Source organism: uncultured Apibacter sp. (genome assembly GCF_946479295.1).
Taxonomy (GTDB): Bacteria; Bacteroidota; Bacteroidia; order Flavobacteriales; family Weeksellaceae; genus Apibacter.
Genome location: NZ_CAMLFD010000001.1, coordinates 173,015 through 230,685 on the forward strand (window position 1 = coordinate 173,015; position 57,671 = coordinate 230,685).

Sequence of the window (57,671 nt, forward strand, 5' to 3'; positions counted from 1 at the left end):
ACCCGATGAAAAAAAGGAAGATTTATAAAATTCTTTTTTACAGGATTAGTTTTTATTTTCGTCGGGATTCTATTTTTAAGGTTATTGTATTTATCTCTGAACCAATCTATGATATTTTCGCCATTTAGATTTAAGTGCAACTTGTTGGGATTATCAGGTTATTTATCTGTTTTGAGGTTAATGTCTTCTGCCTTGACTTTCTGTTTATGTTGTGATGAAAAAGAAAGGGAACGATTTGGGAGTAAGATTTCTACCTTTGAATAATTTCTTTATATATTCGATGACTAAACCAATCTTCTGACAAAGGTATGCTTTTCATAATCGGAAACAGTTCGTGTATTTGGTTCTACTCCTCTTGTAATTTGTATGGCACATCTTGACAGGTAAAATAGATTGTATTCAATACCATCAATAGAAATATCTACTTTTTAAAATAGACTTAAACTGTTTCCTTAAACTTCCTTTAATTCGTGAACGGAAAATACAATCAATACTTCTTCTTTTTTCAAATCGTTATTTGATACGTCATTATTACTTTTCTATATGAGAAATGTAATAATAAATTGAGCCATTTCAGGTTCTTTCTTTAATTTTTCTTTCAATAATCCTTTGGCTTGAAGACAAAGAGCTGCAATATGAAAAGATATAAAACGAGCACCAAAACATACAATCGATTTTAGATTCTCAATATTTACAGTTAAACGTTTTCTTTTCAATCTAGGTTACTCTTCTGCCCTATTTCAATGAAGGGTAAATAAAAAGATACACACCCTCGTATTATTTGCAAAAAAGTATGTATTTTTCATTCATTCTTTATATAAAAGCGACTAGTAAATTTTAATGCAGACAGTATATTCTTCCTTCTTTTTACGAATTACACATGTGTTTTTTATCTTGCGCAAAGATTATATAAGCTGGTATACAGCTATTTACCTATAATTTTTTTTCGGTGCTCAAATCCCCAATCTAGAAGATGCTTAATAATAGTTCTCAGTGTTTTCCCGTATTCTGTAAGTTCATACTGTACCGTTATGGGGTGGGTATCCAAAACCGTTCTTTTGACCAATCTATTTATTTCCAAATCCTTGAGCTCCTTACTTAGCATTTTATTAGATATACCTTTCACATCATTCAACAGATCCGAAAAACGTCTTTTGCCATGATAGCAAAGGGAAGCAAGAATTGAAATTTTCCATTTTCCACTTAACACATCCATTGTATCATGGATAGCCATTATACGTTTTTCCCAATCATTGTTACAACTATTATTATCTTCCATTATAAGCTACTATGTTACTTCAAGGTTACTGTTACTTTTGTATACTATGTTACAAAAGTATATAAATAAAGTTTAATTTTACAATGATGAAATCAATATTATAAACAATAAAAAGGAATATTATGTTATTGGAAGATTTAAGATGGCGCTATGCCACAAAAAAAATGAATGCCAGAGTGGTAAGTTCAGAAAAGTTAAACTATATTTTAGAAGCAGCACGTTTATCTCCGTCGGCTTCGGGGTTACAACCATATAAGATTATTGTAATATCAGATAAAGAATTATTAGAGAAAATTAAGAGTGTCGCTTTTAATCAAAATCAAATTATAGATTGCTCACATTTACTTGTATTTGCTTCCTGGGACAGGTATACAAACGAAAGAATCACAAAAGTTCTCAATTACATAATGGATGAGCGGGATCAGCCGTATAGTACCATGGAATCATACAAAAAGATTATTATAAACCATTATGAGAACATGGATCCGGCAAGTCAAGCTCATGATGCAGAAAAACAATGCTATATAGCATTTGCCATGGCAATTGCAGCTGCGGCAGAACAAAAAGTTGACACAACTCCTATAGGTGGTTTTCGTCACGATATGTTAGATAAGCTTTTGCAATTGAAAGGTAGTGGTTACAAGAGTACTGTAATATTACCCCTCGGCTACAGGGATATAAATAAAGATTGGCTGGTAAATCAAAAAAAAGTCAGAACTCCTAAAGAAGACTTTATTAAAGAAATGACTATTGCTGATGCTTCAGAAATAAATTCTCAAGATTTTACGCAAAGTTTGGGCGAAAATTTCTGATTTGAATAAAACTGTTAAATATTAAAAGTGTTAATTATTATCATTTAGAGATATTAGAAAAAGGATAAAAGGTGAACAAGAAAAACTATCTTATGAACCTCGACCTTTAAATCCTGATGAAATAAAAACTTTTTATAAAGTTAATTCTTTAGTATTGGAAAATTGTTATAAAAACAAACAAATGATTATGTCTTCAAATTCACCTTGGCCAGGCTTGGATTATATTGACAAAAGCAACAATACTATTGGAGTCTACTTATATTATTACATGCCTACAGAAATAAATTTGAAATAAAAAATAGAATAAATAATTAATGGCGAAAGATTAGCTAACTTAATCCTAAATCTTTAAATTGTATTTGATTTTTATAACTTTGAAAGATGAAAAAAATCGAAACAATTCAGGATTTCTATAAAAAATTATCAGGTAACAATCACATCAAACTAAATAATGATGGTATAGGTCATTTTAATGTTTTTCCGAGAGGTTACTGCTCTCCTACTGCATCTTTCCATCGTCGCGATTTTTTCAAAATATCACTAATTACCGAAGGCACCGGAGTAATACACTTTGCTAATGAAAGTTTCACGATAAACCAACCGGCATTATTTTTTTCGAATCCTTTGATTCCTCATTCATGGGAGCCTACATCCCCCAACCAATTGGGATGGTTCTGTTTATTTACCGAAGAGTTTATACAATCATGGGATCATTCGTTTTCAGTTAAAAATTATCCAATGTTCCGTAGAGGAGAAAATCCGATTATCCTTCTAGATGAGGAAGCAACAGAAGATTTATCTTATATATTTCGGAAAATAATGCAAGAAATGAGCTCTGATTATATTTATAAATACAGTAAACTTAGAAATTACTTACAGCTCATTATCCATGAAGCTTTAAAACTTTACCCTGAGATAGGTTCACGCAACAAGCAAATAGATGCTGCTCATCGTATCACATACCATTTTTTAGAATTATTGGAGAATCAATTCCCGATAGAGAATACAGATATGCCGCTAAAATTGAGAACTGTACAAGACTTTGCACTAAAATTATCAGTACACGAGAACCACCTCAATAGCGTTGTAAAAGAGGTTACCGGAAAAAATACTTCTCAACACATAGCCTTTCGCATTAGCGAAGAGGCTAAAGCCCTGCTAAAAAACACAAACTGGACAGTAACTGAAATAGCTTATAGTTTATCTTTCGAATATCCTTCTCACTTTACATCTTTTTTCAAAAAGAACGTAGGTATGTCCCCAAAAGAATACAGATTGAAAATTATTTGATATATATAAAAACACCTTTGATATGTGTTAATTCATTTCGAATATCTACACTTAATTTTGTGAGATAAAAACTAGATAAGTCATGAAATATCGAAAATTGGGAAAGACAGACGAACAAGTGTCTGCAATAGGATTAGGATGTATGGGCATGTCTCATGTCTATGGTGAAAAAAATGATACAGAAAGTATTGCCACTTTACATAAGGCATTGGATCTAGGAATTAATTTCTGGGATACAGCAGATTTTTACGGAAATGGTGAAAATGAGAAGCTTATATCCAATGTTTTAAAACCAAATAGAGATAAAATATTTATTGCTACTAAATTCGGTTTTAAATACACAGGCGAAAATCATTTGGCAAGTGTTTTTGATGGCTCTCCTAAATGGATGAGACAGGCAGTAGAATTGAGCCTAAAAAGATTAAAAATTGAGTGTATAGACCTCTATTACGCTCATCGTGTAGATCCAAACATTCCTATAGAAGAAACTGTGGGAGCAATGGCAGAATTGGTCAAAGAAGGGAAAGTTCGTTATTTAGGATTATCCGAAGCTTCATCGGCAAGCATCCGTAAGGCAAATGCTATTCATCCCATCGCAGCTTTACAGAGTGAATATTCATTGTTGACCCGTGATATTGAAAAAGAAATTTATCCTACACTAACAGAGTTAGATATTGCTCTTATACCTTTTTCGCCTCTAGGTAGGGGTATGTTTACAGAGAGTTTTGATATATCCAATTTTCTTGAAAATGATATTCGTTTTCAGTTGCCTCGCTTCCAAGGTGAGCACCTGGTAAATAACCAAAAGCTGATGAATGAGCTGACAGCCTTTGCTCATGGAAAAAATATTAATACATCACAATTGGCTTTGGCTTGGATTTTAGCAAAAGGAGACAATATTATACCTATTCCCGGAACAAAGAAACGCAAATACCTAGAAATGAACGCAAAAGCAGTAGATGTAGAGCTAAGTAATACTGAAGTTTCAGAAATAGAATCAATCATCGCTAAATATCCAAATACAGGTGATCGCTACACAGCCGAGGCTATGAAGCTAGTTAACAATTAGAAAATAATTGATTAATGCTTAAAAATAAGTTAGCTGTTATAACGGGAGGAAGTGATGGCATTGGACTTGGTATTGCTTCAGTTTTTGCTCAAAATGGAGCTGATCTATGTCTTATTTCAAGGGATATTGAAAAACTAGAAAAAGCCAAATTACAGTTACGTGCACACCATGTAAATATTCATACCATATCGGCAGATGTATCAGTATCTGAAAATGTAAAGAAAACCGTGGAGACAATATTAGCAATAAACCCATCTGTAGATATATTGGTCAACAATGCGGGAATTGCTCGGTTTATACCCTTTGAAGATAGCAATGAAGATGTCTTGGATATGCATATCAATTTGAATATTAAATCGATGTATCTGATAACAAAAGCTCTTTATTCCTCTCTGATAGACACCAAAGGTTGTGTAATCAATATTTCATCTTATTTTGCAGATCGAATGCTACAGGGAAGAAATTCAACAGCCTATTCTCTAACTAAGGTAGCTGTAGATTCATTTACCAAATCTTTGGCATTCGAAGCTGGAAAAAAGGGAGTGAGAGTGAATGCTATTGCTCCAGGAAGTATAGAAACTCCTCAGCTTCTACACAACTTGCAACAAATGGAGGAAGAGAAACAAATACAATTCCGAAATATGATATCAACGATATATCCCTTGCAAAAAATAGGAGAACCTAATGATATTGCCCAAACGGCTTTATTTCTAGCCTCTGATATGGCTAAGTGGATTACTGGCACAATTGTACATGTGGATGGAGGACTAATGGTAAACTGACGTGTTGCAAATTAGGTAGTTGCATTTATATTTGAAATTATTTTTTGTCTCTCTGTATGCTATTTTATATGACTCTTACATTGTAGATTGTTCTGAAAATGGATCTCTTTCTATAAACTCTATAACTTCTCCATTAGGGCTGTAGACTAAAGCATTCTTAACCAACATTGCTTTTAAGCTTAAATCATCAATTAATTCTATTTCAGATAATGGACAACAAGTTGTTGCTCCATTTTCTATTGCATACTTATATGCCAACTCTGCATTTGAAACAGTAAAGCAAATGTGTAAAATAGCATTTTCTATGTATTCTTCATTTTCTTTCTTTTTCCTCCCTTGTGTAGGCATGTCAGCATCTTTATCACAAATTTCAATATAAATATTGGCTATAGGATGGTACATCATCGTGCATTTTTTTATATTAAACTGAGTTAAAGACCATGAATGTACTGCTTCAAAACCTAATGATTTATAAAAATTTGTGGTTACTTCAAAGTCTTGTGCTTTAATATTAAAATGATGAAATCTTATTATCTGATTCATATCTGATTTTTTACAAATATATTTTTATTCAGAAATAAATACCTACTGCTTACAAAATTGTAAGTTAGGAGAAAAGATGATCTATAAAGCAGATATATTTATCTTTAATTATCATCTCATACTTTCATAGAAATCACTTAGAGAGAGTAAAATTGAAATTAGTTTAGTACCATTTGTTGTTAAAGTATAGAGTGAACTATTTTTTGTTTTTTCTTTTTGAAGAAGTTTATCCTCTACAAGCTCGTTTAAATGTTTACTCAAAATTCGATCACTAATATCCGGTAAAACTTTTTTAAATTCAGAATAATAAACAGGATTACTCATCAAAGTAAATAAAATGGGCAACTTCCATCTTCCATGAAAGAGTAAAAGAGAGTTGTAAGCATTACAATATTTTTTTAGCGATATTTCATTTAGATAATTCGTAGAAGTTAATTTACGCATATTTATGAATGATTTAAATTAGAATAATCTGTGGTGTATTGTTATTTTAGATAACTGATATTGGGCATTATAAATATTCTCTTTTTTCAAAAATTATTGAAATTAGAAAAACGCATTTTACCATAAGCTAATTGACAACTGATAATAAGAGTCTATTGAACACTAATCAAACTTGAGGCATAAATTTGATTGCATTCTCCTGATAGAATAGCCTTATTCTCGAAATTAGTTGATGTTTCCTTTCTCTTACCCATTACTTACAAAAATGTCAGTACCATACAATTAGGTGTAAATATACAAATAATGATGCATTGTATATAGTATATACTTTTGTCATCTTTAATTAAAATATGTATATGTTTTGAAAAGGATTATCTTGTTAGCCTTGATAATAAGTATGGGTATAACAGTTTTTTCTCAAGATAAAATAACATTGAAATCAACCCATTATAACAATGAAATCCTTGCATTAGTCTTTAAGCATAAAGGTACAATGCACAACAGAAATATCTCTTAGTGTATTTACTTCATGGATATTCGGAGAATTATACTCAATGGAGTAGAACAATTGATTGTTAAAGTATTGCTGATAAATACAATGTGATTCTTGTTTGTCCTGAATGTTTTACCACATACTATATCGACAGCCCTTATGATATAAATCTTAGATATGAAAGTTTTTTCTTCAATGATCTTGTCCAAAAATACATATAAGAATTTAGTATTGATGAAAATAATGTATTCATCACTGGACTGAGTATGGGAGGATATGGGGCTTTACGGTATTTTATTCTTCATCCTCATGATTTTAATACAGCGGGTTCTACAAGTGGGACCATAGATATTAATTTTTCTCTTTTTAGGCAAGTCAGCATAGAATTCTGTAACAGTACGAGAATGATCGATGATCTGGAAAGGTCAATTGGAAATAAAACTGATTGGGCTGATTATAGTTAGCTCTCATCAAAAAGTATGACTTTAGAAAAACATTTATTTTTGATTGTGGTACTGAGGATATATTATACCAAAGTTCTTTTCAATTAATTGATTATCTCTATAAAAAGAATATTCCCGCAACATTTATTAGCCAGACGGGCAATCATATATTGGCATTTTTCTATTGAACATCATTTTGTTTATTTTCAACAACATTTAAAATAATATTACTTGAAAAATATTGATAATTATTATTCAACTTAATCAAAACACTTGATTTTATGGGGGGGGGTAAGACAATGTATAAAAACAAAACAATACATTACCAGCTATCTTTAAGATTTAAAATTTAGATCTCTCTAATAATAGCCCAAAAATCTGTCTATCATTTATAAATTAGTTTTATCTTTACTTCAAATTATACAGAAAATATAACGTTAAAGGAAAGAATTTTAAATGTAACAACACTATTATTTCATCATCATGGCTATAATAATGAAATAATAGAAAAAGCAAATGTGGCAAAGACAAGTTTTTATCAACATTTCAAATTTAAAGAATACTTGGCGTTGAATATTTAGGTTCGAAGGACTAAAGCAGTACACAAATGAGAAGGAAGCAATAATTGAAATTGTTATATCTATATTTGAATGTATAAGATATATGAATGAGGAAGAAAATTTCAGAGGATGTTGTTTTTTAAAAATGTTTACAAAAATACAAACAGATAACACCCGATTTTTTTTGTACTATTCAATCACATAAGACTGATCTTCTAAATTTTTCATAGCGGAAAAAGAAAGCCTTTATCATTTCTATTTGAAGCTTGTATTATTAAAAGTTAAATATTGCACTCAAAAAGTATAAAGAAGAGAAATATACACAACTTATTTAACAAATATGAAAAAATATTTATTGAAGTTCATAAGTAAAGAGAAAAGTCCTTTAAAAGTTAATTTCCACTTTTCATTATTTTCAGGAATTGGAGGATTTCTAGCGATTGCATCTATTTCATTATTGACAAAAGAAACAGCTATACCATTTATTATGGCTCTATTTGGCGCTTCATGTGTCTTAGCTTTTGGTGTACCTGATAGCCCTCTTTCGCAACCTCGAAATATCATCGGAGGTCAGGTCATATAATATCATCAATTATTGGGATACTTATATTGATGTTACTTGGCAACGAATGGTATTCTATGTCATTAGGTGTTGGATTAGCCATTGCTATTATGCAATTGACTAAAACTACACATCCACCAGCAGGAGCAGATCCCCTTGTAATTATTACTGGAGGAGCTTCATGGAACTTTATAATAAATCCTGTATTATCAGGAGCAGTGGTTTTAGTGATAGTAGCATTGATATTCAATAATCTCAGCAAAACAAGAAAATATTCTAAATTCTGGGTTTAACAAATTAATTACTTAAATATAAACTAACAATTAATGAAAATGAAAAATATTGAAGTTATTTCAAAAAACGAAGGTTATACAGCAGTTAATATCGGAGAATTAGATAAGCTTACAGAGCACTATCTTATTCATCCTAAAACAAAACAAAAAATTGAAGGAAAAGTGTTTCTAAAAGATATAACAAATGCAACAGGAACTGAAATTTCATTTTCAACTCTTCCTCCCAGAACTGAATTATCTTATTTCCATATCCATAAGGAAAATGAGGAAACTTATATTATAATAAAAGGATCAGGTGACTTTCAAGTAGATGAAGATTCTTTCCCGATAAAAGAAGGTAGTGTTATTAGGGTGGCTCCTTCGGCAAAGAGGGGATTGCGCAATTCATCGGATGATACTATGATCTATATTGTCATTCAATCTCAAAATAATTCTTTAAATCAATATTCTTCTGATGATGGCGAACGGGTTCCTTGTGAAATAAGATGGAAATAATCAAAAATAATAAACATATGAAATCAGGATATTTAAAAATATAAGATATCGGTTTTTAATGCATAATAAATTGTTATATAGATTTTTATCTAAAATGTAATTATAACAAATTATGCTTATGAATAATCTACTTTAAGCCGAGTTATTCGATTTACTAAAGAATAACTCGCAACAAATAACAAACCGAAAAATGTAACTAGACTATGAAAATTTTATCGTAGAAATAGCTTCTCTTAACTAATCCGACAAAGATTATCAATTCATCTATAGGAGCTTAAGCTTGACTCTTATCGAGTTCCAGTCATTGCAAGCAGAAATTTCGTACAAGCAGGCGGGAAATGCGTTAAAAAATTGCTATTTGCAGAAAATTATTTCTGTAATTGATTCAGAATTAACATTACTAGAGACAAGATTCATTCATCCTGAGCGATTCGTGAAAGATCAGACCTTACAATAAGATATGTAATATCATCCCTAAGTCGATGGACTTGGGGATTGTTGCTTTGGTGAAGATTATTCGATTTCAATTATGTAAAACCTACTCTCTCTAAAAATTATTTATTAAATTCAGTTTTTATACCAAAGTTTGTCATTTTAGTTTTAACTTCTCCGAAGATGGTTCTTTCAATTAAAGAGAAATTACCAGGTTTATTTTTCCAAAACTCGAGATACTGTTTAAAGGTATGGATATCATATTGTAATCTTTCAATGTTATTATCAAGTGTACATCTTTCAAAAAACTATAATTATTAATAAATAAAAAATTATTTTGATTCAAATAACAATCCAAATATTTTATATTTTTCTTATCATTAAGAATAATGTTATTTATTGGATTTAATTTTTAGCTCCCTGAAAGAAAATCGAGAAATTTAATTAGATGAAATTTGAAAATGAGAAAAAGTTATAACTACTTTATTAAAAATTAGAGATTGATTTTTAGAGTTCTTTATAAAAAAAGTGTTTATTAATTTCACGCTCTTTAAATTCTATATTGCTTGATTTTTCAGATAATTCTCTAATTAGTAATATTAATTTCTTTTCCCCGATAAAATGCAATTAATAAAAGATAAATCAATATAGCTATCTATTTCTACAGTTAAACAATATTTTTCCATACTTATTTTTACGAATTACTCCCAGATAATTTTTAGCTTCTTTACATAGTTATTTGCTTTTTTTACTCATAACACAACACTTTGAAGCAAAAAAATATAAAATAAAGCTATATCGTATTGATAAGTCCTTTATATTATACATTTTTACTGGTAAAATACAGGTCTCTTTTTATCAGATTTTTCTTATTTTTGCTAAAATTCTTTTGTTATGAATACAGATACAGCACCTAATAAAAAAGTACATCAGGGAAGAAATATAAAAAGATTAAGAGAAATGCTTGGAATTAAGCAAGAGTCTTTAGCTTTTGATTTAGGTGTTAGCCAAGCAACTGTTTCAGATTATGAACAAAAAGAAGCATTAGATGAAAAAATATTAGAGAAAGTTTCTCAGGCATTGAAAGTTCCTGTAGAAGCCATTAAGAATATGACTGATGAAGCAACAGTAAATTACATTAATACTTTTAATGATAATGCTAATTTCAATAACTACGGTTGTACTTTTAATCCTCTTGATAAAGTTATTGAACTTTATGAAAGAATGATAAAAGATAGAGATAAATTAATAGAAAAGTTATCTAAAAGTAGTTAAATTAACAATCTAACTATCCTACATTTTAATTATTAAATGTCATAATTTTTTATTTGTACATATCTACATAGCTTTTTGATTATTTATTTCCAATCATTTATTTTATTCTTTAGATTTCAAACTAAATCAATAACAAGGCTATCTTTTTTGCTGATTGTTATCTAATAATTTGGTAAATGAAAGTACCGCTAATTTCCATTCATTTTCGATATGTATGTATATTTCTGTAACCATAAACGGATTGACCACTTCTTTACCCCCAACAATTGCTGTGAGAACTATTTGATCTAAAACAATAGCCGTATTGTCAACAAAACGTACAGATATATCTTTTATCTCAGCTTGTTTATAATGTATGCTTCCGTTTTCAATGGTATTTAATTCTTGATTTTTATCCATGGTTCCTCCCATATGCACAAATACAGATTTTTCATGAAAGAGATCGTTTAATAAATTTATATTTTTATCCGACATCCATTTCCACTTTTTTCGAGATAAATCAATAAGTACTTTTTCAGTATTTTTATCATCGTTTTTTTGTTGTGCATAAGATTTTTCAACATTCAATAATATCCCTACTAAAAAGAGTAATATTGTCATATAATTTTTTCTTTTCATACTATTTTTGTTTATTTTAAAGTTTTCATATCAATTACATAACGAAATTTTACTTTTCCATCTACTATTTTATTATAAGCATCATCAAGAGATTGTCCGTCGGCATTTATAATCTCAACTTCAGGGTAAATATGATTAGCTACCGAATAATCTAACATTTCTTGGGTTTCTGCTATACCACCGATCAACGAACCATACACCTTTCTATTAGGATTAAAAATAAATGAATCTAATGTTATTTGAGGCATATTCTCATAGGAGGGTAAACCAACGATCGCCATTTCGCCCCCCATTTTTAACATTTTCATATATATCACAGGATTGTATTTAGCCGGAACAGTACTAATGATGAAACTAAACTGATTTTCAAAACCCTTTAATTCTTCAAGATTTGTAACATTTACATATTGCACCGCTCCCAATCGCATGGCATCTGCTCTTTTTTCTTCTGAAATATCTAATACTGTAACTTGAGCTCCTAATGCTACTAAATATTGTACGGCTAAATGTCCCAATCCTCCAAAACCTACCACAGCAACCTTATCCTCTTTCTTTACTTTGGAAAAATGGATTGGGGAATAAGTGGTAATTCCGGCGCAAAGAAGCGGGGCCACTCTTTTTATATCGGCATGGGAAGGAATTTTTATAGCATGATTGGCTGACACCACATATTTGTTGGCATATCCTCCTTGTGTAATTTCATTGTTGTTAAAATAATCATGAGATCCATAGGTGCCTACCATTCCTTTTTCACAAAATTGCTCTAATCCGTTTTTACAATTATTACACTGTCCGCAAGAATTGATTATACACCCTATACCCGCATAATCTCCTACTTTAAATTTAGTAACATTCTTACCTATTTGTATAACACGTCCGGCTATTTCATGTCCACCCACAAAAGGATATTTCGTATTTCCCCATTCACTCCTTCCCATATGTATATCGCTATGGCAGATTCCTGAATATAGGATATCAATAAGAATATCGTTATCCCCTATTGCATGCCGGCTAAATTCATACGGTTGGAAATGCCCGTCTTTAGAAAAAAGTGCAAGACCTTTTACCGGAATTCTTGTATTTTGTGAGAATAATACTGATGAAATCATCACTATCGTCAATATGTTTATTAATTTTATCATGAATAAGAATTTATAGTTTAATTTAACTTTTTATCATTTAGCCAATCTGAAATTAAATGGGCTATTGTCAGATTGTTCAAATCAGACATAATAAAATGGGTATTGCCCTTTATCCCTATTTCCGGCAAATGTATAATACTGACATCTCCCCCATAAGCATTTACTATTTCAGCCCATTTATTGGCGGTAGCCAGTACATCTCTCCAGAAATTTTCGGAATAGGCTGTTGTTTTTTCTATGGGAATATAATCACCGTAAAAAATTATAATAGGGATTGTAGTCAATTTTAAAAATTCATCTAAGGGTATGCCCTTACCTCCCCTATTATTTTCATGTACTTCTCCTTCAGGGAAGCAAAATCCTCCGGGCTCAATAGCTACAATAGCTTTTACATGATTATTTTTAATTGCAGTTTTCCAGCCCAGTATACCTCCTGCCGAATGGGTAAAGAAAATCCCATCACCCGATTTATTAAATACTGCCGACAAAGCATCCACTACTTGCGTTTCCTCAATGTTACCGGTGTTAGGAGTCATCATACGAAAGAAATTTTCAAGAGATTGGTTGTCTTTGGGAAATTGTACCCCATCATAGAATTTAGGATACCGACCGATACGAAACTGAGTAAACCATGCCTGATCATCAGGTTTATCAGATATCCCTACAGGTTTTGTAGTCTGGCCTGCCTCTCCGCGTCCCGGTTGGTCAACAAGATATATACTATAACCTTTTCGAAGAAAAATATTAGAAAAACCTTCTCTTCCATCAGCGGTAGTCTGCCAGCAACGACGCGATTGTCCATATCCATGTAAAAATACTATTGAGTTGTTTTTTTTATTTACAGGAATTTGATAAAACACATCTGCATGATCGCCATGTCGCGTTTGTCCTCCCTGTATTTCATACCAAGGTTTGAACGGATCGAAAATGCCTTTACTTGAAACAATGGTTCCACCAGCTGAAAATGCACCTTGCTCTTTTATCATGAATAAATCTTCATTATCTATTTTCTGTTGATAATTACAACTAGAATAAAGTAAAAATGATACAGCAAAAATTTTATATTTATACTTATTAGACACCGTACAAGGATTTTTATTATTACAAATATTTAATAAATACGATAAAACAATATTTCGAAATTGATTAAAACGAAAAGTTGTTTGTTTAAGACGAATAAGATAAATACATCTATTTATTTACAACCCATAATTTAAAATCTGCTGCTTTGTTCTTACTGATATAAATACGTTCGGGGACGTCCCTATCGAGCGTTATTAATAAGCGATTATCAAACCAAATAGTAAGACTCTTCACACTGTTACGGGCAATTATATATTGTTTGTTTGCCCGATAAAAATTATCCGGATTAAGAAATTTAAAAATCTGTTCTAATGTCTTGAAATAAGGATAGGAACTTCCGTCCTTCAAATAAATATGCGTATTTTTATTAGAAGTATAGAAATAAGATACCTCCTGCAAATCGATAGGGAAAAGTTTATCTTTTAAGGAAACTAATATTTTTTCTTTATAGAGTTTTGTAGGGGCTAATTGTGCTATTCGAGTTAGATATTCGGATAGGTCGGGTTGCGTTAGTTTTTTGAATTTCTGTATTGCACGATCCAATTCTTCTTGTTTGATGGGTTTTAAGAGGTAGTCAATACTATTTACTTTAAATGCCTCAATAGCATATTCGTCATATGCTGTTGTGAAAATAATAGGAACTTCTACTTTTATATTTTCAAATATTAAGAAAGCTGAACCGTCCGACAAATGGATATCCATCAATATTAAATTGGGTTTGTTATGGTTGGATAACCAATTAATAGTTTGGGTAACGCTTTCCGTATTTCCAACTACTTGTATGGAAGGTTCAATATCTCGTAAAATTCCAACAAGACTTTCATAAGCTGCTGTTTCATCTTCTACTATCAATATTTCCATATCTTATTTATATTAACGGTAAATATACTGTAAATGTTACGCCATCATTTTTAATTTTTATCTGACCATTTGTAAGTAATGAAAATCGATTTTTTAGGTTATTCAATCCTGTACCATTGGTAGTAGGTGAAAATATTTTAGGATATATAGGATTGGATACTACTAATTCTTTACATTCATTCACTTCAATTGTAATAATCATTTTATGATCACTATCTATAATATTATGAACTACTATATTATCCAAAATAGGCATAACTGAAAGAACCGGAAGCTTATAAGATAATGCTGATTGATTTATTTTAATATCATAGATCAATTTATTAGCGAACCGTACTTCCATCATATAACGAAATGCTTGTATGAAATCAAGTTCTTCTCTAAATGTTACCAGTCCCTTTTTATCACTTTGTAAAATATAGCGAAATACATCCGATAGTTTATTTACATAAGTAAGGGTAACCAAATCGTCCTTTTTTCGAATAAGCGATACCAATCCGTTCAACGAATTAAAGAAAAAGTGAGGATTTACTTGATAGATTAATGCATTATATTGACTCTGCAAATTTTCAATTTTTAACTGTTCTATTTCCAGCTCTTTATTTTTCTTTTCGTTATATAATTGGTAAATATAAGATGAAAGCGTACATAAAATGCAAATAAGAAAAAATTGAAATAAAACCAAACTGCCTAAGTGAGCTATTTTAACTTTTAAAATGAAAAATATTCCTACGTAAATACAGAAAGCAAAAAGAGTAATTAGGGAATTATATAGTAAGCGACTTTGAAAAGAGGTAGTTTGAATTTTTCTTACATTGATCTTGATCAATGCAAAAATAAAAATAGTATATAGTATACAACGTAATATAAAAAACAAAAGATAATATATTTTTTTATTATCAGCCAACATACTTATCTCCCAAGGTAACCAAGTTATATTGGGATAAACTATAAGTAGTGAGCAAATAAAGCTAAACAGCAATAATTTATCTGCTGAATATTTACCTAATATACACATTGACAGGAACTTTATACAAAAATATTTATTTTAGCTGTAAATAAAATAATTCTTAAAAATAAATAAATTCATACTTTGAATTTTATCGTTTTTATTTTGAATATTTTATAAGAATGATCGTAAAACGAGTAAACTATATTAATTGTTTTATCGTGCAAAGCTAAACTTTTAGTTACCTATTGAAGCTTTTTTATATTATCTCATTTTAAAAACAAAAATTCGCCGGCTTATTATTTTACTTTTTATTGACTAAAATATGACATAAATGGAAATCAAAAATTATATAAAGATAATAGACTCTCAATTTGTAATTTGTTTAACATCTTTTATAGAAAATCCGTATACGTAATAAGGAATAAATTACCAGCACATGATCCGGTTGATAGGAGATTATTGTCTCCGAAATCGTTTGCCTACAACAATATAATCCGAATAATGGGTTACGGGAATTTCTACTTCGCAGTCCTTTACAGAAATTTCTGCTAGCATATATAAGTAATTTGGTATAACATTCCGTAGGGATACGCACCTTACCTCATTAATTTTACGGATTGGATTACAATACCATTTTTTTGGTCCTAACTATCTAAAGTCAGATTTTCAGTTTTACAACCGATGCCTTTAACTGTATCAGTATACACATAGATAAAGTAGCTTAATAATTTTTCAGCATTTAGCTTATTATAATTTCAATATAATTATTGCACAACAATTGAGCGGCACTTACATAATTTACCTCTTAAGAATATTTAGGAACAGTCTAATGCCTAATCAGAGTTATCAATGGGGTGTTATACTTTCACATAAAAATTACATGAAATTTCGTTAAAAAAATCATGTAAAGTGAAGCCTTTATTTTTCTCTGAAGCGAAGTTCAAAGACGTTTCATATCCCGGTATCTCAATTGTATATGTATCGGTTGAAAGGAAATCTCCTGATTTTGTAAAAAATATCTATTGTCTAGTGACGAAATTGCGCTAATGGTATAAGGACTCGATTTCGTTACATATACTGTTGCGTAAATTTTATTTTCATTTGATAGTGCTGCTTCGACTATATATTTTTTTAATTTTAATAGGGCAACAATCTATTATATATACAGCTTTAGACATTTTTCCGTATATGATCTTCAATCTCTTTTCTATTTTATCCAATCATTAAAACCGTTTTCTGTAATATTTTAAAATTATAGACTTCATATACATTTAGCACATTAATATTTTACAATTATTACTAAAAATCTGCTGTTTACATATTTTTTCAAATATTTCTTTTTAACAAAATAAATTCTAAAAATGATTTTAAATTAACCAAAGTTTGTTTTTAAGATAAAAAAATATTTTGCGGAAGGCTTATTGTTACATTTTTTTTAATTTCAAGAATTATTATATGCCCTTAATGCATTTAAATTAATTCAGTGTATTATATAAAAAATAAGGTACTTTTAACACATTTATACTAAATAATTTCAACTTTTATTTAAAAAATATTATTTAACTAAAAAATCACATATTTTATCTAATGTTAATGTAAAGCAATTATGTACTTCATCAGCTATTTCCGGCGTACAAGGAAAAGGATCTTCGTGTACATAGTTGTATGGATAATCCATTAAATCAACAGAAATAGGTATATCTCTACGAGATCCTTGTAAAGTATTCATAATTTCATATGAAGGTATTACTTCATCTTTATCCAAAGTGATCACATAAAATTGATGGCTCATTCTTCTAAATTCTTCTTCCCTTTCTTTGATTAAAGTTTTATAACATAACATACTTCTAAAATTCGGGCCTTCAGGAGTACTAAACATGTAATATCGAAGCACTTCATCCCTGTCCATATGACTATCCAAATGCTCTACTATAAATGAATATAAACCAACCTCAGCCTCACTATCTAAAATAAATTTTGATACCGGTGAAAATCGATTAAAAACGGCCCCTCCGCAAAAAATAGCACATTTTGACTCCGAAAAATATCCATTTCTGTTACTCATCATTAATACTTGAGACAAAAATGCACCAATAGAATAAGCGAAAAGGTCTATTTTTGCATTTTTATCAATCCCTGGGTGTATTCCTTCTTTTATATCTTCTACAAAATCTAACACATCATAATAAGACTGCAAACCGGACCAGATAAATCTTTGAGGCTTATTATTAATACGTGTACTAATAGCTACATTGGAAAGGCTTGAGCATAAAAGTAAAGGGTGCCGTTTTTTTCGTTCTTCACTCACACGATACATTTCTCTTGAATTACTCCACAATACCGGAGCTCTATTCATATGAAAAGCCATAGGAAATAAAACAATAGCTTTCTCTGTTTTTTCAGCCATATATGTTGCCCATGGTAAATATTTATACCAATATTTCTCATTAAACCCATGAAATAAAATGACAATTTCTTTAGCCTTGTTTTCTTTTTTAGGCATGATTATATGATATCGAAATTCAATATTTTCAATGATATCGGCATCTTTTTTAATTAACATTTTTTGGATAATATCCGACTCATCTTCATTGATAGGAGTATGTAAAAATTCATAATTATCATTATTTCCTAAACCACCGGGTAGTATAAAACGATAATTTGATTTAAATGAAAAATTTCTAATAACCAAATTCTGATCTATATCTATTTGATCCTTAGCGTAATCTTCAATTTTTTTCAAATATATAAACAAGTCTAAATATTTCATTTATATGTTAAAATTTGTAATTAAGTATTACCTCACAAACAATTATATTATTACTATTTAATCTAAACTACAATTATAATGTTTTTTTTATTTATTATTAAGATATAAATTTATAATTTTTAAACATATAAATATAATTTAAAGATTATTTTAAAAAAAAATTGTTAGATGGTGTAATATTTTTACCAAAATTTAAAATTACATTATAAATATAAATATTCAACTATTATTGTATTATATTTTTATTTTTTTGCTAATTATTGAAAATAATTCCCAATGGCATAAAATTTGATGTTAAATTACATTTAATAAAAAGTTAATATATGTGTTCTTTTAATAAAACTCAGCTAAATAAATTAAAAAATAAGTTATTAGTAGCCTATATTTGCAAAAATTTTAATACTTAAATATTTTAAAATGTTTATAAATTCTAAAGGATATTATATACCTGCAAAAAGAATTAATAATGATTATTTTGCTAAACTTAATAACTTATCAGAAGAATGGTATTTTAAAAGAACAGGAATACTTACCAGAGCAAGAGCTTCTGAAGAAGAAACTATAGATTACATGAGCATTAAAGCTGTTGAAGATGCTATCAAAAATTTACCTTATGACATTAAAGATGTCGATTTGATTGTATTTGCTTCATATACGCCTTCTGATACTGTTGGAACAACAGCTCATGTCATACAAAAAGAATTTCATATAAATAATGCCAAGGCTATTTATGTATCTTCTGCTTGTTCATCAGCTCTCAACGGCATGGAAATCATTAAATCTTTTTTTACAAGTAAAATTTCGTCTAAAGCTTTATTGATTAGTGCTGATAGAAATTCAAGCTATTCTGATGATAGAGATATACAATCCGGGCATTTATGGGGAGATGCCGCTGTGGCATTATTTTTTTCTTCCGAACCTATATGTTCTAACGAAGCCGAAGTTTTAGATATAAATACTCTTGGACTTGGGGATATCGGTCATGGTCCAGAGGCAGTCACTATGGAGCCTAAAAACGGTTTACATATGCCTTATGGGAAAGATGTCTTTACTCAAGCTTGTATATATTTATCCAAACAGACGCAAACAATTATCCAAAAAAATGGTTTTTCAATTTCTGATTTATCATATTTTATAGGCCATCAAGCCAATAAAAGAATTTTAAATAATGTTTGCCATGAATTAGGTTTAGAGGAAAATAAATCGCTGTCGAATGTTGAGGAATTAGGTAATACTGGGTGTGCAAGTGCTCCTTTAGTTCTTGCTCAGAATTATGATATTTTTAAAAAAGGTGATCTTATATGTCTCTCAGTATTTGGAGGGGGGTATTCTTCCGGTACATGCTTAATAAAATTTTAATTGATAAGCTAACTGGTATTTAACTTAAACTAACTTCATTGTTATAAGAATCCAATAATCATATTATCATTTGGGCTTTAACAATTTATTAGTTCCTGATTATATTAAAATATATTCTAAAGAGATTGTATTACTTATTATTTAATAATCTAAGTAAGATAATTTTTTGTATACTATTCATATGTAAAAGAATTAATTATGATTATTTCCGAGAAGAATCTTATCAAATTTATTAATCGAAAAGGGTAGAAAATAAAATATTAGATTAGAATTTGAGTTCTAATCATATTTTGTCATTTTTATGAAAAGTGCATAAATTATTAACACTTTTAATTACTATAGGTTTCTAAATTTTTTTTAGCAATTAGCTATTCGCTTTATCAAAAGCCTTCATAATTACTTGATGAATTGATGGCATATATTCATTCATATGTGTTATTGCATGCACATCATCTAATTCTAGAATTTTTAATGACGTGCCAAAAACTTTTTTATAATAGTTCGGGTTAAGAACTTCGTCATTTTTAGAAATTATAAGATGTATGTTTTTGTTTAATATATTTTCCGAAGTAGCTGAAAATATTTTTTCTTTCAACTCGGCAGGAATTCTTTCTTGTTCCTTTATTTGTTCAGCCGAAAATACAGGATTCGTCATAACATAATGCATACCTTTAAATGAATTCACTAAATGCCAAGCAATATTTGCCCCCATACTGTCTGCCATAATTATACTATCTTCACAATTTTCTTTTAATATTTTAGCTTTATCTTCTAAAAATTTCGGAATATTCATAAATTCATCCCAATCCCAACATATAGTATTATATTCTTCAAAATTTTGATAAAAATTTTGTAAACATTCAAACTTTTTCCCTGAAGTTTGATATCCGTGAAGAAAATATATTTTTTTCATTTGTATATTTAACTCTTTACGTTAAAGGATAAACCTTTATTTTGGATTATATTTTTGTTAATTCAATTACTTACGAATATTATTTGCAATTCATCCCTATTCATACTTCTTCTTTTAATTCAATATATTATGCGGATGCCTACAAACCTAATCAAATTTATTAAATTTGTCAATAATATAATATTAAAAATTTATATTAGTACTATTCCGGAATTATTGTCAGTAATATTTAAAAAGAAATAAGTGTATAAAAAGTTATTTAGTCAAACACTAATTTATGGATTAAGCAATGTTTTAGTCCGAGTATTTCCTTTTATACTAACCCCTATGTTAGTAAGAACATTCGGCCCCGCTAAATATTCTATATATGCTGATTTTTATTCTGCGGCAGGTATACTTTCTGTATTATTAACCCATGGAATGGAAACTACATTTTTTCGCTTTTTTCAAAAATTTAAGGATAAAGAAATAAAGCAAAATACAGTATATTTCACTTCATTTACTTCAGTTTTAATTGTGTCTTTATTATTCTTAATTTTTGGAATATTAGCCAGACATTTTTTAGCCACAGCCTTTAAACATCCCGATGAAGTTGTTTTTTTAGTATGGTTTCTTTTTATCCTCGCTGCTGACGCTATATCGGCTGTTCCCTTTGCAAAACTTAGAATTCAGAATAGATCCTTATATTTTGCTTCTCTTAAAATATTGAATTCTGTCACCATGTTCTTTTCAACGATTTTATTAATATTCTGGATACCTAAGCAAATTGAAAACGGAGGAATAGGAGCTGCTTTTTTTAGCAAAGTGTATAATTTTGATTATGGCATAGGCTATGCTTTTGCTGCAAATTTATTTGCCAGCATTATAACCTTTATTGCTTTAATCCCTACTATGTTAGATGGTAAATACACCTTCGATTTTTCTTTATGGAAAAAGATGTTAATTTATGCATGGCCTATAACCATTGCAGGATTAGCCGGAATTGTAAATGAAACGATGGATCGACAGTTTATTAAATATCTTCTTCCTGAAGGAGTTGCTGAAATCCAAATGGGGATTTACAGTGCAGTTTATAAAATAGCTACTTTTATTACTTTGTTTAAAACCGCCTACCTACTTGGTGTGGAACCATTTTTCTTTTCTCATGCAGGAGAAAAAAATTCAGGAAAAACGTATGCTACTTTAATGAAATATTATGCCATTTTCAGTGCTGTTATTTTATTATTTTTAGTAGCCAATTTAGATTGGATAGGACGTTTATATATAAGAAATTCGGATTATTGGGAAGGCTTTCCAGTAGTTCCTATCCTATTAATTGGGTCTACATTCTTAGGTATATACCTCAATCTTTCCATATGGTACAAATTATCTGACAATACACATTACGGAGCAATCATTTCCGGTATAGGGGCATTGATAACCGTAGTATTAAATTTTATAGGATTAAAATACACCGATCTTGGCTATTGGGCATGTGCTATTGCTACGTTTATATCCTATCTTACCATGATGCTAATATCTTATTTTTGGGGACAAAAATTATATCCTATACCTTACAATTACAGGAAACTTATTTTTTATATTGGAGGAAGTTCTTTGTTAAGTCTAATTGCCTATTATTGCAGCAATCAAATGTATGTAAGAATTCTAATCGGAAATATTTTATTCTTTTTATTTATTTATCTTACTTTAAAGATCGAACAAAAAGATATAGAAGTCTTAAAGAAAAAATTTTTCCAACTTAAAACACATAAAAAGGAGAATTAATTCTGCATTTTTCTTCTTCAATTTAAAAACAGACAATTATATTAGCTTTTATTATTATACTTAAAGCAATATTTATTTCAATTTCTTATACGTTGTTACTAGTAACCTTTAGCTAACAAATTTTTCAATATTAAATTTTCATTACTTTTTATATTATTATTCATTTTATTTTTATTTAAATAATATTATTTATTAGCTATAATTATAGTATTAATAACACTTTAGAAAGGTAAAAACTATAAAATAATTTAATTATATGCATTTATAATTTCAATATATTATAATAATTAAATATATAATTAGCGATTTATGATAACATATTAAAATAAATTTATTATCTTTGTCTCAATATTTATTTTATCTTATAATTATAATTTTGAGCATTCACAGATAGAAATTGTACTATGCTGTGAAAACAAATAAAGCGGTCATTTGATGACCGCTTTATGTTTTATAAAACTTTATTTTAAATATTAATTTTTCAACTCATCATTTAATAATTTAGAAAAAAATGAGGTATTATTTCTAGCATCAAATTTTTCAGCTAAATCTAAGGCTCGGTTATAGTAGTAGGAATACAAATCTTTTAAATTATATTCACCTGAATCGTCATATAATGGATGAGTCGCACTAATCCTTATTTTCCTAGAACCTTCAACGTTAAAAAGATTTAAGACATCCACTGAGAAATCGAATTGTAAAGAATCTTCCGAATTAAAATCCCAAGGAGAATATTTTTCAAAAAGTTCAAACGCTTTTTCCCTGTCATTATATATTAAATAATTAATTAATAATGAAACAGTTGATAAAATAGACTGATCTTCCTCATCTACATTTTTTTTTAGCTCATACATGGCTTTTTCATAGAAATCAGCTGCTCTAGAATCTCCTAATTTATTTAAATAATAGGCAAATTTGCAAAAAGTAGCAAAAGGCATATGGGCACAGCTGAGTTTCTTAACAAAAAGATCATGAGCAATATCAATTGCTCTATCTACATTTCCTTTTTTTAATTCAGACTCAACTCTAATATCTAGCTCACAAGCCATACAATGGGACATATCATCACGGGTGTCTTTTTCTCTTAATTCAATATAGGCATCCATTGACTCTATATCTCCTATAAAATCATACCATCCAATTATAACACTGTAATACCCACGTAAACTATAACCATTTTTTGTCATTCTAGATTTAAGATCCTCAAATATTTTTTCTATTTGCTCTTTTTCTATATTTGAATTTCTATAGGAAGCTTGTGCTAACCATTTATATTGCCATAATAATTCTTTTTCATCAAAAATTTCAGGATTTTTATCATAGGTTTCAAGAAGCCATGTAAAGGCTGGAAAACTTTCAATACATCTTGAAGTTCTAACTTCTTCATTTATTAACTCCAACCTAAAATCAAATCCCCATTCTATATCATTATTAGAATCAGCCAAAAGTATTGCTTGTTTTAAGAGAATTATTTTGTCATCCGGATTTGTAATTGAATTTAGCTTTAAATTAATTTTTTGTAATTCTAAATTATAGCTCATTTGCTCATTGTTTCTTTAGTTAATAAATTTTTAAAATTATCGGTTTTATTTCTTGCATCAAATTTATGAGCTAAATCTAAGGCTCGGTTATAGTAGTAGGAATACAAATCTTTTAAATTATATTCACCTGAATCGGAATATAATGGATGTGTCGCACTTATCCTTATTTTCCTAGAACCTTCAACGTTAAAAAGATTTAAGACATTCACTGAGAAATCAAATTGCAAAGAATCTTCCGAATTAAAATCCCAAGGAGAATATTTTTCAAAAAGCTCAAACGCTTTTTCCCTATCATTATATATTAAATAATTAATTAATAATGAAATAGTTGATAAAAAAGTCTCATATTTCTCATCTATATTTTCTTTTAGCTCATACATAGCTTTTTCATAGAAATCAGCTGCTCTAGAATCTCCTAATTTATTTAAATAATAGGCAAATTTGCAAAAAGTAGCAAAAGGCATATGGGCACAGCTGAGTTTCTTAACAAAAAGATCATGAGCAATATCAATTGCTCTATCTACATTTCCTTTTTTTAATTCAGACTCAACTCTAATATCTAGCTCACAAGCCATACAATGGGACATATCATCACGGGTGTCTTTTTCTCTTAATTCAATATAGGCATCCATTGACTCTATATCTCCTATAAAATCATACCATCCAATTATAACACTGTAATACCCACGTAAACTATAACCATTTTTTGTCATTCTAGATTTAAGATCCTCAAATATTTTTTCTATTTGCTCTTTTTCTATATTTGAATTTCTATAGGAAGCTTGTGCTAACCATTTATATTGCCATAATAATTCTTTTTCATCAAAAATTTCAGGATTTTTATCATAGGTTTCAAGAAGCCATGTAAAGGCTGGAAAACTTTCAATACATCTTGAAGTTCTAACTTCTTCATTTATTAACTCCAACCTAAAATCAAATCCCCATTCTATATCATTATTAGAATCAGCCAAAAGTATTGCTTGTTTTAAGAGAATTATTTTGTCATCCGGATTTGTAATTGAATATAGCTTTAAATTAATTTTTTGCAATTCTAAATTATAGCTCATTTTCTCATTATTTCCTTAGTTAATAACTTTTTAAAATTATCGGTTTTATTTCTTGCATCAAATTTTTCAGCTAAATTCTGTGCTATAGATAAATAATAGTTATATAAATCATCAGAATTATACTTTGCATCAGCCCTATAGAAAGGTAAGGTTGGATTTAATTTTTCTAGCTCGATAGTCCCTTTTTGTTTAAATAAGTTTAAAAAATTTAAACAAACGTCGAAATTTGTCTTGTCTTCTGAATTTAACTGCCAATGAGCATACTTTTGATAAAGATCCAATGCATGCTGGGTATTATGGTAAGATGCGTAATTAATTAATTTAGAGAGACCTAAAATAAATGAAGATTCAAAATCATTATCAAACTCATTTAATCCCTTTTCAAAATACTCTTTCGCTTTACTCTCATTAACATTATTAAGATAATAGGCCAAATTACAATAAGTATCAAAAGGGACTTCATTACAAGATATGTCTTCATTTAGCATTTCGTTTGTATCTGCAATGGCAGAATCATAATCTCCTGCAATTAATTTAATTTTAATTTTTGTATTCAGCTCACAAGCTTCACAATCTGACATTCCATCTCTTCCATATTCATCTCTTTCTTTTAATGTTTGTAAAGCACCTGAAATATCTCCAATCGATTCTTGCAAATCTATTTTAGGAACGTAATATGCTCCTAATCCATATCCATTTCTTTCCAACCTCATTTTTAAATCTTCTAAAATATCTTGAATTTGCTCTAATGAAATATCTGCATTATTCACAGCCGAACAAGCCAACCATTTATATTGCCATAATACATTCTCTTCCTTAAATAAATCGGGATGGGAATCAACCGCTTCGAGCAACCAAGTTATCGCCGAAAAACTATCTATACAATGGGATGTATAAATTTCCTCTTGAATCAGCTGGATTCGTAGATCAAAAGATTCTTCTAAATTATTGGCAGCATCTGACAATTTGATTGACTCTTTTAATATGCCAATTCGATAATCCAGATTCATTTCCTCATCCATTAAGATATGGCGTAAATCTATACTTTCATATAAATCTTTATTAAGATCCGCAATTTCAATTGCTTGATTTATTAATTTTTTTCTCAGATCGATATCATTTTCTTCATCAATCTTAATCTGTAACTTTTGTAATTGTAATTTGTAGTTCATATCAGCTTTTATTAATGTTTCTCTGTTTTATACCAAAGATACTACTTATATCATTATTCATATACAACCAAATCTTATATTTTGAATTGATTTTTATTTATTATCTTTATTGAGCAATAAAAAGAACAATATGAAAATATCAAAAGGTAAATTATTCCAGGAAATAGATAATTCTCCCCTAATTATATTTAGGATGTTATTCGGATTTTTACTTTTTGTAGAATCTTGGGGTGCTATATTGACAGGGTGGGTAAAAACTAACTTAATATCTCCAAAAGTATTCTTCAGTTTTATTGGTTTTGAATGGCTTCATCCTCTTCCCGGATATGGAATGTATTTTTATTTTATATGTATGGGAGTTTTAGGATTATTAGTAATGATTGGATACAGATATCGGTTAAGCCTTTTGTGCTTTACGATTTTATGGACAGCTCAATATTTAATGCAAAAAACTGCATATAATAACCATTATTATTTTCTGACTCTCATATGTTTCTTAATGCTTTTTTTACCTGCAAATGCTTATTACTCCATTGATGTAAAAAGAAATAAGAATATAAAATCATTGTCAATGCCTCAATGGTGCTCATTCGTTCTGATATTACAAGTTTCAATTTTATATATTTATGCAAGTATTGCAAAACTCTATCCTGATTGGCTGGATGGTACTTTTACCCGATTATTATATTCTCATAAAACAGATTTCCCCTTTATAGGTAAATTTTTTACGGAAAAATGGTTTTATATTTCAATTGCTTATCTTGGTATTTTATTTGATGGATTGATTGTTCCTATGATGCTTTGGAAAAAAACCAGGACATTAGCTCTAATAGCAAGTTTAATTTTTCATCTTTCCAATTCATTTATTTTAAAGGTAGGTATTTTCCCTTATTTTGCTTTAAGCTTTATTGTTTTTTTCTATCCTCCGGACACAATAAGAAGAATATTTTTCAAAAAACGACCCGCACTTTCATTAAAGACTTATAATTATACTAATAAGAATCAGACATATATCCTTTTAGTAATAATCTATTTTATCATTCAATTACTCCTACCTATACGCCACTATTTCATTAAAGGAGATGTTTTCTGGACAGAAGAAGGACATAGACTAAGCTGGAGAATGATGTTAAGACAGCGAAATGGTTCTACCTATTTTACGATCATTGACAAAAAGACAAAGGAAATCCTTACCTTTAATATGCATGACTTATTTACTGAAAAGCAAATCCACAGAATAGATTGTTATCCTGATTTTATATGGCAAGCAGCTCAGTATATAAAACAAGATTTTAAACAAAAAAATAAGGAGATTGAAATTTATGCAAATACAAAGATCTCTGTTAATGCACATCCGTTCAAGCAATTTATTGACCCAAAAATAGATTTAGCATCAGTAAGCTGGGATTATTTTAAACACTCTAATTGGATTCTTTTATATGATGATTATAGAAAATAAAAATCATATATTTATCTTAGTGGTTATGAGAATTTTTTTGGGAGATTATAATTCCAAAAACTCCTAAAATAATCAATAATATTCCTAATAACATCATGGATGAAAAAGGTTCGGAAAAAACCAAAACCCCTATGATCACCGCTGTAATTGGTTCAAAAGCCCCTAAAACTGATGTTAGTGTTGATCCAATTCTTCTAACTGCCTCAACCAACGTTATAATTGATACTATGGTAGGAATTAGTGCTAGTAATGTGATGTTGAGAACACAAGACACATCTTTTACCGGAAACCATTGGAATGAACCGGTTAATAAACAAAATAGAAGAAGATAAACAACACCTATGACTTGTATATAAAAAGTATATCTAAGCACCGGCATATCCTTGACCGTTGATTTTACAGAGAATACTAAGAAAAAAGCGTAAAATATAGCTGCGGATAGGGCAAATAAAATTCCTTTAAAATTTATTTTTCCAATACCCTCTCCTAATGATAATAAAGCAACACCTGTCACAGCTAATAAAATAGAGATAAAACCTTTTATTGAAATTTTTTCTTTAAAGAAAATTCCCATAATTAAAGTAACAAAAACAGGATACAAAAAATGTACGGTAGTTGTTACTCCACCTCCTAAATAGGTATAAGATAGAAAAAAAAAGAGTGAACAGGTATTGCACAGTAAACTGAGCACTGTTAATGCTTTAAATTCTTTTAACGATACTTTAAAATTTACTTTTTTAATTTTCATCAAAACAGCTACGGCAATACATGCGAGTAAAAAACGATACAATAATACCGTATCAAAATTTAATCCTTTTTGCATCAATGGTATGCTAAATAAAGGAATTAAACCATAGGTCATAGAAGAAATGATTGCGCTTAATGATCCTTTAAAAAAAGATCCTTTTCCATATTTCCCAACCAGTGCCTTTGATTTTCTTGGTAAGCGTAATAATATATACCTTGCTGCCCTCATTTTTAGTGTAAAAATTTGCTGCAAAGATATTTCTTAAATTTTACATTAAAAAACATGTTTTTTTAAAAAATACTTCTTTGAATTTAATACTCTATATTTTTAGAAATAATGATTAAAATCTGTATCGTTAAAAAAAGTTTATATTATATAATTATCTCACAATATTATTACTCTCGTTTTTTTAATTAAATAATAAAGCGGATATAACTCAACCATTAACAATATCAACGGAATTATCTTAAATTCAATTATTATAGCTAATTATTAAAAAAACGCTATATAATAAATAAAAAATAATTTTTTATCAACTATCTTTTGTAATTAATATTTATAAGTTTGAAAAAATATAATTAAAAAAAGGTTTACTAAAAATCTAATTTTTCCATAAAATCGCTCATTCCTAAAATTATAAGTTGATATAAAGCATTATTAAATACTTCCATTTCTTTTTTATTTACAGGATATCCTCCCAACATAAGTGCTTGTACATACATGATATGAACGATTGCTTCAAACATAAAGGAATCTTCAACCTGAAATAATTTTTGTACTATTTCATTATCTTTATTAAAGCATAAAGTCGGCATATTTTCATTTTCTTTTTTCACAAAATTCTGTAACGTTGATGAAAAAGGATTGGCCGAATTAGATAAATTCTGTATATTTTTATTATTAATAGCTTGATCATTCGCTACATATATAGCAGGAGTATCAACAGGGTGGAATTCTTTAATTTGAACCTTACAATAAAAAGATCGAAGAAGCTGATTGGCTTTTTTTTCAAATCTAATATAATTTTGATTTTCAGCGATTTTAACATCTTCAAAATTATCCAATATATCTTGAGGGGTTATCTTTTTGAAAATGATCTCGGGTATTGTTACCTTAATTTTTTCAATCAAATCTGTTTCAAAGCTGTAAGCTGAATTAATTATTGTTTTTCCTTGAGATCCAGCTATTCTTCGTATTTGCCTGAAATCATCCAAGTAAGGAGTATAGTATATAATTTCATTATAAGTTCTGAGTGATAAAAAAGTCATGTCTCCTTTGTTTGTTTCAAAGGGAATATAATCAATAAACATTTTTAATAAATCGGAATCTTCTAACGCTAATGCTTTGATATATAAATGATGAATTTTTATTATTTGACTAAGGATATGTGTATCTGTAACAGCAAGATATTTTAAATAATCCTTAAAACAAAATGTAAGCTCATTTTTAGCTTTTGCCATGAGCTCATTATTCATAAGCGCTTCCCTTGAGGCCGTAGGTCGTAATGTGTTAGTGTTTATTATGCAACGTACAAAGGTTGACCAATCGGGAAGGAGTCCTTTAACATCCTCACATAGAAACATTCTTTTTAAATAAACTTTATTCTGCTTCGTATTTCCTAAAAACTGAACCTTATGAGGCATTATATAAGCTATACCTTTTATCTCTCCTACCTGAGATTCTAATTTAAAGGAATCTAAAAAATTTATACCAAATATTTTTTTACCATATTGAAGTATATCTTCTTTTGATGCTTCAGAACTTAACCACACAGGTTCTTTATCGACAAGCACATCGTTTCCCTTTTCGGAAACAAAATTAATTTTTATAGGTAAGGCATCTCCAAAATAGAGAATATTTTTCTTTATTTCTTCTTCTTTAAAGAGACTTTTCCATTCTTTCTTTGGGGTAAGAATCACTCGAGTGCCTATTTCTTTTATATCTTCCGAAGGTTCAACTACATAGGTACCATCTGCCTTTCCAATCCAACGTATTCCTTTATTTTTTAATAGCGAACGAGTTTCAACAATTATTTCATTGCTTACGACCAAACAAGAAAGCATCCCTATACCAAACTTTCCTATATAATCTTTTTCTTCAAGTTCTCCTCTTTTGGAACTTTGTCCTATTACGGAAAGAAATTGATGAACCCCCTCTTCTGTAAGCCCAATTCCATTATCTTCAAAAATAAATTTGGGTGTATCCTCATCATGAGTTAAGTACAACGTAATTTTCCCTTCAAATTCATCTATACCTTTGCGTGCTGTAATCGCATCTACTCCATTTTGAAGTAGCTCACGTATGAAAACATTGGGACTGCTATAAATATGTTCTGAAAGTAATTCAATCATCCCTTTCAGATTAACCTGAAATAAATATTTATTAGTATCTGACATATAATTTTGTAAAACTATGAATCTATCAATTTAAAATAACTTCCATCTTCTTTTTCTTTTTCCTACTATCTTAGAGGCTTTTTCATGACCATTATCTGATGCCTTCTGATACCACATCATTGCTTTTGTTTCATCTTCGGCAACTCCTTTTCCCATTAGATAACAATTTCCTAATTCAAATTGTGCTTCTGCATATTCGGACTCAGCGGTCTTGGTTAATCGGATAATTCCCTGCTCCAAATCTTGATTGGTACCTTCTCCATCCAATAACATCATAGCGGTATAAAATTCTGCATATAAATTACCTTCTTCCGCTGCTTTTGAAAGCCATGTAAAAGCCTCAACCTGATTCTCATCCGTTCCAATTCCAAATTTATAAGAAATTCCTAATCTATATTTGGCACTAGTAAATCCTGCTTCAGCCCCTAAGGTATAATACTTAAAAGCTTCTTTAAGATTTTCCTCTGTTCCTACTCCGTACTCATAACAAACTCCCAATCCTTCGGAAACCAATCCTTTTTCTTCGGCATTTTTATAATATTCAAAGGCTTTATCATCTTGAGGATTTTCCAATCCTGCATCATTATAAAGATAATAGTCTCCTAACAGTAACGCTGCATATGGATATCCTCTTTCGTAAGACTTATTAAGCCATTCTAATGCTTTTTCAAAATTTTTCTCAACTAAACCATAATAGTAATAATATCCCATTTTATATTGCGCAAAGGAATAGCCTTGTTCAGCAGCTTTCAACATATAATCCATGATTTTTTCCGCATCAAATTCTAAACCACCATATTCGCCTTCATAAGATAAGGCTAATTCAATACATGCATCTCCGTAATTATGTTCGGTAGCTTTTTTAAAGTTATCTAAAGCAAATTCGGGGTTTTCAGGAACTCCAATTCCATATTTGTAGGCTCTTCCAAGATTGTAAATGCCTTCTAAATTTCCAGATTCAGCAGATTTTTGATAGGCTTGAAATGCTTTCGTATAGTTTTTTTCACCCAGTAGCCCATCTTCTTCATAATAGCCTATTTTATTATAAGCATGTGAATATCCGTTTTCTGCAGCTGAATTATACAATTCATAAGCTTTTTGAATGTCTTTTTCAACTCCTATTCCCTCTTCATAACAGATGGCTAATTCCATCTTTGCATAGTTCGACCCCATTTCTATAGCTTTATTAAAATATTCTATTGCTTTAGCTGGGTCTGCTTCTTCAGTTTTAGTTACTCCTACCCTATAATAATGTCCTACTAATTCTATTCCATAAATTGAATTTCTTTCAGCAGCCAATTGATACCATTTAAAAGCCTCATAATAATCCGGTTCAAGCACTCCGTTTTCATACATTTGTCCTAAAATATAAGGGGCAAACGAATCTCCTAATTCTATAGATTTGTCTAATAAGTTTCTGGCTTCTTCTATATTCGGCACTTCTTGATTTAACAATTGATAGGCTTTTTCCGACATGGCGGAGGCATTACCTTCCTTTATTGCTAAATCTAAATAAAAATTCCCTTTTTCAAAATCTTTAACTGAATCTTCATATAAGTATATTAATGCTAATTGAAATGTAGAATCATCGAAATAATACAAATTAGCTTTTTCATGCCAATGTATGGATTTTTGAATTGATTTATTTTCATCTGGGGAATAATTGTAATAACGTGCCAACCAATTTGCTGCATAAATCACTCCATCTTCATATGCTTTTTCTAAGAATTCAATTCCTTCGGATGTTTGATAACCTTTAATTCTTTCATTAATTATATTTATGCCCAGCAAATATTTACTAATGGCGCAATTATTTTTTATTCCTTCTTCTAGTATTTCTTTTGCCTTTTCTAAATTTTCTTCTTTGTATAAATAGAATTCTCCTAGTAAATGATAGGCTCTTTCGGATTCTACTTCTCTGGAATTATTAAATTCTTCTATATCGGAAAGAATTTTAGCATTATCTTGTTCTGTATAAAAAGTTACATTAAGCAATAAATTGTCTGCTTTTGTATAACCCAATTCTTTAGACTTATGTAATAAATGCAATCCTTGTTCTTTATCTTCTTTTTCACCCCTCATTGCAAAATATAGATTATATCCATGAGTAGCCATACAAGCAGGATCTCCTAATTTTATTCCTTGCAGAATATATTCTTTTGCTTTTTCATTACTTCTATAGGGCCTACGAGCAGTGTTTATTATATATCCTCTTTTATGATATGCTCTTAAAAATTGTTGTTTTAAAAATTTATCATTTACTTCTTCTACTTTTTCAAACCAAAATCTGTAGTCAATATCAGATAAATTTGTAGAAAAATGTTGATTACTATTATCATCGTATAAAGATAGATATAACTTCTTTATTTCTTCGTTAACAGAATTAGAATCAAGAGCTAACTCACACAAAATCAAACCCTTTAACCAGTTATCTTTATTATAAATTTTTTTTTCTTTTAACAATTCAATGACTTCTTCTTCTATCGGCTGATTATTTAATTGTTTAAATAATTCTTGATAATGGTTTTCTAAATTTGATTTCAACATATTAATTATTAATTTTTTTAAGCTATAAATTTTAAGCCATAAAATTATAAAATTTATATATAAAATAAATTTATATTTTTAGATTATTCAAAAATTACAAACTCTTCAAACCTACTTAAATTACAGAATTAAACATATTCCAAAAATTTATATTTCGTTCTCTCATGTTTTTATTTTATTTTTATATACATTTGATAAAAAATAATCAATTTGCATGAAGTGGAAAAAAATTTCATTTTGGTTGATTTTTATCTTTATTTTAGGTTCTCTTTTAAACTTTGGAATTAATGATTGGATAAAAAACAGTCTTCCGAATTTTATTTCAAAAAGAAATGATACGCCTTATAACTTCAATTATGCTGATGTATCTTATTCTCTTTTTGAGAGGCAAATGATTATTAGTAATATAAATATTTCTCCTAAAAGTAAAAAAAAGGGTATCTATACAATTAATGTAAACAAAATAACTATTCATGGAGTTAAATTTCTACGTTTTATTATTTTTAAAGATCTTGCCGCCAATCTTATTGAGATAGATTATCCGAATATCTTAATTAAACAAAACATTGATTCTTTTAATCACAAAAATGATTCAGTTAAATATAATCTTGGCAATTCTATTCAAATTGAAAAATTTGTAATTAATAAAGGGAATTTAGCTCTCTATAATACATCAGACGGTATTAAAAAAGCTTCTTTAACAAATCTAAATCTTTCTCTTTCAGGAGTTTTATGGGACATCGCTAATAAAGAAAAAAGAATCCCTATTACTTACAATAAGATAAAATTAGAAGTTTCGGATGTTTTTTATCAACTTAATGAAATTCATCATCTCCAATTAAAAAAATTGAAATTTGAAGATGGATATATACAAACCGATAAAATAATATTGCATCCGGATATAACAGAAGAACAATTTAAAAATGAAAAATATTATCAAAAAAGTTTACTAAATATAAATATTCCTACAGCAAAAATAAAAAACTTGGATTGGGGATACGACAAGGACGATTTTTTCTTCCTTAAAACTTCCAAAATTGAAGTTGATTCAACCAGTATTGTAATTAAAGAAAAATCATTAAATAAACCTACTAAAAATATTACAGCACATATAGATCGTATTATTCCCTTTAATTTAAATATAGATACTATTCAAATACTTAACTCAAAATTAAATTTTAATAATCACATAACCAGTAATAATATAAATATAATTATTCAAAAAATCGTTAATAAAATAAATGATAAAATAACTCTGGAAAGTCTTAAATTATATAACAATTCATTAATTATATATCAACAGAATAACACTGAATATACTCACAATAATCGTAACAATTTTACTTATTTATTCGACGATATCCTTGAAATAAAAAATTTTACTATTGCTAACACACATATACAATATGTAAACGAAAATAAAAAACCTATATTAGAGATGGGTAATATGAATTATTCCATCAATGATATCAATATAAATACGATATTTACTAATACTAAAAAATACATCCCTTTTTCTTATTCTGATTATAAATTAGAGGCCGATGATATTGTGTATTCAGGTATAAAATATCATACGTTTAAAATAGGAAAAATGCTTTTGAAAGATAATGAATTTCTTGCCAGTAAAATTCATATCATTCCTACTATAACTACCCCAGTATTTTCCGGATCAAACGACAGTAAAGATCTTTTTAAAATATATGTTGATTACTTAAAAATTCCTATAGTAAATTGGAATATTACTGATAATAAATTTAATTTACAGGCCCCTTTCATTGTTATCAATGAAATGAATGCATCTATTTACCGAAACCCTTCAGTTAAATTAAATTCCAAAAAAATTCATTTAAATAATTACGATTTAAACACGGACATTCATATTGATAAATTTTCAATTAATAAATCTTCCTTAAACCAATACAATGCCGCTAATGGTGAACTTATCACCTCTATAAAAGACCTTAAATTACAACTCTATACCATAACTTTAGAAGATTCATCTAATGAAAATCCTTTAGATTTACCTTTTTCTTTTTCTAAATTTAATTTAACTGGAAAAAACATTTTTCATGATATGGGAAATCATACCATACATACAAATTATCTCATGCTAACAAACTCCTCACTGTATGCAACTAATATAAAAATAAAACCTAAAAAGGAGCAGTTGGATTTGATGAAAAAAAGAGGTATTGATGCGTACACTATAAACATTCCAAAAGTTAATATTCCAAAATTAAATTTCAAACTTACAAATCATAATATTGAATTTGCTGCCCCTCTTGTTTCATTTGAAAAAATGGATGTTACCATACACCAATTTGACCTTCCCAAAAAGTTGTATATTCCAACTTATAAATCTTTTCTAAGTGAAAAATTAAGAAAATTAAAGTTCAAATTAAATTTAAAAGAGGTTAATTTTTTAAATTCTTCTTTAACTTATGAAGAAGAATCTCTTAATAAAAAAACCGGAAAAATATTTTTTACTGATATCAATGCAAAAGTTAAAAATATAATCGGCGGATATAAATTTTCATATTTACCCGATGTTACTATTAATTTTAAAAGTAAATTCATGAATTCCGGCAAATTAACAGCCATATGGAAATTTAACACTTTAAATAAAAATGATAATTTTATTGTAAAAGGAAGTATAGTAGGTTTGGCCGCCGAACAAATTGACAATTTTATCAAGCCTTACTTAAATATATCTTTTAAAGGATATATTAAAAAAGTATCCTTTAATTATTACGGAGACAATACGTACGGATATGGATCTTTTGGTATGGATTACAAAAATTTAAAAATAGCTTTTTATAAAAAAAACGGAAAAAAAGAAAAAAAAATGATGTCTTCACTAGCTAATTTAGCAATTAAAAAAAATTCAAAAGATTCTTTAAAAATATCGGAAATCAAAAAAGTAGAAAGAGCTAAAGATAAATCATTTTTTAATTTTATATGGAAATTAACCCTTAAAGGACTAAAAGAGACTTTATCCATTTTTTAATTTTTCCATATTTTCAATATACAATATTCTGTATTCTTCCTTAGTTAATTGAATCATTTGCATACAACAGCTTTTATTCATAGGCTATCTATACCAGTATATAATATAAATAATTATAGACCAAATACATACTAATTTTATTTCATAAAGCAGCACAAAAGGCAATTTACACTTCTTCTTTGTAATTTGTGTAGAGACAAACAATAATCTAATCAATCTTTTTTAGATAATTATTTCATAGACATAAACTTAGTTGTAATCTTTATTTCATTACAAGGCTGAATTCCGCTTTTATGCTAAAACTTTAACTCATTGTAATTTTATGGATAATGATTTATTAGTAAATTACGAATTAAGTAATCCTGCTTATGATATAACAATTTGTTCCGCCAACATTATTAATATCAGAAGGAAAACTATAGATAGAGAATATTGGTATTATATTGATAGATGGAAAGATATTCCTAGAACTTATGAAAAATATATGGAAATAATTAATCCACCTATACTGTAGCCCCCCCAGAACCTTAAAAATACAAAATTCGGAATTTTTTAGAAGATTAAAAAGTGTAAATTTTGGGGAAAGTTGGGGTTACTTTTTTCAATTTATTATAAATCTGGCAAAACGAGAATTATAAATAAAAGTCCTCCCTCTTTAATTTGTTTTTCAATTTCTTTATTAAAAGATGAATAATTTTCACGTCATTGTTTTACCTATATTTTTAAGATAATTTACCTGAGTAGATTTCCCCCTTTCATGCTCAGAATTTAAAAAAATTGAAACTGCAAGCTCTCTATCAGCCTTATCTAGAATATATTTAAGTTAACAATAAATTTGTAAATACAAGAAATACACACTTAATTATTTTTATTTCTAAAATTTTTTTGAATCAAAAATACAGTATTCATAATAGTTTCAAATATTCAATAAAAATGAATACAAAAATTGTAACTTTGTTATTCTTTTGAATAACCCCATGGGAAATACATTGAAATTATCAGGCTTAGAAGTTTTCTCTGCATATCCTGGAAGCAATTTTATAAATATAGGCGAAAGGACAAATGTGACCGGATCGCGTAAATTTTTAAATCTTATAAAAAATGAAAGATATGATGAAGCGCTATCCATAGCACGAGATCAAGTGGAAGGAGGAGCTCAAATTATTGATGTATGCATGGATGAAGGCCTAATTGATGGTGTAAAAGCGATGACAACCTTTTTGCGTCTAATAGCTTCCGAACCTGATATAGCGCGAGTACCTATCGTCATTGATTCCTCCAATTGGGAAGTTATTGAAGCCGGTTTAAAAAATATTCAAGGAAAAGGAATTGTTAATTCCATAAGCCTAAAAGAAGGAGAAGAAGAATTCATAAAAAAAGCTAAAATTATTAAGCGGTACGGAGCAGCCATTATTGTAATGGCTTTTGATGAAGATGGACAAGCAGATAATTTGGAAAAACGGAAAATAATTTCCCGTCGTTCCTATGATATACTGGTTTATCAGTTAGGTTTTAACCCATCAGATATTATTTTCGATCTTAACATATTTCCAGTTGGAACGGGAATGAAAGAACACCGAAAAAATGCTCTTGATTTTTTTGAAGGCACTCAATGGGTAAAAGAAAATCTTCCGGGATGTTTCGTTTCCGGAGGAGTAAGCAATGTTTCTTTTTCATTTAGAGGAAATAATAAAGTACGTGAATCTATTAATGCGGCTTTTCTTTTCCATGCCATTACATACGGACTCGATATGGGAATTGTAAACCCTACACAATTAGCTATTTATCAAGAAATAGAACCGGAATTACTACGGAGAATTGAAGACGTATTATTTGACAAAGATGAAGACGCTACAGAAAGATTGATAGAATATGCCGAAACCGTCGTACAACAAAAAGAAGAGAAAGAGCATAAAATAGAAGAATGGAGAACCTGGAGTGTTGAAAAAAGATTGGAATTTGCTTTAATCAAAGGAATCGCAGAGTATATAGAAAAAGACGTTGAAGAGGCACGCTTGCAAGCAAATAAACCTCTCGATGTTATTGAGGGGCCTTTAATGGATGGAATGAATACTGTTGGAGAATTATTTGGTGCAGGGAAAATGTTCCTTCCACAAGTTGTTAAAACAGCAAGAGTGATGAAAAAAGCCGTAGCCTACTTGCAACCTTATATTGAAGCTGAAAAGAATGGAGATTCCCAATCTAATGGACGTATTCTTATGGCTACTGTAAAAGGAGATGTACACGATATTGGTAAAAATATAGTTGGTGTAGTGCTCGCCTGTAATAATTATGAAATCATTGACTTAGGGGTTATGGTTCCCAAAGAAAAAATTATTGAAACCGCAATTAAAGAAAATGTAGATCTAATCGGACTTAGCGGTTTAATTACCCCTTCGTTAGATGAAATGATCAGTGTAGTAGAAGAAATGGAAAGAAGAAAACTTTCTATCCCTATTATGATTGGCGGAGCTACCACCTCTAAAATACATACTGCTTTAAAAATTGCCCCTAAATACAGTCATACCGTTATACATGTTTTAGACGCATCCAAATCAGTCACCGTTGCGTCATCACTGTTATCATCTCAAAGTGAAGATTTTAAGCAAAATATTTTCGAAGAATATACCTATCTCAGAGAAGGCTATATTAATAGAAGTTCGGAAAAAGAATACTTAACCTTGGAACAAGCTCGTTCTAATAAATTTAACATTAATTGGAGCCAATATATTCCTTATAGACCTAACGAACTTGGAATACAAGTAATTGAATCTATAAAACTGGAAGAGTTAAAAGATTACATCGATTGGCAACCATTTTTCAGAACTTGGCAACTTACCGGAAAATATCCGGATATATTCTCAGATAAAACCATAGGCAAAGAAGCCACCAGCTTATATAATGATGCCTTGAAAATGATCGAAAAAGTAATTCATGAAGAATTACTACAACCCAAAGCCGTATTGGGTTTATTCAAAGCAAATTCCAATACGCAAGACGATATTGAGATATATTCAAATGAAAATATTAAAATTAATACATTCAGAACTTTACGACAACAAACAAAAAAGTCAGATGGATCTCCAAATTTAGCCTTATCTGACTTTATATTACCCATAAATGAGGAAAAGACACATGATTATATAGGTTGTTTCGTCGTAACGATATTTGGAGCAGAAGCTTTAGCAAAACAATACGAAGCCATTAATGACGATTATTCCTCTATCATGATAAAAGCTGTTTCTGACAGATTTGTAGAAGCTTTTGCCGAATATTTACATTTAAAAGTTCGTAAAGAAATTTGGGGGTATGCACCCGATGAAGCCCTGGATAATAAATTACTTTTTAAAGAAAAATATCAAGGTATACGTCCGGCTCCCGGATATCCAGCCTGTCCTGATCATTTAGAAAAATTAACAATCTGGGAATTGCTTGACGTCAATAATACCATAGGTGTACAATTAACAGAAAGTCTCGCTATGTTCCCTGCTTCATCCATTTCAGGATATTATTTCGCCAATCCGCAATCTAAATATTTCGGTTTAGGTAAAATTACTCAAGAACAAGTAGAGGATTACGCAAAACGCAAAGAAATAAAATTAGAAGATGCTCAATATTGGCTTCAACCTAATTTAGCTTAATTTAAGAACATTTAAAAGTAAGCTATAGTAATTAATTAGGCTTTACATTAAAAGCATTTATCATAAATTATTTTTTGTCGAAGACAAAATAACAGCATATAAAATAAATATTGACAACCATGTCTTGATTTATTATTGCTATGGTATAGTATAACAAATCGTAATTTATCTAAAAAAGAAACAATACCTTTGTATATATGAATATTCTTTTAGTTGAAGACGATTTAAGAGTTTCGGAACTAATTAAAAAGGGGCTAACTGAGCAAGGTTTTACTCTTACTTTAGCCTATGACGGCTTATCGGGGAAAAAATTACTTGCTAGCAAAGAATTTGATTTGCTGATTACCGATATTATAATACCGAATATAAATGGAATTGAGCTATGTAAAGATATAAAAACGATAAAACCCGAGCTACCCATTATTATGTTAACGGCTTTGGGGACTATGGACGATAAAATTGAAGGTTTTGATGCCGGAGCTGATGATTATCTGGTAAAACCTTTTGAAATGAGAGAATTAATAGCAAGAATCAAAGCGCTTTTAAAAAGATCTTTGAAAAATAAAGCGGATCTCGTTTTGAAATTTTGCGATTTGGAAATGAATTTACAAACAAAAATCGTCAAAAGAAACAATAAAGAAATAAACCTTACCCTAAAAGAATTTAAATTGCTCGAATTTCTATTGCAAAATCAAGGAAGAATTATTTCCAGAACAGAAATTGCCGAAAAAGTGTGGAATACTCATTTTGATACAGGAACAAACTTTATAGACGTTTACATAAACTATCTAAGAAAAAAGGTGGATAAAGATTTCAACAACAAACTTATTCATACAAGATCAGGAATGGGTTTCATTCTAAAATCCGAACAATGAAAATCCGTACTAAAATAACCCTTCTATTTTCACTTATTACGGCAAGTTTATTATTTATATTCGCTTCTATAATATATTATTCAGCCAAGCAAAACAGAGATAAGGAATTTTATTCCTTATTAAAAAAAGAAGCAGTCACAAAAGCAAATCTTTATTTCAAAGCAAAAGTACCAGCTCAAACCCTTCAACAAATCTATCATAATAATTATCAAACAATTCAAGAAGTAGAAGTCGCTATATATAACAAAAATTTTAAACTACTCTACCATGATGCCGTAGATATAGACTTTGTAAAAGAAACTCCTGAAATGATTGATAAAATCTATAACCAAGGAGAAATACAGTTTCATCAAGGTGATTGGCAAGTAATCGGACTAGTCTATTCTTATGAAAATAACAAGTATATAATTACGGCAGCCGCTTACGATCTATATGGATATAATGAGTTAAAATCCTTATTAAAAAATACATGTATTATTTTTATTCTTTCTATTCTTATTATATTCATTGTCGGATATTATTTTTCCAAAAAAACGCTTGAGCCAATTAAAAATTTAACGGAAAAAATGAATAAAATATCGGCACGCAAATTAAATGTAAGATTAAAAACTTCTCCTCAAATAGATGAAATTTCGGAATTGTCAGCAACATTTAATAAAATGCTCAATCGTTTGGAAGACTCATTTGAAGCTCAAAAACATTTTGTTTCTAATATTTCCCATGAATTGCGTACGCCTATGGCAGCAATAATTGCAGAACTTGAATTATCTTTAAATAAACAAAAAACATCGGAAGAATACCGTATCGTTATTAAAAATATCTTATCTGACGCACAAAAAATCACAAAATTATCTAATAATCTTCTTGATTTAGCCAAAGCAAGTTATGACCCATCTGAAATTACTTTCAAATCTATACGAATTGATGAAATCCTTATCGATGCATGCGGTCAAGTACAACAAGCCAACACAAACTACCATACAAAATTATCCTTTGAAAATGACCAAATACATGAGAATCAGATCATAATCAATGGAAATGAATATTTGCTAAAAATAGCCTTTATAAATTTGATGGAAAATGCTTGCAAGTTTTCTGAAGACCACCAATGCAACATATCCATTTCTTTCAATAACTCAACAATTCAACTTAAATTTTCCGATCATGGGATAGGTATATCTGAAGAAGACATACCCCATATTTTCGTACCTTTTTACAGAGGGAAAAACAGAGGCTTTACCAATGGTAATGGTATAGGTCTTTCCTTAACTGAAAAAATTATTCAACTACATTCCGGAACTCTACAACTAACCAGTCAATTACATAAAGGAACTACTTTCATAATACAATTCACCCACTTACAGTAGTGACTTCTCTAATAAAATTCTAATTTTTTTTTAAAGATTTTTTAATACTCATTAACAATAAGTTACCTTACTTTTGCAAACAAAAAGTTTACAATCTGAAAAAGGTGGAGAATATGAAAATTATAAAAATTCGAAGCATATGCTTACTAATTTTAGGAGTGTGTTTGATAACTTATTCATGCCACAAACAAAATACGGAAGAAGAAAAACCTGAATATATCGTACGTGGAAATACCATTATTTTAACGGATAATTCTAACATAAAAAATCACTTAAAGGTAGAGCCCGTAAATAAAGAATGGCTAAGCCCCGATCTATCCACAGTTGGAATTGTAAGGGCGATACCTACCGGTTATGCCGAAATAGTTCCTCCCTTTGCCGGAAGAATTACTCAATCATTCGTGAAACTAGGACAAAAAGTGAATATAGGTTCTCCCCTTTTTGCCATTAGCTCTCCCGAATATTTCAACGCACAGAAAGATTATTTCGAAGCTCAACAAGAATATTCCTTATCTAATTTAAATTTAAAAAGACAAAAAGATTTATTACAACACGGAGTAGGAATACAACGAGTAGTGGAAGAGGCGAAAACTGATTATGAAACTAAAAAATCAGCACTTGAAAATGCATCTGCAGCATTAAAAGTTTTCAATATAAATCCAAGCAATTTAAAATTAGGTCAACCACTGGTTGTTAGCTCCCCTATCAAAGGAGAAATTATTACAAGTAACATAGTTATCGGCCAATATATAAAAGAAGAGGCAGAGCCTATTGCAACGATTGCCGAATTAAATAAAGTATGGATTGCAGGTCAAATAAAAGAAAAAGATTTGGGTTTTATTAATAAATTAAGAGAAGTTACTATACAAGCGGATGCTTTTCCAACTAAAAACCTAACCGGTAAAATATTCCATGTAAATGAAATGGTTGATGAGGACACTCGTAGCGTAGAGGTATTGGTGGAATGCGACAATTCAGACAAAATCTTAAAACCCGGAATGTATGTTAACGTACATTTCAAAAATGAACCGGAAGAAACCCTTACCGTACCTACCAAGGCTATATATCAGGTTAACGATGATCAATTTGTTTTTGTTCAAATTGATAAAAATAAATTCGTAAAGAAAAAAGTCCAAACCAAAGACATATCAAAGGATAAAACCGAAATTAAAAACGGTATTAATGCCGGTGAAAATGTAGTTACCGAAGGAGGAATTTATTTACTAGAGGCCCAATAAATCAAAAGAAATACTATGAATAAACTTATTCAAACAACTATACATAAACGTTGGGTGCTCATAGCCCTTTTCGTCATGCTGGCTATATTTGGATATTATTCTTGGAAGCATCTCTCTATTGAAGCATATCCAGATATTGCCGATGTAACCTCACAAGTAGTAACCCAAGTACCGGGATTGGCGGCTGAGGAAATAGAACAACAAATAACCATTCCTGTGGAACGTGCGCTTAATGGACTTCCGGGAATGCATGTCATGCGAAGTAAAAGCACGTTCGGTCTATCAATTATAACCATAGTGTTCGAAGACGGTGTAGATGATTATTGGGCTAGAATGCGAATTCAAGAACGGCTAAACGGAGTAGAACTTCCCTATCAAGCAAGTCCGGAATTAGATCCCCTTACTTCACCGATTGGAGAAATCTATCGATACATCATTGAAAGCAAAACGCACGATCTTCGCGAATTGACCGATTTACAAAACTTCGTTATCATACCAAGAATTAAGCAAGTGGCCGGCGTGGCAGATGTTACAAATTTTGGAGGAATAACAACCCAATTTCAAATTGAACTGGAACCAAAAAAGTTAGATCAATATAAACTCTCTTTAGGAGATGTTATTAAAACAATTGAAAATAATAATGTTAATGCAGGTGGAAGTATTTTACCCCATGGAGATTTAGGATACGTAATTAGAGGAATCGGTTTGGTTAAAAACTTAGACGATATTGGTAAAATAGTGGTAAAATCAGAAAATGGAGTTTCCATTTTATTGAATGACATAGGAAAACTCAAATACGGCAATATTGAACGAAAAGGAATTTTAGGATACACTGATAAAAAAAGAAATTACTCTGAAAGTATTGAAGGAATTGTACTCCTATTGAAAGGACAAAATCCATCGAAGGTTTTAGAAGGAATTCATGACGCCGTACATGATTTAAACACCCAATTATTACCTGAAGGAGTAACCATACATCCGTTCTTAGACAGAACCGAATTAGTCAATACAACCTTACATACCGTATCTCATACTCTCTTTGAGGGAATGTCTCTTGTCATCATTGTTTTGATCATTTTTCTAGGAAGTTGGAGAGGAGCATTATTAGTGGCCGTTACCATCCCTCTTTCACTCCTTATCGCGTTTATTCTCATGTATTTTACGCATATTCCTGCCAATTTATTATCTCTAGGGGCTATAGATTTCGGAATAATTGTAGACGGAGCTATTGTAATGATGGAAACCATTCTTCGCAAACGTGAAGAGGAACCAGATAAAGAACTTCAGGAAAAAACAATAGCACAAAGAGCATCTGAAGTGGCAAAACCTATTTTATTCTCAACAATTATCATTATTACTGCCTATTTGCCACTATTTGCTTTTGAAAGAGTAGAAAAAAAATTGTTTACTCCTATGGCTTTCACCGTCAGCTATGCACTTTTCGGGGCCTTACTTGTCGCCTTATTGCTTATACCTGGATTAGCTTATTTTATTTACAAAAGACCTCAAAAGCTTTATCACAATAAATGGTTAGAAAAATTGACCGAAAAATATTTTGCAGGCATTAAAAGGATCATGAGAACGCCGAAAAAAATATTTCTTCCTTTAGGAATTCTATTAGGAATTACGTTTTTATTAGCTTTATATGTAGGAAAAGATTTTCTTCCCCCATTAGATGAAGGTTCTATATGGCTTCAAGTACAGCTTCCTCCAGGAATTTCAGTGGAAAAATCAAAAGAACTTAGTGATACTTTACGGGCGCGAACTATGAAATATGATGAAGTTACCTATATCACAGTTCAAGCAGGAAGAAATGATGACGGAACAGATCCATGGACTGCTTCCCATTTTGAAGTTTCTATCGGATTAAAACCTTACAAAGAATGGAAAAGAGGGAAAACCAAATACGATCTTATTGCTGAGTTGGAAAAAGAATATGAAAAACTTCCCGGTTTTACCGTTGGATTCTCTCAACCCATGATTGATGGAGTGATGGATAAAATATCCGGTGCCCATAGTGAACTAGTTGTTAAAATATATGGAGACGATTTTAGCGAAACCAGAAGAATTGCTGAAGATGTGTTAAAAACTTTAAAAAACGTAAAAGGCGCGGTAGATTTAGCTATCGATCAAGAACCTCCTTTACCTCAACTTCAAATCGTTGCCAATAGGGATAAAATTGCGCAATATGGACTTAATATTGCCGATGTGGCTGAACTAATTGAAGTTGCCATTGGAGGTAAAGCCATTTCGCAAATATTTATAGGCAATAAAGTTTACGATATTATATGCCGTTATGATGAAAACAGTAGAAATACTCCTGACAAAATATCAAACCTAATGCTTACCTCCGATACGGGCGCCAAAATACCACTTTCTCAAGTCTGTGATATAAAGTTAAGTACAGGAGAAAGCACAATTACTAGGGAAATGAATAAAAGACATTTAACGGTAAAGCTTAATTTAAGGGATCGAGATTTAGGAAAATTTTTGGTAGAAGCACAAAATAAAATTGAAAAAAATGTGAAATACAATCATGAAAAATATCAAATTAAGTGGGGAGGACAATTTGAAAACCAGAATAGAGCTTATGCGCGCTTAGCATTTATCATTCCTTTATCTCTGGGAATTATGTTTATTTTATTGTATAGCGCCTTCGGAAATTTTAGACAAGCCGGATTACTTATGAGCATTGTCCCTTTAGCTTTATTTGGTGGAATGCTAGCGTTAAATATTAGAAACATGACTTTAAATGTTTCTTCCGCCGTAGGATTTATTGCTTTATCGGGCGTAGCAATACAAAATGGAGTGATTATGATATCTCATATTAATTTTTTACGAAAACAAGGTTTTTCACTTTTTAATGCCGTAATAATGGGAGCAAAAGACCGCTTCAGGCCTGTATTAATGACTGCTACTGTAGCAATTTTAGGGTTACTGCCGGCTTCTTTAGCTACAGGTATTGGTTCTGATGTACAAAGACCATTGGCTACAGTAATCGTATATGGTCTTTTATTTTCAACTGTTATAACACTATTTGCCTTACCTGCTTTATATTACATTATAGAAACCAAATGGGGTAAAGATTCAGCAGAAGACTCTTAAAAAAAATAATTTAAACAAATGAAACCAGTCTACAATATTTTTAAAATAATTATAAGCTTTCTGTTTATCACATCGACTTTACAAGCTCAGGTAGATACAAGTTTTGCAAAAAAACAGTTAAGTTATACCGATTTTATAAAACAAGTTAAAGAAAATAATCTTGAATATGCTGCTGAAAAATTTACAGTAAATCTTGCAGAGGCAGAAGTGGAAAATGCTAAGATTATTCCGGATGTGGAATGGACCACGGAGGGTTCCACCAATCAAAAACACATGGGAAACAATTTGGAAACCGGTCTAAATTGGACTGTTGAGTTGGGAGGAAAACGAAAAGCTCGAATTGATCTAGCAAAAAGTCAAGTCAACTTAAATAAATATTTGCTTCAGGATTTTTTAAGGAATTTATATTATGATGCTTCCTTACAATTTCTTGAATGTATTCTCAATAAAAATATATTGGATGTACAGCTGAATTCCTACAAAACTTTATCTAACCTAGCAGCCTCCGATAGTATCCGTTATAAATTAGGAGATATAACATTAACAGATTCCAAACAAAGTAAATTAGAAGCTCAATTCATGCTTAATGAGGTTTACAAGGCAGAATCGGAATGGAAAAACTCTTTGACTTCCTTAAGTTTAATTATGGGGAAAAAGCAAAAAGACACCTTATATACTGCCTATAGTACTTTTTCCAATTTCAACCGAGATTTTGTATTAGCGGATTTAATTACAACTGCGCAAAATAATCGTGCTGATTTACAGGCCGCCCTACAAACGAAAAATGTTTCTCAAAAAATGTTACAATTAGCTAAAGCCAATCGAGTGATGGATCTCGGAATTAATGCCGGCTTACAATTTAATGGGAAAGCCACCAATGAAGAAGCTCCTTCACCATATCATACAGGGATTACAGCTGGAGTATCCATCCCCCTACGTTTCTTAAATAATCGGAAAGGAGAAGTACAAACGGCACAATATTCTATCCAAAAAGCAGAAGTAGAATATAAACAAATAGAACTTCAGATAGAAACTGAGGTCACTCAGGCATATCAAAATTATATAAATACTAAAAAGCAAATGCAACAATTTTCCAATGGAATGCTCTCTAATTCTAAAGCTATTCTTGAAGGGAAAATCTATTCTTATAAACGAGGAAATACTTCTCTTCTTGAGGTATTGGATGCACAAAGAACTTATAACGACGTTCAAGAAAATTATTATCAAACTTTATATAGTTATTGTTCTGCACTGGTAAAATTGGAACGTAGTGTAGGGATTTGGGATATATCCTTTTAATTGGTAAAGAAACACATCATCGAAATTGGATTTTATACGGACCTTAGGTAATTTAATTTGTAGAATATATCTTTGTAAAAATTTTTGATTTTTGGTTAAAATAGGAAATATAGAATTACCCGACTTCCCCTTTTTATTGGCCCCAATGGAAGATGTGAGCGATCCACCTTTTCGTCGACTGTGTAAAATGCATGGAGCCGATCTCATGTATTCTGAATTTATTTCTTCAGAAGGTCTTATTCGTGATGCGATAAAAAGTAAGAAAAAACTTGATATTTTCGACTACGAACGACCTATCGGAATACAAATATTCGGGGGGGATGAAGATGCTATGTCCTTATCTTCAAAAATTGTTGAAACGGTACAACCAGATTTGGTTGACATAAATTTCGGCTGTCCGGTAAAAAAGGTTGCCTGTAAGGGCGCTGGTGCTGGAGTCCTTAAAGATATCGATTTAATGGTTCGTTTGACAAGAGCTGTGGTACGAAACACCCATCTTCCCGTAACGGTTAAAACCCGATTAGGATGGGACGAATCTTCTATTAACATCGACGAAGTTGCAGAACGATTACAAGACGAAGGTATACAAGCACTTACGATTCACGCTCGTACGCGTTCTCAGATGTATAAAGGGCATTCTGATTGGTCATACATTGCGCGTGTTAAAAATAATCCGAGAATTAAAATCCCTATATTCGGAAACGGAGATATCAATTCCGCAAGGAAAGCAAAAGAATATAAAGAAACTTATGATGTTGACGGTATAATGATTGGTAGAGCCTCCATCGGAAATCCTTGGATATTCAGTCAAATCAAACACTTTCTAAAGACTGGAGAAGAGTTACCCCCTCCTACTTTAGAACAGAGAATTGAAGCTGCTAAAAATCATGCGATTTGGTCAGTTGAGTGGAAAGGAGAACGTACCGGTCTACTCGAAATGCGACAACATTATTCCAATTATTTTCGCGAAATTCCTAATTTTAAATCTTACAAAACGAAATTACTTTCTGCCATTAGCTTATGTGAATTAGAACAAGTTTTTACAGATCTTCTTGAAAATGAGAATGAATAATTTTCTTATATAAATTATTTAAATAAGAAACTCTATAAGTAATTTAGTAATAAAGAATTTCTTGATAGACACTTTTTTCTATTTAGTTTAAATTATAGGTATAGTAATTTACAGTATTTATACTGAATTTTTTATCTTTATCCAATCTATTATAAAGCGATCTATTTATGAATCATGAAATTATTTACCTTATTGCTTTACGAATGTGCCCATTAATTGGGGATGCTGCTATAAAAAAACTAATTTCTTATTTTGGAAGCGCGCAAAAAACATGGTTTGCTTCAACAGATGAATTGCTTTCAATATATCATATAGGACAAAAAACAATCCAGCATATTGGGAATAATTCCATTTTAGATGCTGCCCATAAGAACGTTGAATATTGTCTAAAGAATAATATTTGTATTACTCATTTATGGGACGAAACATATCCAATACTTTTAAAAGAATGCTCTGATGCTCCTGTTCTATTATATTACAAAGGAAATATAAATTGGAATTTACCGGCAATAAGCATTGTGGGGACACGAAAGATGACCTCTTATGGTGAAAATTTTACAAAGAGATTAGTAGAATCTTTTCAAAATAAAAAGATTAATATCATCAGTGGATTGGCTTTAGGTATTGATGGTTGTGCTCATAAAATAGCTTATGAACTAAAACTTCCAACGTTGGGAGTTTTAGCTCATGGGCTTTCAATTATTTATCCTCCTCAACATAAAGAATTAGCCAGAAAAATAACAGAAAATGGCGGAATTCTTACTGAGTTTTTACCCAATACAAAGCCTGAAAGGGCTAATTTTATACAACGAAACCGAATTATCGCAGGGCTCTCTTCTGCTACGGTAATAATTGAATCGGGATATGGAGGAGGCGCTATTTCCACTGTTAAATTCGCAAATTCTTATAATAGGGAAATATTTGCATTACCGGGAAAAATAACAGATATAAATAGTCAAGGATGCAATCAGCTTATTCGAAATCTTGAAGCGCAAATCATAACTCGGCCAGAAGACGTATTATCTTTGTATGGAGAAGATAATTTACAGAATTTGCAACAAGAGTTATGTTTTGATTTTACGGATCAAGAATTACGTGTTATTTCTTATCTAAAAGATAAAGGTAAAACTCAAATTGATACTTTATCATTGGAGCTGAATTTACCAACCTTTCAACTCATGCCGATATTATTAAATCTTGAACTTAAAAATATTATTGAAACATTCCCGGGTAAATATTTTAATTTGATTTAATATTTAATTTATTTTTAAATAAAATCAATAATAAAATAAAAAATATCAGATAAGATATATTAAAAGTAGCGGCCTCTAGCCAACTCTTTAAATCCGATGTCGGTAATAATGAGATCAAAGGTTTTTGATATAAAGTAATGAATACCGGAGTTATCAAACCCGCCCATCTCGGTAAAATAGTTTTTTTAAAGAAAACCATAAGAGAATACAATATCCAGCCAATAAACAAAACTATAATGGCAGGCTTCCAAGCTATATAAAATATTTTCATAAACCCAGATGCAGTTTTCAATAAATAAGTATGTGCAACTACATCTGTATGATAAATTGACTTATAAATTTCTCCTACAAAAAAGAAAACGGCATGTCCTAAAGGCATTAACATTACACTTAAGATGAGTACAAAATAGGTTAAATAAAAATACCATGTATTTTTATCTTTACAATATTGAATGGCTAACCAAATTGCCGGTAAAAATAATGAAGCTGTCATTGCTGCTATTAAAGCTCCAGACATCAATCTTTCAGTTGATCCTTGTAACATAAGTATGGAAAATTCTGGATCCACCTTGCCTACGTAATCTTTAGTAAATAACGGATAATCGTTTGGATCTACCGTAAAACCTGCAATAAGAATATCCCCCATAACCCAGCATATAGATGCTATAATTGCGGAAATAAAACATAATTTAACTTTAGTTGAATAAGTCATATGTTTAAATTAAAGTTAAACGTATAATTTTTGAGTTAATTTGCGAAAAATTTTCAATTAGTATTTAAATAATTGATTATATATTATGTTATTCATTAAAATGAGCGTTGGGGCTTAAATTAATTTTACAATTTTCTATTTTTATATTATTTATCTTTATAAGAAAATAATTAAAAGAATCTTAATTATTTTTGTTATTTAAATTTGTTTACGCATTGAGCATATAAAATAAGGTCGAATTACCTTTTGTCCATCTTCACTTATTACCTCATCATTATAATCTTTAAATTTTATATCATAAAATCCTGCTTTTTTACCAAATGAATCAATGGTATCTTTTTTATAAAATGTAAAACCTTTTTTTAGAAATGGTATCTTTTCAGCAAATTCCTTATCAATAAAAGTTAAGAAAAGATTACCATCAGGCTTTATCACTCGATGAATCTCTTTGAAAAAATCAATAGGGTTTTCGATAAAATAGATCGTGTTCAGAGATAAACATACATTAAAATAATTATCTTGAAAATCGTATTGAGATTGTCCGTCAATAATTGAAAATGATACCCTATTTTGTGTATGTTTTAATGAATTATAAGTAATAGCTTCATTAACCATAGTTTGGGAAATATCTACACCATAATAATAAATATTATTTTCTTTTTTAAACAAATAGTCTAAATGTTTTCCATTTCCAAATCCAATCTCTAAAATATAACTTCCTGACTTAAGATTTAGTGAATCAATAGTATTATAAATCATGGACTTATTAGACTTAAACATATTTTCGCCCGTCTCTAACCCTTTTTCTCCATGTGGACAACGAAGCTGATCAGCTAATTCTTCATATTTTAATTCTATTTTCATTATAGTTATAGTTTATTTTTTACAATTTGTTTATATATATTCTTAATTAATTGAAAATAAATCCTTTTTTGAGCTATAACAAAATCTATTATTTTGTTTTATTTATACATATAAGACTATTAATAATTAAGAATGATCCTAAATAATTTTTATTTTTGTAAATATATAAACATACTCAACAGAGTAGGGATGTAAAACGGAGTAAATTATCCGTAAAAGGGATAATTACAATAAACTTACAACAATGGCTTTTAGATTATATAATGACAAAGGGATTGAATTTTTTATTGAAAATGAAATTTTCAATACACCAACTAATTCAGATAAAGTTACACATCAAGTCATTTTCTTTATCAATCCACTAATAGGTAAAGGTTTCTTTAAAAAAATATTTATTAATGGAATACAAGTTGTATACGGCACTGGAACTTTAGCAGAAAAAACACTTTTTTGCTTTGATAACGATGAAGAATCGATTCATATGTTTTTCTTACTAAAAGGTAAAAGTACTACTTTTTCCGATAAATTGACCTTTAATGTGGGTTTTGAGGCTAATCAACATAACTTAATATATACAAACCATATTAGCGGAAAAATACAATGGGAAAGCAATGATTTTCAACTATGCGAAATAAATTTTAACCGTGAAATTTTTGAACGTTTTGTTCCCGAGGAAGAATTATTCGCTAATTTCAAAACTTCAATAGACGAAGGAAAGTCAGGAACTTTTAGTGTACATAATTTTTTCATCAAACCTCAAATGTATCAACTCATTCAAGATATCATTGATTGTGAAAGAAAAGGAGTTTATAAAAAAATGTTTTTGGAATCCAAAATTATTGAACTTCTACTATTGCAGTTGGAACAAATCTCTTCGCACGAAAACCATGTTCCTTCTATAAAGAAAAAAGACATTGAAAAAATCTATGCCGTTAAAGAGATAATTATAAAAAACCTCAACAAAAATATTTCACTTGTTGAATTAGCCCATCAAGTAGGTACTAACGAATTTATGTTAAAAAAAAATTTTAAACAATTATTTGGAACTACTGTATTTAGTTTTTGGAATGACGTAAAAATGGAACAAGCAAAATCAATGTTAATAAAGCAAGATATGAATATTAAAGAAATATCTGATTTAATCGGATATAAAAATCAAAGACATTTTGCCTCCGCATTTAAAAGAAAGTTCGGAATTTCTCCCAGTCAGTTAAAAAATAATACACGATATTTTTAATCAACTATAATATTTGAAATAAAATAGTATTATTTTAAGTTCATAAAATATCTTATTTAGTTAAAGTATGCTACCTTTCTTTTAGATTGACAATAAAATATTTTAAACCTAAATCGAACAGTATAAAAAATCTCAAAATAAAAATTAACACTTCATTATTAATATCTGGAATAATCTAGTGATAAGGAATGTTTTTTGAAATGAATTTAGAAAAAGGTCATTAAAACCTTATCAACTATAATTACCAAACTGCAACTTATCAACAGAAAAATATAAAATAGATAAATAATGAAAACAAAATGGACAACAGATCCCGCACATTCTGAGATCTTCTTTAAAGTTAAACATATGGTAATTTCAACTGTTACTGGGGAATTTACAAAGTTTCAAGGATCCGTAGAATCAGAAAATGATGATTTTACGAATGCAAAATTTGATTTTTCTATCGATACTGATTCTATAAATACTAAGATTAGTGATAGAGATTCTCATCTAAAATCTGAAGCTTTTTTTAATACTTCACATTACCCTAAAATTACTTTTAAAAGCGATTCGGGAATAAAGAATAATTCCATTACAGGTATTCTTACCATAAAAGAAGTTAGCAAAGAAATTACGTTGGATGCAGATTTTGGCGGGATTGTCAAGGATCCATGGAATAATAGACGCGCCGGATTTGAGTTTAGTGGAAAACTGAATCGCAAAGACTTCGGTTTAAATTGGAGTCAAGTGACAGAGGCCGGAGGCTTAGTAGTCAGTAATGAAGTCAGATTACTTATAAATCTTGAATTTATAGCACAATAAACATTTTTTAGAAACAGATTGATTTTATAGAATCAATCTGTTTTTACTTACTAATATGATTATCCAATATTTCTTTATCATAATTAGATTTTATCCAGTTAGCATTTAAATTCTAAAAAAAGATATAATTGATATTTCAATCGTTTATAAACATTTTTAAACTACCATAAACTAATCATGTTTTATGTATTTTTGTATTTAGGTAAATGTAAAAATGAAAATAGAAGAACTTATTAAAGAGAAAATTCTTATTTTAGATGGCGCCATGGGCACCATGATTCAATTATATAAATTGAAAGAAGAGGATTATAGAGGCAATAGGTTTATTAGCTGGAATAGAGATTTGAAGGGAAATAATGATCTATTATCAATTACTCAGCCTGAAATTATAAAAAAAATTCATTTGGAATATTTTGAGGCTGGAGCAGACATCATTGAAACAAATACATTTAATTCAAATCGGATATCTATGGCTGATTATGAAATGCAAGATTTTGTCCAAGAACTCAATCATGCTTCGGTTCAAGTAGCAAAAGAGGCTCGAGATGAATTTTGGAAAAAAAATGGTAAAAAGCCTTTATATATCGCAGGATCCATAGGTCCAACTTCAAAAACAGCTTCTATCTCTCCAGATGTTAATGATCCTGCCTATCGTGAAGTCGATTTTGATTATCTAGCCGAGATATATAAAGAACAAGCAACCTCATTAATTAATTCGGGTGCTGACCTACTATTAGTCGAAACCATTTTTGATACTTTGAATGCAAAAGCAGCATTTTTTGGTATTGAAGAAGCTTTTGATGAAACCGGTAAAAACCTCCCTTTGATGGCCTCAGGCACTATAACCGATGCTGCCGGAAGAACCTTATCGGGACAAACCACAGAAGCATTTCTTGTTTCTCTCTCACATTTACCCCTCTTATCTATCGGATTAAATTGCGCATTGGGAGCTGAACAATTATTACAATATTTAGAAATATTGGCTAAGAATGCTCCTTTTTACATCAGTGCATATCCCAACGCTGGATTACCTAACCCTTTAGGTGGATATGATGAAACTCCTCAAATGATGGCAGACAAGGTAAAATTATATTTAGAAAATCAATTGGTTAATATTTTAGGCGGATGTTGTGGCACTACTCCTGCACATATAAAACTATTCAGTGAACTAGCTGCTAATTATACTCCAAGACAAATTCCATCACTTATTTGACATATTCTTAATTGTAAAATATCTTACTTTTAACAATTACAAATATAAAAAGGGAGTTAAAGCATTAAATCTTTAACTCCTTAACATAAATATTGATAAATTATTCTCTATGTAAATTTATTTTACTTCAATTTGTTTAGGTGCAATTTCGGTTTGTTCTTTTTTGGGTAAAACCAATTTTAATACTCCGTCTTTATAGGAAGCATGTATTTTAGTTGCATCTATATTACTGTCATCTAAAGTAAAACTACGCTTAAAACTTGATTGGAAATACTCTGTCCTATGAGACTTTTTATTGTGTGTTTCAGTTTTTTTATCATAGCTGATAGTCAATAATCCTTTTTCTAGATTTACTTTAAAATCATCTTTTTTTAATCCCGGAGCATATAAATCTACCTCAAAATTTTCTTTATCTTCAGAAATATTTACTGGAGGAAATTTTAATTCTGCTCTATTCCATGCCGGAGCATTAGAAAAAAAATCATCTAATAAGTTTCCAAAACTCTTGCTGTTACTTTTAATTAAATCTGCCATAACTTTTTTTAATTTTTTAAGATTTATAATGAATGATTTTCAAATTACAGACCAAAAAATATAAAAAGCCATAATTAATTTATTGACAAGGATTTAAATCTAATATATTATTTTTTAAAATGACATTTTGTCATTAAAATCAATGATTATACAATAAATTAGGTAATTTTGTCGTTATAATTATATTAATTAAAATATTATTATATTTTATTTCATTTATAATACCTCTATGATTTTAGTATATTTACAATCTAATTTATTTTTTAATTTCTAGTTCAAATATTATTCATGGAAACCCTACATTATTTAATTGATTTCATTCTTCACATAAATATACACTTAAACGAATTAATGCGCAATTACGGCAATTGGGTATATGTGATTCTTTTCTTAATTATATTTTGCGAAACCGGCTTGGTGATTACCCCTTTTTTGCCGGGAGACTCATTATTATTTTCGGCGGGCGCTTTGGCTGCAGCTAGTGATGAATTTAGCATTTACTTATTAGCATTATTATTTGTTGTCGGTGCTATTGTCGGAGATACGGTTAATTTTGAAATTGGAAAATATTTTGGACATAAGCTTTTTAGCAATCCTAATTCCAAGATATTTAAGCAAAGTTATCTCCAAAAAACTCACAAATTTTATGAAAAACACGGAGGCAAAACTATTATTCTTGCAAGGTTTGTTCCTATTGTAAGAACATTTGCCCCTTTTGTTGCCGGAATGGGACGTATGAGCTATAAATATTTTATTTTCTACAATATTATCGGAGGCATTTTATGGGTATTTATTTTCTTATTCCTTGGATATTTTGTTGGTAACATCGAATGGGTAAAAAATAACCTACCTCTTTTAATGGTCTTAATAATCATCGTTTCCATTTTCCCTGGAATTTTTGAAATTTTAAGAAACAAATTGGTAAACAAAAAGGATAAATAAACTCATATATATTAAATTAAGAGTTTTTAATTAAAATTAAATTTTAATATATTTGTTTGTTTTTTATCCATTATTGGATAATTTGACAATAAAAATTTACAAAAACTCTTAAATTTTTATGAATATATCACGTTTTTTAAATCCCCTTCCTTTTATCTTATTTACATTAACAGGTATACTGTATCTGATTGGTTATCTTTTTGGAATAATTCCTGAAGCATTATTATTCGCTTGTCGTTGGTTATTTAACATTTCAATAATTATTTATGCTTTTAAAAAGAGAAATTTAACGATATGGATTTTTGTAGCTCTAATATTAGGTGCTTGTATAGGACATGATTTTCCCGCTATCAGCGGAAAATTAGACATATTAAGTAAAATATTTTTAAAATTAATAAAAACAATCATTGCTCCCCTTATATTTGCAACTCTTGTACATGGAATAGCAGGTCACTCAGATTTAAAGCAGGTAGGACGAATGGGCTGGAAATCTTTAGTTTACTTTGAAATCGTTACTACTTTTGCACTCTTTATAGGTTTAGCAGCCATTAATATTACACAAGCCGGTGTTGGCACGAAGAAAATAGATGTTATCCACGAAAAATTACCGGAAACTTCCTCCCAAAGTTGGGAAGATATTATTCTACATATTTTCCCTGAAAATGTAGCAAAATCGGTAGCTGAAGGACAGGTTTTACAAATTGTAGTTTTTAGTATTATTTTTGGAATTGCCCTAGCAATGGTTAGTGAAAAAAAGCGATCCTTTATGGTAAATTTCACAGATAGTCTGGCCGATACTATGTTCAAATTTACCAACATAATTATGTATTTTGCTCCATTCGGTGTATTTGGTGCTATGGCTTATACCATTTCCCATATGGGATTGGATGCTTTAATACCTCTTGTAAAACTTTTATTGACTTTATATGGAGCTTTAATTGTATTTATACTTATCGTATTCTTACCCATAGCTTTACTTATAAAATTGCCTATTAAAAGATTTATTCAAGAAATTAAAGATGTAGCTTTTTTAGCTTTTTCAACGGCTAGTTCCGAAGCTGCCTTACCCAAAGCAATGATCGCAATGGAAAGGTTGGGTGTTCCAAGAAAAATAATCGCTTTTGTAATGCCCACAGGATATAGTTTTAATCTAGATGGAACTACATTATATTTGTCTTTAGCCATTATATTTGTAGCGCAGGCAACTGGTGTTCATGTATCTTTTACTACCCAATTAATTATGGTACTTACTTTAATAATAACAAGTAAAGGAGTTGCCGGAGTACCACGTGCGTCTTTAGTTATCTTAATGGGCACAGCAACCACTTTCAATTTACA

49 protein-coding genes (2 of these 49 running past the window's edge) are annotated in these 57,671 nt (G+C 29.7%); 29 read left to right on the plus strand and 20 right to left on the minus strand.

The window, feature by feature from the left end:
- Positions 1-28 carry the final stretch of a SymE family type I addiction module toxin gene (locus tag Q0T35_RS00900; protein ID WP_295840473.1) on the plus strand. Its footprint begins 185 nt before the window's first position, so only the last 28 of its 213 coding nucleotides appear in the window; the start codon falls outside the window, past its left edge; its stop codon occupies positions 26-28.
- A 511-nt stretch (positions 29-539) separates the two neighbouring features.
- Here the strand turns inward: Q0T35_RS00900 and Q0T35_RS00905 are convergent.
- Together Q0T35_RS00905 and Q0T35_RS00910 are read right to left on the minus strand one after the other, a co-directional pair.
- Positions 540-716, minus strand: coding sequence for a hypothetical protein (locus Q0T35_RS00905; RefSeq protein WP_293919045.1), 177 nt, complete (start codon positions 714-716; stop codon positions 540-542).
- Between the two features lie 209 nt (positions 717-925).
- Positions 926-1,279, minus strand: a complete 354-nt coding sequence (locus Q0T35_RS00910; protein ID WP_293919044.1) for a helix-turn-helix domain-containing protein — start codon at positions 1,277-1,279, stop codon at positions 926-928.
- 122 nt (positions 1,280-1,401) lie between these two features.
- On the opposite strand from Q0T35_RS00910, the gene Q0T35_RS00915 reads away from it, so the two are divergent.
- The 4 genes from Q0T35_RS00915 (at position 1,402) to Q0T35_RS00930 (ending at position 5,232) form a co-directional block, all read left to right on the plus strand.
- Positions 1,402-2,091 (plus strand): nitroreductase family protein, encoded by a 690-nt coding sequence (locus Q0T35_RS00915; RefSeq protein ID WP_366800061.1) that lies wholly within the window; start codon positions 1,402-1,404, stop codon positions 2,089-2,091.
- 381 nt (positions 2,092-2,472) lie between these two features.
- The gene (locus tag Q0T35_RS00920) at positions 2,473-3,381 is read left to right on the plus strand and encodes an AraC family transcriptional regulator (RefSeq protein WP_293919042.1); all 909 of its coding nucleotides are present in this window, start codon (positions 2,473-2,475) and stop codon (positions 3,379-3,381) included.
- 82 nt (positions 3,382-3,463) lie between these two features.
- Positions 3,464-4,450, plus strand: a complete 987-nt coding sequence (locus tag Q0T35_RS00925; RefSeq protein WP_295810055.1) for an aldo/keto reductase — start codon at positions 3,464-3,466, stop codon at positions 4,448-4,450.
- 14 nt (positions 4,451-4,464) lie between these two features.
- Positions 4,465-5,232, plus strand: a complete 768-nt coding sequence (locus Q0T35_RS00930) for an SDR family oxidoreductase (RefSeq protein WP_295840474.1) — start codon at positions 4,465-4,467, stop codon at positions 5,230-5,232.
- Between the two features lie 75 nt (positions 5,233-5,307).
- Here Q0T35_RS00930 and Q0T35_RS00935 read toward each other — a convergent pair whose 3' ends face one another.
- Both Q0T35_RS00935 and Q0T35_RS00940 read right to left on the minus strand, forming a co-directional pair.
- Entirely contained in the window at positions 5,308-5,775 is a 468-nt protein-coding gene (locus Q0T35_RS00935; protein WP_295840476.1) for a VOC family protein, read from the minus strand.
- Between the two features lie 111 nt (positions 5,776-5,886).
- On the minus strand, positions 5,887-6,219 hold the full coding sequence (locus Q0T35_RS00940; protein WP_295840478.1) for a helix-turn-helix domain-containing protein: 333 nt from the start codon (positions 6,217-6,219) through the stop codon (positions 5,887-5,889).
- A gap of 723 nt (positions 6,220-6,942) precedes the next feature.
- Between Q0T35_RS00940 and Q0T35_RS00945 the strand changes: the two genes are divergently transcribed.
- From Q0T35_RS00945 to Q0T35_RS00965, 6 genes are all read left to right on the plus strand, one after another.
- Positions 6,943-7,176 carry an alpha/beta hydrolase-fold protein gene (locus Q0T35_RS00945; protein ID WP_295840830.1) on the plus strand — a complete coding sequence of 78 codons (234 nt, stop codon included), beginning with the start codon at positions 6,943-6,945 and terminating at the stop codon, positions 7,174-7,176.
- A 428-nt stretch (positions 7,177-7,604) separates the two neighbouring features.
- Entirely contained in the window at positions 7,605-7,736 is a 132-nt protein-coding gene (locus tag Q0T35_RS11085; RefSeq protein WP_366937720.1) for a TetR/AcrR family transcriptional regulator, read from the plus strand.
- A gap of 319 nt (positions 7,737-8,055) precedes the next feature.
- Positions 8,056-8,298: an HPP family protein gene (locus Q0T35_RS00950; protein WP_295840480.1), complete on the plus strand. Its 243-nt coding sequence runs from the start codon at positions 8,056-8,058 to the stop codon at positions 8,296-8,298.
- 29 nt (positions 8,299-8,327) lie between these two features.
- Positions 8,328-8,570 (plus strand): HPP family protein, encoded by a 243-nt coding sequence (locus tag Q0T35_RS00955; protein ID WP_295810044.1) that lies wholly within the window; start codon positions 8,328-8,330, stop codon positions 8,568-8,570.
- Positions 8,571-8,609: 39 nt separating this feature from the next.
- Positions 8,610-9,065 carry a cupin domain-containing protein gene (locus Q0T35_RS00960; protein WP_293919232.1) on the plus strand — a complete coding sequence of 152 codons (456 nt, stop codon included), beginning with the start codon at positions 8,610-8,612 and terminating at the stop codon, positions 9,063-9,065.
- Positions 9,066-10,391: 1,326 nt separating this feature from the next.
- Positions 10,392-10,772, plus strand: a complete 381-nt coding sequence (locus Q0T35_RS00965) for a helix-turn-helix transcriptional regulator (RefSeq protein WP_293919230.1) — start codon at positions 10,392-10,394, stop codon at positions 10,770-10,772.
- 138 nt (positions 10,773-10,910) lie between these two features.
- Here the strand turns inward: Q0T35_RS00965 and Q0T35_RS00970 are convergent, their stop codons facing one another.
- From Q0T35_RS00970 to Q0T35_RS00995, 6 genes are all read right to left on the minus strand, one after another.
- The gene (locus Q0T35_RS00970) at positions 10,911-11,390 is read right to left on the minus strand and encodes a nuclear transport factor 2 family protein (RefSeq protein WP_295840484.1); all 480 of its coding nucleotides are present in this window, start codon (positions 11,388-11,390) and stop codon (positions 10,911-10,913) included.
- A gap of 11 nt (positions 11,391-11,401) precedes the next feature.
- Positions 11,402-12,532: an NAD(P)-dependent alcohol dehydrogenase gene (locus Q0T35_RS00975; RefSeq protein ID WP_295840487.1), complete on the minus strand. Its 1,131-nt coding sequence runs from the start codon at positions 12,530-12,532 to the stop codon at positions 11,402-11,404.
- 17 nt (positions 12,533-12,549) lie between these two features.
- Positions 12,550-13,518 carry an alpha/beta fold hydrolase gene (locus Q0T35_RS00980; protein ID WP_295840488.1) on the minus strand — a complete coding sequence of 323 codons (969 nt, stop codon included), beginning with the start codon at positions 13,516-13,518 and terminating at the stop codon, positions 12,550-12,552.
- A gap of 205 nt (positions 13,519-13,723) precedes the next feature.
- A complete protein-coding gene (locus Q0T35_RS00985) occupies positions 13,724-14,476 on the minus strand; it encodes a LytTR family DNA-binding domain-containing protein (protein WP_293917826.1) in 753 nt (250 codons plus the stop codon).
- A gap of 7 nt (positions 14,477-14,483) precedes the next feature.
- On the minus strand, positions 14,484-15,494 hold the full coding sequence (locus Q0T35_RS00990) for a histidine kinase (protein ID WP_295840491.1): 1,011 nt from the start codon (positions 15,492-15,494) through the stop codon (positions 14,484-14,486).
- Positions 15,495-16,983: 1,489 nt separating this feature from the next.
- Positions 16,984-18,198: a DUF6051 family protein gene (locus Q0T35_RS00995; protein WP_293917828.1), complete on the minus strand. Its 1,215-nt coding sequence runs from the start codon at positions 18,196-18,198 to the stop codon at positions 16,984-16,986.
- 417 nt (positions 18,199-18,615) lie between these two features.
- Here Q0T35_RS00995 and Q0T35_RS01000 point away from each other — a divergent pair, with 417 nt between their 5' ends.
- Positions 18,616-19,557, plus strand: a complete 942-nt coding sequence (locus Q0T35_RS01000) for a ketoacyl-ACP synthase III (RefSeq protein WP_295840494.1) — start codon at positions 18,616-18,618, stop codon at positions 19,555-19,557.
- A 364-nt stretch (positions 19,558-19,921) separates the two neighbouring features.
- On the opposite strand, the gene Q0T35_RS01005 is transcribed toward Q0T35_RS01000, so the two are convergent.
- Positions 19,922-20,470 carry a YqiA/YcfP family alpha/beta fold hydrolase gene (locus Q0T35_RS01005; protein ID WP_295840497.1) on the minus strand — a complete coding sequence of 183 codons (549 nt, stop codon included), beginning with the start codon at positions 20,468-20,470 and terminating at the stop codon, positions 19,922-19,924.
- Between the two features lie 243 nt (positions 20,471-20,713).
- Between Q0T35_RS01005 and Q0T35_RS01010 the strand changes: the two genes are divergently transcribed.
- Positions 20,714-22,237 (plus strand): oligosaccharide flippase family protein, encoded by a 1,524-nt coding sequence (locus Q0T35_RS01010; RefSeq protein ID WP_293917834.1) that lies wholly within the window; start codon positions 20,714-20,716, stop codon positions 22,235-22,237.
- 473 nt (positions 22,238-22,710) lie between these two features.
- Here Q0T35_RS01010 and Q0T35_RS01015 read toward each other — a convergent pair whose 3' ends face one another.
- From Q0T35_RS01015 to Q0T35_RS01025, 3 genes are read right to left on the minus strand one after another with little or no spacing between them, the layout of a single operon-like run.
- Entirely contained in the window at positions 22,711-23,778 is a 1,068-nt protein-coding gene (locus Q0T35_RS01015; protein WP_295840499.1) for a hypothetical protein, read from the minus strand.
- Positions 23,775-24,845 carry a hypothetical protein gene (locus Q0T35_RS01020; protein WP_295840501.1) on the minus strand — a complete coding sequence of 357 codons (1,071 nt, stop codon included), beginning with the start codon at positions 24,843-24,845 and terminating at the stop codon, positions 23,775-23,777. The genes Q0T35_RS01015 and Q0T35_RS01020 overlap by 4 nt, the downstream gene beginning before the upstream one ends.
- Positions 24,842-26,017, minus strand: a complete 1,176-nt coding sequence (locus tag Q0T35_RS01025; RefSeq protein WP_295840503.1) for a hypothetical protein — start codon at positions 26,015-26,017, stop codon at positions 24,842-24,844. The genes Q0T35_RS01020 and Q0T35_RS01025 overlap by 4 nt, the downstream gene beginning before the upstream one ends.
- Before the next feature lie 130 nt (positions 26,018-26,147).
- Between Q0T35_RS01025 and Q0T35_RS01030 the strand changes: the two genes are divergently transcribed.
- Entirely contained in the window at positions 26,148-27,476 is a 1,329-nt protein-coding gene (locus tag Q0T35_RS01030) for an HTTM domain-containing protein (RefSeq protein ID WP_295840507.1), read from the plus strand.
- A 16-nt stretch (positions 27,477-27,492) separates the two neighbouring features.
- Here Q0T35_RS01030 and Q0T35_RS01035 read toward each other — a convergent pair whose 3' ends face one another.
- The 3 genes from Q0T35_RS01035 to Q0T35_RS01045 form a co-directional block, all read right to left on the minus strand.
- Entirely contained in the window at positions 27,493-28,452 is a 960-nt protein-coding gene (locus Q0T35_RS01035; RefSeq protein WP_293917842.1) for a DMT family transporter, read from the minus strand.
- 365 nt (positions 28,453-28,817) lie between these two features.
- Positions 28,818-30,620 (minus strand): HSP90 family protein, encoded by a 1,803-nt coding sequence (locus Q0T35_RS01040; RefSeq protein ID WP_295810010.1) that lies wholly within the window; start codon positions 30,618-30,620, stop codon positions 28,818-28,820.
- 30 nt (positions 30,621-30,650) lie between these two features.
- The gene (locus Q0T35_RS01045) at positions 30,651-33,167 is read right to left on the minus strand and encodes a sel1 repeat family protein (RefSeq protein WP_295840509.1); all 2,517 of its coding nucleotides are present in this window, start codon (positions 33,165-33,167) and stop codon (positions 30,651-30,653) included.
- A gap of 214 nt (positions 33,168-33,381) precedes the next feature.
- Between Q0T35_RS01045 and Q0T35_RS01050 the strand changes: the two genes are divergently transcribed.
- The 10 genes from Q0T35_RS01050 to dprA all read left to right on the plus strand — a co-directional run bounded on the left by Q0T35_RS01050 (position 33,382) and on the right by dprA (position 50,027).
- Entirely contained in the window at positions 33,382-36,177 is a 2,796-nt protein-coding gene (locus Q0T35_RS01050; RefSeq protein ID WP_295840511.1) for a hypothetical protein, read from the plus strand.
- 322 nt (positions 36,178-36,499) lie between these two features.
- A complete protein-coding gene (locus Q0T35_RS01055; protein WP_295840514.1) occupies positions 36,500-36,691 on the plus strand; it encodes a hypothetical protein in 192 nt (63 codons plus the stop codon).
- Positions 36,692-37,154: 463 nt separating this feature from the next.
- The gene (gene metH / locus Q0T35_RS01060; protein ID WP_295840516.1) at positions 37,155-39,818 is read left to right on the plus strand and encodes a methionine synthase; all 2,664 of its coding nucleotides are present in this window, start codon (positions 37,155-37,157) and stop codon (positions 39,816-39,818) included.
- Positions 39,819-40,015: 197 nt separating this feature from the next.
- Complete coding sequence (locus Q0T35_RS01065) at positions 40,016-40,693, plus strand: response regulator transcription factor (RefSeq protein WP_295840518.1); 678 nt, start codon at positions 40,016-40,018, stop codon at positions 40,691-40,693.
- A complete protein-coding gene (locus Q0T35_RS01070) occupies positions 40,690-42,060 on the plus strand; it encodes a HAMP domain-containing sensor histidine kinase (RefSeq protein ID WP_295840520.1) in 1,371 nt (456 codons plus the stop codon). The genes Q0T35_RS01065 and Q0T35_RS01070 overlap by 4 nt, the downstream gene beginning before the upstream one ends.
- A 113-nt stretch (positions 42,061-42,173) precedes the next feature.
- Positions 42,174-43,298, plus strand: coding sequence for an efflux RND transporter periplasmic adaptor subunit (locus Q0T35_RS01075; protein WP_295840523.1), 1,125 nt, complete (start codon positions 42,174-42,176; stop codon positions 43,296-43,298).
- A 15-nt stretch (positions 43,299-43,313) separates the two neighbouring features.
- Complete coding sequence (locus tag Q0T35_RS01080) at positions 43,314-46,403, plus strand: CusA/CzcA family heavy metal efflux RND transporter (RefSeq protein ID WP_295840524.1); 3,090 nt, start codon at positions 43,314-43,316, stop codon at positions 46,401-46,403.
- 18 nt (positions 46,404-46,421) lie between these two features.
- A complete protein-coding gene (locus Q0T35_RS01085) occupies positions 46,422-47,702 on the plus strand; it encodes a TolC family protein (protein ID WP_295840527.1) in 1,281 nt (426 codons plus the stop codon).
- Between the two features lie 91 nt (positions 47,703-47,793).
- The gene (gene dusB / locus Q0T35_RS01090; protein ID WP_295809983.1) at positions 47,794-48,774 is read left to right on the plus strand and encodes a tRNA dihydrouridine synthase DusB; all 981 of its coding nucleotides are present in this window, start codon (positions 47,794-47,796) and stop codon (positions 48,772-48,774) included.
- A gap of 167 nt (positions 48,775-48,941) precedes the next feature.
- The gene (dprA, locus tag Q0T35_RS01095; protein WP_295840529.1) at positions 48,942-50,027 is read left to right on the plus strand and encodes a DNA-processing protein DprA; all 1,086 of its coding nucleotides are present in this window, start codon (positions 48,942-48,944) and stop codon (positions 50,025-50,027) included.
- On the opposite strand, the gene Q0T35_RS01100 is transcribed toward dprA, so the two are convergent.
- Both Q0T35_RS01100 and Q0T35_RS01105 read right to left on the minus strand, forming a co-directional pair.
- The gene (locus tag Q0T35_RS01100) at positions 50,014-50,739 is read right to left on the minus strand and encodes a DUF6796 family protein (protein ID WP_295840531.1); all 726 of its coding nucleotides are present in this window, start codon (positions 50,737-50,739) and stop codon (positions 50,014-50,016) included. The genes dprA and Q0T35_RS01100 overlap by 14 nt on opposite strands.
- A 198-nt stretch (positions 50,740-50,937) precedes the next feature.
- Positions 50,938-51,603, minus strand: a complete 666-nt coding sequence (locus Q0T35_RS01105) for a class I SAM-dependent methyltransferase (RefSeq protein ID WP_295840535.1) — start codon at positions 51,601-51,603, stop codon at positions 50,938-50,940.
- A 244-nt stretch (positions 51,604-51,847) separates the two neighbouring features.
- On the opposite strand from Q0T35_RS01105, the gene Q0T35_RS01110 reads away from it, so the two are divergent.
- The 3 genes from Q0T35_RS01110 (at position 51,848) to Q0T35_RS01120 (ending at position 54,857) form a co-directional block, all read left to right on the plus strand.
- Positions 51,848-52,840, plus strand: coding sequence for an AraC family transcriptional regulator (locus Q0T35_RS01110; protein WP_295840537.1), 993 nt, complete (start codon positions 51,848-51,850; stop codon positions 52,838-52,840).
- Between the two features lie 288 nt (positions 52,841-53,128).
- The gene (locus Q0T35_RS01115) at positions 53,129-53,644 is read left to right on the plus strand and encodes a YceI family protein (protein ID WP_293916698.1); all 516 of its coding nucleotides are present in this window, start codon (positions 53,129-53,131) and stop codon (positions 53,642-53,644) included.
- A 214-nt stretch (positions 53,645-53,858) separates the two neighbouring features.
- Entirely contained in the window at positions 53,859-54,857 is a 999-nt protein-coding gene (locus Q0T35_RS01120; protein ID WP_293916695.1) for a homocysteine S-methyltransferase family protein, read from the plus strand.
- A 117-nt stretch (positions 54,858-54,974) separates the two neighbouring features.
- Here Q0T35_RS01120 and Q0T35_RS01125 read toward each other — a convergent pair whose 3' ends face one another.
- Positions 54,975-55,391, minus strand: a complete 417-nt coding sequence (locus Q0T35_RS01125; protein ID WP_293916693.1) for an Hsp20/alpha crystallin family protein — start codon at positions 55,389-55,391, stop codon at positions 54,975-54,977.
- A 288-nt stretch (positions 55,392-55,679) separates the two neighbouring features.
- On the opposite strand from Q0T35_RS01125, the gene Q0T35_RS01130 reads away from it, so the two are divergent.
- Together Q0T35_RS01130 and Q0T35_RS01135 are read left to right on the plus strand one after the other, a co-directional pair.
- Positions 55,680-56,333: a DedA family protein gene (locus Q0T35_RS01130; protein WP_293916691.1), complete on the plus strand. Its 654-nt coding sequence runs from the start codon at positions 55,680-55,682 to the stop codon at positions 56,331-56,333.
- 118 nt (positions 56,334-56,451) lie between these two features.
- A protein-coding gene (locus Q0T35_RS01135) for a cation:dicarboxylase symporter family transporter (protein ID WP_295840539.1) crosses the window boundary here: on the plus strand, positions 56,452-57,671 show its 5' portion. 178 nt of this gene lie beyond the right edge of the window; the window shows 1,220 of its 1,398 coding nt (coding positions 1-1,220); its start codon is at positions 56,452-56,454; the stop codon falls past the right edge of the window.

Bases quoted from the DNA above. Each gene is read 5' to 3' on its own strand.
- Q0T35_RS00910 (WP_293919044.1), bottom strand. From the start codon at position 1,279: ATGGAAGATAATAATAGTTGTAACAATGATTGGGAAAAACGTATAATG.
- Q0T35_RS00915 (WP_366800061.1), top strand. From the start codon at position 1,402: ATGTTATTGGAAGATTTAAGATGGCGCTATGCCACAAAAAAAATGAAT.
- Q0T35_RS00920 (WP_293919042.1), top strand. From the start codon at position 2,473: ATGAAAAAAATCGAAACAATTCAGGATTTCTATAAAAAATTATCAGGT.
- Q0T35_RS00925 (WP_295810055.1), top strand. From the start codon at position 3,464: ATGAAATATCGAAAATTGGGAAAGACAGACGAACAAGTGTCTGCAATA.
- Q0T35_RS00930 (WP_295840474.1), top strand. From the start codon at position 4,465: ATGCTTAAAAATAAGTTAGCTGTTATAACGGGAGGAAGTGATGGCATT.
- Q0T35_RS00935 (WP_295840476.1), bottom strand. From the start codon at position 5,775: ATGAATCAGATAATAAGATTTCATCATTTTAATATTAAAGCACAAGAC.
- Q0T35_RS00940 (WP_295840478.1), bottom strand. From the start codon at position 6,219: ATGCGTAAATTAACTTCTACGAATTATCTAAATGAAATATCGCTAAAA.
- Q0T35_RS00950 (WP_295840480.1), top strand. From the start codon at position 8,056: ATGAAAAAATATTTATTGAAGTTCATAAGTAAAGAGAAAAGTCCTTTA.
- Q0T35_RS00955 (WP_295810044.1), top strand. From the start codon at position 8,328: ATGTTACTTGGCAACGAATGGTATTCTATGTCATTAGGTGTTGGATTA.
- Q0T35_RS00960 (WP_293919232.1), top strand. From the start codon at position 8,610: ATGAAAAATATTGAAGTTATTTCAAAAAACGAAGGTTATACAGCAGTT.
- Q0T35_RS00965 (WP_293919230.1), top strand. From the start codon at position 10,392: ATGAATACAGATACAGCACCTAATAAAAAAGTACATCAGGGAAGAAAT.
- Q0T35_RS00970 (WP_295840484.1), bottom strand. From the start codon at position 11,390: ATGAAAAGAAAAAATTATATGACAATATTACTCTTTTTAGTAGGGATA.
- Q0T35_RS00975 (WP_295840487.1), bottom strand. From the start codon at position 12,532: ATGATAAAATTAATAAACATATTGACGATAGTGATGATTTCATCAGTA.
- Q0T35_RS00980 (WP_295840488.1), bottom strand. From the start codon at position 13,518: ATGATAAAAGAGCAAGGTGCATTTTCAGCTGGTGGAACCATTGTTTCA.
- Q0T35_RS00985 (WP_293917826.1), bottom strand. From the start codon at position 14,476: ATGGAAATATTGATAGTAGAAGATGAAACAGCAGCTTATGAAAGTCTT.
- Q0T35_RS00990 (WP_295840491.1), bottom strand. From the start codon at position 15,494: ATGTGTATATTAGGTAAATATTCAGCAGATAAATTATTGCTGTTTAGC.
- Q0T35_RS00995 (WP_293917828.1), bottom strand. From the start codon at position 18,198: ATGAAATATTTAGACTTGTTTATATATTTGAAAAAAATTGAAGATTAC.
- Q0T35_RS01000 (WP_295840494.1), top strand. From the start codon at position 18,616: ATGTTTATAAATTCTAAAGGATATTATATACCTGCAAAAAGAATTAAT.
- Q0T35_RS01005 (WP_295840497.1), bottom strand. From the start codon at position 20,470: ATGAAAAAAATATATTTTCTTCACGGATATCAAACTTCAGGGAAAAAG.
- Q0T35_RS01015 (WP_295840499.1), bottom strand. From the start codon at position 23,778: ATGAGCTATAATTTAGAATTACAAAAAATTAATTTAAAGCTAAATTCA.
- Q0T35_RS01020 (WP_295840501.1), bottom strand. From the start codon at position 24,845: ATGAGCTATAATTTAGAATTGCAAAAAATTAATTTAAAGCTATATTCA.
- Q0T35_RS01025 (WP_295840503.1), bottom strand. From the start codon at position 26,017: ATGAACTACAAATTACAATTACAAAAGTTACAGATTAAGATTGATGAA.
- Q0T35_RS01030 (WP_295840507.1), top strand. From the start codon at position 26,148: ATGAAAATATCAAAAGGTAAATTATTCCAGGAAATAGATAATTCTCCC.
- Q0T35_RS01035 (WP_293917842.1), bottom strand. From the start codon at position 28,452: ATGAGGGCAGCAAGGTATATATTATTACGCTTACCAAGAAAATCAAAG.
- Q0T35_RS01040 (WP_295810010.1), bottom strand. From the start codon at position 30,620: ATGTCAGATACTAATAAATATTTATTTCAGGTTAATCTGAAAGGGATG.
- Q0T35_RS01045 (WP_295840509.1), bottom strand. From the start codon at position 33,167: ATGTTGAAATCAAATTTAGAAAACCATTATCAAGAATTATTTAAACAA.
- Q0T35_RS01050 (WP_295840511.1), top strand. From the start codon at position 33,382: ATGAAGTGGAAAAAAATTTCATTTTGGTTGATTTTTATCTTTATTTTA.
- Q0T35_RS01055 (WP_295840514.1), top strand. From the start codon at position 36,500: ATGGATAATGATTTATTAGTAAATTACGAATTAAGTAATCCTGCTTAT.
- metH (WP_295840516.1), top strand. From the start codon at position 37,155: ATGGGAAATACATTGAAATTATCAGGCTTAGAAGTTTTCTCTGCATAT.
- Q0T35_RS01065 (WP_295840518.1), top strand. From the start codon at position 40,016: ATGAATATTCTTTTAGTTGAAGACGATTTAAGAGTTTCGGAACTAATT.
- Q0T35_RS01070 (WP_295840520.1), top strand. From the start codon at position 40,690: ATGAAAATCCGTACTAAAATAACCCTTCTATTTTCACTTATTACGGCA.
- Q0T35_RS01075 (WP_295840523.1), top strand. From the start codon at position 42,174: ATGAAAATTATAAAAATTCGAAGCATATGCTTACTAATTTTAGGAGTG.
- Q0T35_RS01080 (WP_295840524.1), top strand. From the start codon at position 43,314: ATGAATAAACTTATTCAAACAACTATACATAAACGTTGGGTGCTCATA.
- Q0T35_RS01085 (WP_295840527.1), top strand. From the start codon at position 46,422: ATGAAACCAGTCTACAATATTTTTAAAATAATTATAAGCTTTCTGTTT.
- dprA (WP_295840529.1), top strand. From the start codon at position 48,942: ATGAATCATGAAATTATTTACCTTATTGCTTTACGAATGTGCCCATTA.
- Q0T35_RS01100 (WP_295840531.1), bottom strand. From the start codon at position 50,739: ATGACTTATTCAACTAAAGTTAAATTATGTTTTATTTCCGCAATTATA.
- Q0T35_RS01105 (WP_295840535.1), bottom strand. From the start codon at position 51,603: ATGAAAATAGAATTAAAATATGAAGAATTAGCTGATCAGCTTCGTTGT.
- Q0T35_RS01110 (WP_295840537.1), top strand. From the start codon at position 51,848: ATGGCTTTTAGATTATATAATGACAAAGGGATTGAATTTTTTATTGAA.
- Q0T35_RS01115 (WP_293916698.1), top strand. From the start codon at position 53,129: ATGAAAACAAAATGGACAACAGATCCCGCACATTCTGAGATCTTCTTT.
- Q0T35_RS01120 (WP_293916695.1), top strand. From the start codon at position 53,859: ATGAAAATAGAAGAACTTATTAAAGAGAAAATTCTTATTTTAGATGGC.
- Q0T35_RS01125 (WP_293916693.1), bottom strand. From the start codon at position 55,391: ATGGCAGATTTAATTAAAAGTAACAGCAAGAGTTTTGGAAACTTATTA.
- Q0T35_RS01130 (WP_293916691.1), top strand. From the start codon at position 55,680: ATGGAAACCCTACATTATTTAATTGATTTCATTCTTCACATAAATATA.